Source organism: Mesorhizobium amorphae, from assembly GCF_014843845.1.
Taxonomy (GTDB): Bacteria; Pseudomonadota; Alphaproteobacteria; order Rhizobiales; family Rhizobiaceae; genus Mesorhizobium; species Mesorhizobium amorphae_A.
The window spans coordinates 111,804-169,474 of the sequence record NZ_JHQS01000130.1 but is presented as its reverse complement, the minus strand read 5'-3'; the positions used below and the strand labels follow the sequence as shown (position 1 = coordinate 169,474).

Genomic DNA, 57,671 nt, shown 5'->3' with positions numbered 1-57,671 from the left:
TCTGTCGCCGGCGACAGAAATCATCGGCGTCGAGCCTGAGGGATTCAACGGCATGGGCTCGTCGCTGGCGCATGGCGCCATCGAGACGATGCCGATCGGACCGAAGTCGATCTGCGACGGGCTGATGTCGCGGCGGCCGGGTGACGCGCCGTTCGCGGCGGTCAAGACCGCTGGCGTTCGCGGCATCACCGTCGACGACGCGTCGGTGCGCAACGCAATGCGGATCGCCTTCGAGCGGATGAAGCTCGTGCTCGAACCGTCGGGCGCTGCGTCGCTCGCGGCGCTGCTTGGGGGCAAGGTGGATGTGGCGGACAGAACCGTCCTTGTGGTGGCTACCGGCGGCAATGTCTCGCTCGCCGATTTCATGGCGCATATGAACCATGCTTGAAGCAGATTTCGTCATCATCGGCTCCGGCTCGGCCGGCTCGGCCATGGCCTACCGGCTGTCGGAAGACGGCAAGCATTCGGTGATCGTCATCGAGTTTGGCGGCACCGATCTCGGGCCGCTGATCCAGATGCCGTCGGCACTGTCGATCCCGCTCAACATGAGCCTCTACGACTGGGGTTTTGCCAGCGAGCCTGAACCGCATCTCGGCGGCCGCGTGCTGGCGACGCCGCGCGGCAAGGTCATCGGCGGCTCGTCCTCGATCAACGGCATGGTCTATGTGCGCGGCCATGCGCGCGACTTCGACCATTGGGCCGAAGAGGGCGCGACCGGCTGGGGCTTCGCCGACGTGCTTCCCTACTTCAAGCGGATGGAGGATTCGGATGGCGGCGAGGACGGCTGGCGAGGCAAAAGCGGCCCGCTGCATGTGCAGCGCGGGCCGCGACGCAATCCGCTCTACGGCGCCTTCGTCGAGGCGGGCCGTCAGGCCGGTTTCGAGCTTACCGACGACTACAACGGCGCCAAGCAGGAAGGCTTCGGGCCGATGGAGCAGACGATAAGCGGCGGCCGCCGCTGGTCGGCGGCAAGCGCCTATCTGAAGCCGGCGCTCAGGCGAAAAAATGTTAGCCTGCTCAAGGGTTTCGCCCGGCGGGTGATCATCGAGAATCAGCGCGCCATCGGCGTCGAGATCGAAGCTCACAAACAGATTCAGGTCGTTAAGGCGCGACGTGAAGTGATCGTCGCCGCTTCCTCGATCAATTCGCCCAAGATCCTGATGCTGTCCGGCATCGGCCCGGGCGCGCATCTTCAGGAAAACGGTATACAGGTCGTGGCCGACAGGTCTGGCGTTGGCCGCAACCTGCAGGATCATATGGAGCTCTACATCCAGCAGGAATCGACCAAGCCGATCACGCTGAACTCAGTTCTCAATCCGTTCTCGAAGGCGCTGATCGGCGCGCAGTGGCTGTTCTTCAAGACCGGCCTCGGCGCGACCAATCATTTCGAAGCGGCCGCCTTCGTGCGCTCGCAGGCCGGTGTCGACTATCCTGATATCCAGTATCATTTCATCCCGGCGGCGGTGCGCTATGACGGCAAGGCGGCGGCGAAGTCGCACGGCTTCCAGGCGCATGTCGGACCGATGCGCTCGAAGTCGCGCGGCTCGGTGACGCTGCGCTCGCCGGACCCGAAATCGAAGCCGGTGATCCGCTTCAACTACATGTCGCATCCAGACGACTGGACCGAGTTCCGCCACTGCATCCGGCTGACGCGCGAGATCTTCGGCCAGCAGGCTTTTGACGGCTTCCGCGGCAAGGAGATTTCGCCCGGCAGCCATGTCCAATCGGACGAAGATCTCGACGCTTTCATCCGGGATCACGCCGAGAGCGCCTACCATCCTTGCGGCACCTGCAAGATGGGCCGCGCCGACGATCAAATGAGCGTCGTCGATCCGGAATGCCGCGTCATCGGCGTAGAGGGATTGCGTGTCGCCGATTCCTCGATCTTCCCGCGCGTCACCAACGGCAACCTCAATGCGCCGTCGATCATGACCGGCGAGAAGGCCGCCGACCACATCCTCGGCCGCACGCCACTGGCGCCGTCCAACCAGGAACCCTGGATCAATCCGCGCTGGCAGGTGTCGGACAGATAGAGCATTGTCGGGCGGACTGAACGATCCGCATGTAAAATTGGAGAACAGCCATGCGCGCCCAGCCAACGGCATCGCACTATGTCAACGGCCGCTACCTGGACGACGAGCGCGGTGCTGCGTTGCCGGTCATCTATCCGGCCACCGGCGAGACGATCGCGACATTGCATTCGGCGACGCCCAACGTGCTGGAGCTGGCGATCGAGGCCGCGCGGGCGGCACAGCCCGCCTGGGCACGTTTGAAGCCTGTCGAGCGCGGACGCATCCTGCGCCGCGCCGCCGACATTCTGCGCGCACGCAATGCCGATCTCGCCCGCATCGAGACTTTAGATACCGGCAAGGCGATCCAGGAGACGCTGGTGGCGGACGCGCCGTCGGCGGCCGACTGCCTGGAATATTTCGGCGGCGCGGTCGCCGCCTTCAATGGCGAGGCCATCGATCTCGGCGGACCCTTCGCCTACACCAGGCGCGAGGCGCTCGGCGTCTGCGTCGGCATCGGCGCCTGGAACTACCCGATCCAGATCGCCGGCTGGAAGTCTGCGCCGGCGCTCGCCATGGGTAACGCCATGGTGTTCAAGCCGTCGGAGAACACACCGCTGTCGGCGCTGGCACTGGCCGAGATCTACACCGAGGCCGGCCTGCCCGACGGGCTGTTCAACGTCGTGCAGGGCTATGGCGATGTCGGCGCCGGCCTCGTCGGCCATGATGTCGTCGCCAAGGTCTCGGTGACCGGCTCCGTGCCGACCGGCCGCAAGGTGCTGTCGCTCGCCGGCTCGAAGATGAAGCACGCCACCATGGAGCTCGGCGGCAAGTCGCCCTTGATCGTCTTCGACGACGCCGATCTCGAAAATGCCATCGGCGGCGCCATGCTCGGCAATTTCTATTCGACCGGCCAGATCTGCTCCAACGGCACGCGCGTCTTCGTGCAGAAGGGCATCCACGACCGCTTTGTCGACCGGCTGGTCGAACGGACCAAGAAGATCCGCATCGGCGACCCGCTCGACCCGGAAACGCAGATGGGACCGCTGGTCAACAAGGCGCAGCATGAAAAGGTCATCTCGTACATCGAGGCCGGCAAGCAGGATGGAGCGACGCTTGCCTGCGGCGGCAACGTGCCGTCGCTGCAAGGTTTCCAGGGCGGCTTCTTCGTCGAGCCGACTGTGTTCACCGGCGTCACCGACACGATGCGCATCGCCCGCGATGAGATTTTCGGGCCTGTCATGAGCGTGCTCAAATTCGACAGCGAGGACGAGGTGATCGACCGCGCCAACGACACCGAGTTCGGGCTTGCCGCCGGCGTCTTCACGCGCGACCTGCAGCGCGCCCATCGCGTCATCGCCGAATTGCAGGCCGGCACCTGCTGGATCAACGCCTACAATCTGACACCCGTGGAAATCCCCTTCGGCGGCTTCAAGCAGTCAGGTATCGGGCGGGAGAATTCGCTGGCGGCGCTGGCGCATTACTCGCAGCTGAAGGCGATTTATGTCGAGACTGGGGATGTGGCGAGCCCATATTGAGGTTGGCGATTGGCGAAAGCCAACATGACAGCCGATCTCCCCCTTGCGAGGGATGTCGGCAGCTTCAACCTCTCAGCTACCCTTCTCCGCCGTCCCATCCAGATACTGCGTCAGCGCGCAAACCAGATGATAAAAAATGCTGGCCGGCACGTCTGATGCGAGCGAACGGCCGCGCTCGTCGATGCGGTCGATCCAGAGACCGAGCGGCGCCGGGTCGATGTGCCAGCGGAACAGGCGGCCGACGCGCGCCTCGATCTCGGGCTTCAGGTCCGGCCCGCCTGCGCCATCCAGCGCGATCGCCGCCTTGACCGCCTCGGCCTGCGGCCAGCTGCGCGACACAAGGTCAAGCGGCAGGCCCTGCCTAGAGACGGCGCCGTAGGAGAGGCCGGTGGCGCGGTTGAGGCCATTGGCGATCGCCGAGGCATAGAGTTTTCGGGCAAAGCCGCTCAGCTCGGTCTGGCCGCTGCGGTCGGCGAAATCGACCAGCAGCGAGGCCCATTCGAAATGATGGCCAGGTTCGGTCCAGGCGCCCTTCTCGCCGGCCACCGGCTTCCAGCCGGCGTCGAAATATTCACCCAGCGTCCAGCTTTCCGGGTCGAAGAAATGGCTGCGGAAAAGGTCGATGATGCGTGCAGCGCGGCGCAGATACGCACGCTCGCCGGTCGCCTGATGCCAGGCGAGGAAGGCCTCGAGCAGATGCATATGCGGGTTGGAGCGTCGCTCGCCCTCGCCGCTCGAGGTTTCCAGGAAGCCGGTCATGCGCTCATCCTCGAGATGGGCATCGAGGAAGGCGAAGGTCTCCTCGCCGAGCAGCAAGGCATCGGGATTGCCCGACATATGGGCGTGCGCCAGTGCCAGCAGAACGCAGGAATGATCGTAGGCGTCCTCGGCGGAATCCGCGACCGAACCGTCGACATTCAGAGTGCGCACCCAGCCGCCGCTGTCGGTGCGGCCCTTGCCGGCCATGAAGTCGATGCCGTGGCTGATCAGTCGGTCGGCCGGGCCGGTCCAGCCGCGCGCCTTGGCGACGGCGAAGGCATAGACCTGCCTGGCCTGCGTACGCATGCGCTTCGGCTTTAGCAGCGGCGCGGCGTCGAAGCCGAGCGCCTCGTGGAAGCCGCCATGGCGCTCGTCGACACCTGATGTCGACCACAGCGGCAAGGTCTCCTCGAACAGCCAGTGACGAACACGCCGCCGCCAGGCGCCGCTTTCAATGACCCGGTCATGCGCCGGCGTGAAGCGGGTCTCCAGCCGGCCCGACTTTTCCAACTGTTCGACGATCTTCTTGACGTGCTGGCTGTGGCTGACCGGGGCGACGAAGGTGGCGTCTGCGGTCGAGACGATGGCGACGTCCTTCATGCCGATGGCCGACAGGAGCCGACCGTCGCTGCGGATGTAGGAGTTCTCGCAGTCGATGGCGACCACATCGCCGACGATGACATTGCCCTGGCCGTCGGAAGGACCGACATCGAGCAGCGACTGCCAGGAGCCAAGGTCGTTCCAGCGAAAGCCGGCCGGCACCATGGCGATGCCCGTCGCCCGCTCCATAATGGCATAGTCGATCGAGGTCGAGGGAATGGCCGCGTAGAGTTCCAGCGGCATGTAGAGGCCGGAGAGGTCCGATGTCGCCGCCTTGTAGGCCGTTTCTGTCGCCTGCCAGATTCTTGGCTCAAACGCCGCGAACGCATCGCGCATGGCGCCGGCGCGAAACAGGAAGATGCCGGTGTTCCAGTAAAAGTTTCCGGCCTCGAGATAACTCTGCGCGGTCGCGAGATCGGGCTTTTCGACGAAGCGCGACACGTCGCAGATGCCGGCCTTGTCGCCCGATACCTCGACATAGCCGTAGCCGGTCTCGGGCTGGCCGGGCTTGATGCCGAACACCACCAGCCGGCCGTCACTGGCCGCGGCGGCACCCGCCTCGATGCTCTCCCAGAATTGCCGCGTGGTGGAAATCTCATGATCGGACGGCACCACCAGCACCATGCTGTCGCCGAATTCCGACAGCGTGCGCAACGTAGCCAGCGCGACAGCGGCGGCGGTATTGCGGCCGGTCGGTTCGAACAGCGGGCCGCCGCCGGCGAGATCGAGGCCGGCGAGATCGGCATGAACACGCTCGGCGTGGCGCTCGGCGGCGATCAGGAAGATCGGCGTCTCGCCATCTGGCCTTGCCGTCAGCCGGCGCAAGGTCTTGGCCAGCATCGAGCCATCGCCGGAAAGGTCGTGGAACTGCTTCGGATTGTCCTCGCGCGACAGCGGCCAGAGCCGCGACCCGACGCCGCCGCTCATGACAAAACTGACGATCCGCTCGCTCATTCAGGTCTCGCGCTCAAGGTTGTGGCCGACTGCTTACTACACATGCCTTTAAGCTGTGTTTAGCCGATTGGAAATGCGCTCGGCCGCCAGCTCGATGAAAGCCTTGACCAGCGGTGAAAGGTGGCGGCTGCTCGGATAAAGGACATGCAGCCCGCCGGCCGGCGTCGTGTAATCTTTGAGAACACGCTTCATGCGCCCTTCGCTGATAAGCGCCTCGGCCATGCCGTGCGGCAATTGGGCGATACCGAAGCCCGCAAGCGTGGCCGCAACGACTGCCTGCATCTCGTTGGCGGCGAAGCGCCCGTCTACGGCGACCGTCACCTGACCGTCCGGCCCCTCCAGCACCCAATGAGCGCCAGCAGCCGAGGCCCCCGCGATGACACAGTCGTGGCCGACGAGATCCGTGGGTGCTTCCGGCACTCCGCGACGCGCGAGATAGTCCGGGCTGGCGCAGAGCAGCCTGCGAGTCGAGCCGAGCTTGCGGGCGATCAGCGTCGAATCCTGCAGTACGCCAGTGCGGAAAGCGAGGTCGATCCCGTCCTCGACCAGATTGAGCCTGTCGTCGGTCAAGCGGAGCTCGACCTTGGCCTTTGGATACATCGCCAGAAAGTCGACCACGGCGCCGGTGAGGAAATATCCCCCGAAGCCGACGGGCGCCGAAATGCGGATCGTGCCGGACGGCTCGGCCCTTGCTTCCGCGAGGCGCAGATTTGCTTCCTCGAGCGTCCGCAACGCCTGGCTGCTCTGCTCATAGTAGAGGCGCCCGGCGTCCGTCAGATTGAGGCTGCGTGTCGTGCGCTGCAGAAGACGGACGCCGACCTCGCGCTCGAGCGCGGCTATGCGCCGGCTGACCGTCGTCTTGGGCATCGCGAGCAGGCGCGCGGCAGCGGTGAAACTGCCGGCTTCGACGACGCGAGCGAACACGACGATATCGTTGAGATCGAGCATTGTATCCGAGTGTGGGACAAAGTTTTTCAATTATAGGCAGTTATGCATCAATATGGCAGTCCCTAAATTTGCTCCACCACAACGAAGGAGCAGACTCAATGACCAGCAAACGAAGCATTTTGGTGACTGGCGCCACCGGCCAGCAAGGCGGCGCGGTTGCGCGCGCCCTGCTGTCGAAAGGACATCGCGTCAAGGCACTGACACGCAGGCCGGACAGCGAGGTTGCACGGCAGCTGGCGTTGGCGGGCGCCGACGTCGTGGGCGGCGATCTCGCCGACACAGCCTCCGTCGTGAGAGCCGCAAGCGGCGTCGACACCATGTTCCTGATGGGCAACAGCTATGAGGCCGGCATGGAGGAGGAGACGCGCCAGGGGATTCTTGCCGCCGATGCGGCGAAGACTGCCGGCGTCGGGCATCTGATCTATTCGTCGGTTGCCGACGCGGACAAACAAACCGGCATCCCGCATTTCGAAAGCAAGTATCTCGTTGAGAAGCATATCGTCGGGCTCGGCGTCCCCTACACGATCAGCGCGCCGGTCGCCTTCATGGAGAATGTCGTCGCGCCGTGGTCGATCGGCGCGCTCAGCCAGGGCGCGCATGCCTTTGCGATGCTCCCGAAGCGCGTCCTCCAGCTGGTCACTCTGATGGATATCGGCGCTTTCGTTGCCGCTCTGGTCGAGCGGCGCGAACAGGTGTTCGGCAAGCGCTTTGATTTTGCCGGGGACGAGTTGTCCGGCGAGGAACAGGCGAAGATCCTGACGCAAGCCATCGGCCGCCCAATCCACTACCAGGAAATCCCGATCGCCGTGGCCCGCGAGCAGAGCGAGGATGCGGCACTCATGTTCGAATGGTTCGACCGTATCGGTTACGACGTCGATATCGCCGCCCTGCACAAGGAATTCCCGGAGGTCCGCTGGCACAGTTTTGCCGACTGGGCGCGCGCATTCGACTGGAGCGCTCTCAAGCGGGCATCTTCCGCCGCCTGACCATTCTGGAACCTGAACCTAAAAGGTCTGGTTGTAGGCGCCAACCTCGGAGCTGCGGCGCAGCACGGCGTCGACGGCCTCGAACATCTGCCGGCGCCGCTCCGATGATACCGGGCTCTCCACCACGACGACCAGCTCCGGCTTGTTGGAGGAGGCTCGCACCAGACCCCAGGTGCCGTCCTCGGCAACGACGCGCACCCCGTTTACCGTGACGAGTGCGGCGATTTTCTGGCCGGCGAAGATAGCGCCGTCGCGCTGCATTGCCTGAAAGGCGGAAACCACCCGCTCGACCACGCCATACTTCACATCGTCCGCACAGTGCGGCGACATGGTGGGCGTGCCATAGGTAAGCGGCAGCGCGCGGTACAGATCGGCCATCGAGCTGTCCGGGCTGCGATCGAGCATCTGACAGATGGCGATAGCGGTGATCAGCCCATCGTCATAGCCGCGGCCGATCGGCGGGTTGAAGAAGAAATGGCCGGACTTTTCGAAGCCGGCGACCGCGCCGAGGTCGGCGACGCGGCGCTTGATGTAGGAATGGCCGGTCTTCCAGTAGTCGGTGACGGCACCGTTGGCGCTGAGCACGCTGTCGGTGTTGAACAGGCCGGTCGACTTGACGTCGACGACGAAGGTCGAGCCGGGATAGATCCGCGAAATATCTCGCGCAAGCATCACGCCGACCTTGTCGGCGAAGATCTCGTTGCCTTCATTGTCGACGACGCCGCAGCGGTCGCCATCGCCGTCGAAACCGAGGCCGACATCGGCCCCTGTCTCCAGAACCTTGTCCCTGATGGCATGCAGCATCTGCATGTCCTCCGGGTTCGGGTTGTAGCTCGGGAAGGTATGATCGAGCTCGACGTCGAGCGGGATGACCTCGCAGCCGATGCGCGCCAGCGCCTCCGGTGCGAAGGCGCCGGCGGTGCCGTTGCCGCAGGCGCAGACCACCTTCAGCTTGCGCGCGATGCGCTTGTCTCCGACCAGGTCGTCGAGATAGGTCTGGCGAAAACCGGAGACGAATTCGTAGGAACCGCCGCCGGCAAGGTCGAAATCGCCTGCCAGCACGATTGTCTTCAGCGCGCCCATCTCCTCCGGGCCGAAGGTCAGCGGCCGCGCCGCGCCCATCTTGACGCCGGACCAGCCATTCTCGTTGTGCGAGGCGGTGACCATGGCGACGGAAGGCGTATCCAGCGCAAACTGGGCGAAATAGGCCATCGGCGACAGCGCCAGCCCGATATCCTTCACCCTGGCGCCGGCCGCCATCAGGCCGGACACCAGCGCCAGCTTGATGCCAAGCGAATAGGAGCGGAAATCATGCCCGGTGACGATGTCGGGCCCGGCGCCGAGGCGGCGGATCAGCGTGCCCAGCCCCATGCCGAGCGCCTGGACGCCGATCAGATTGAGCTCCGGCTGCACCGTTGAGCCCGGATGGCCGAACCACCAGCGCGCGTCGTATTCGCGAAAGCCAGACGCCTTGATCAGCGCGTCGGTTTCGAACTCGAAGCTGTTGGGCCGGGCATCGCCAACGATTTTTAGGGGCAAGACAGCAGAACTCCAGGCGGCAGAAAATACGACCTATCGAGGCAGCGGCTTAGCACGCAAGCCTTTAGACCGTGTTTATCCCGGGGGAAAATCCGGGCTTTCCGGCCATGCCGGACGAAATGCGACAGAAGCGCTGCCATTGCCGCTTGCAGGAACGAAGTACGGCGGCTATAAGCCCGCGGTCTGGTCACGGAGTGTAGCGCAGCCTGGTAGCGCACCTCGTTCGGGACGAGGGGGTCGCAGGTTCAAATCCTGCCACTCCGACCAGAAAAAACAAGCACTTGGGTGTTTGTTCCTCCCGCCGCCCCGACATCAATCGAGCAGCTCCAAATGCGAGCCGGATCGTGGCCAGTCGCGATGATGCTCGACAGCAAGCCCTCACTTTGACCTAATGGCGCCCTGCCCTAGTTGCACGGGTATGATGGAGTCAGGAATGGCGAGACCGGACAAGACATGAAGCTGACGTCGACGGCCGCCTTGCCATTCACCCTGGCCGCTATGCTCCTTCTTGCAGCAGGCTGTTCGTCGACGGGCAGATCGCTCGACCCGGCGAAGTACGACAAGATGACGTGCACCGAGCTCAACAGCGCGCTCGGCGACACCGCCAGCGACATCTCGCAAACCTCTATCACCCGCGGCAAGGTTGCCAACACCAGCGTCCCAGGCTGGCTGCTTGGCGGCTCGACCGTCAAGACCGCGGTCGCCAACCGCGAGACGGCCAGAATCGAACGGCTCCAGCAGCAACAACTAGCCATCGTCGCGGCAAGGAAGCGCCGGTGCCCATCTTCGTAATGAGGCGCATGCCGTCGGACGACTGTCGCCTCAGGCGCTCAATCTAAACCGCGTCACATCGATCGCCGCGTTCATCAGCGTTTGCGTGTAGGCGGCTTGCGGATTGCTGAAGATCGCCTCTGTCGGCCCTTCCTCGACGATCTTGCCCTGCTTCATGACGATGATGTAGTCGGCCATGGCGCGCACGACGGCGAGGTCATGGCTGATGAACAGATAGGACAATCCGTGATCGGCCTGCAGCTTGCGCAGCAGTTCGACGATCTGCTTCTGCACGGAGCGGTCGAGGGCCGAGGTCGGCTCGTCCAGCACCACCAGCTTCGGCTTCAGGATCATGGCTCGCGCTATGGCGATGCGCTGGCGCTGGCCGCCGGAGAATTCATGCGGATAGCGGTTGCGCGAATTGGGATCGAGCCCGACTTCAAGCAAGGCCTCGACGGCGCGCTGGTCACGCTGCTTGCCCGAAAGGTTCGGCTCATGCACCAGGAGCCCTTCGGTGATGACCTGGCCGACGGTCATGCGCGGTGACAGCGAGCCGAACGGATCCTGGAAGACGAGTTGCATTTCGCGCCTGAGCGGCCGCATCGCCTGCCGGTCGGCACCGGAAATGTCGCGATCGCCGAAGCGGATCAGGCCGTCGCTGGGCAGCAGCCTGAGCAGAGCGCGGCCGAGCGTCGACTTGCCCGAACCGGATTCGCCGACGATGCCAATCGTCTGGTTGCGCTGCAGCCGGATCGAGATGCGGTCGACGGCGCGCAGCATCAGCGGCTCGCCGGAAAGAAAGCCGCCGCCGATCCTGAACACCACTTCGACATTCCTGCCTTCGAGCAGCACCGGCGCGTTGGCCGGCGGCGGCGCCTTGGAACCGGTCGGCTCGGCGGCAAGCAGCATCTTGGTGTAGGCATGCTGCGGGCTGGCGAAGAGCGCTTCGGCGTCGCCCTCCTCGACCACTTCGCCCTGGCGCATGACGTAGACGCGGTCGGCGAAGCGCCTGACGATGCCGAGATCGTGGGTGATGAAGACGATGGCCATGCCGAGCTTGCGCTGCAGTTCGGCGAGCAGCATCAGGATCTGCGCCTGGATGGTCACGTCAAGCGCCGTCGTCGGTTCGTCGGCGATCAGTATGTCGGGATCGTTGGCCAAAGCCATGGCGATCATGACGCGCTGACGCTGGCCGCCCGACATTTCGTGCGGATAGGATTTCATCCGCCGCTCGGGATCGGGAATATGCACCAGCCGCAGCAGCTTGAGGGCCTCCTCGCGTGCTTCGGTCGCATTCAGCCCGCGATGCCTGCGGATCGGCTCCATCAGCTGGTTGCCGATCGAATAGAGCGGATCGAGCGAGGTCATCGGCTCCTGGAAGATCATGCTGATCTTGCGGCCGCGGACCTTGTTTAGCTCGGACTTGCTCAGCGTCAGAAGGTTGCGGCCGCGGTAGTCGACACTGCCGGTGGCTTCGCCGTTGGAGGCCAGCAGGCTCATCGCCGCCATCATCGTCTGGCTTTTGCCGGAGCCGGATTCGCCGACCACGGCGACGGTTTCGCCCGCCTTGACGTTGATGTTGATGCCCTTGACGGCTTCGACCGCGCCGTCGAGCGTGCGGAAGCGGACACGAAGGTCCTTGACGCTGAGGATCGTTTCGGGAGTTCCCATATCAACGGTTCCCATCTCTATCGATCTCTCGGGTCGAGCGCGTCGCGCAGGCCGTCGCCGACGAAATTCAGTGCAAACAGAGTCGAGACGAGGAAGAAGGCGGGGAACAGGAGCAGCCAGTTGGCGGTGCCGATGTTCTTGGCGCCGACCGATATCAGCACGCCCCAGCTGGTCATCGGCTCCTGCACGCCAAGGCCGAGGAAGGACAGGAAGCTTTCAAGGATGATGACCTGCGGCACCAGCAGCGTCATGTAGATCACCACCGGTCCGAGCAAATTGGGGATGACATGGCGGATCAGGATGCCGCGCTGGCCGACGCCCATGGCCTCGGCCGCCTGGACATATTCCTGGCGGCGGATCGACAGCGCTTGGCCGCGCACGATGCGCGCCATGTCGAGCCATAGCACCGCACCCACCGCCAGGAACATCAGCACAAAGTTGCGGCCGAAGAACACGACCAGCATGATGACGAAAAAGATGAAGGGCAGCGAATAGAGCACGTCGACGATGCGCATCATCACCTCATCGATCTTGCCACCGGAAAAGCCGGCCGCCGCCCCGTAGAGGACGCCGATGACCACGGCGACAACACCGGCAAGCAGACCGATGGCCAGCGAAATGCGCCCCGCCATCAGCGTGCGGGACAACAGATCGCGGCCGGTATTGTCGGTGCCGAACAGGAAATATTGCTGCTTGACCGAGGTGCTCATCGTCACTTCGAGCCCGTCGGGAGACTTGCTCTCTATCTTGGTGTCGTCGAAGGCATCGGAGCGGTCGAGATAGCGGATGTTGCGCTCGTCGATCGGCTTGGTCGAGGTGACGGTTACGGTGACGCGATCGCCCTCCTGCTTCCACTCCTTGATGTCGACGCGCATGCGCTTGATCGCATCCTTGAGCGCAGTCTCGATCATGTCGGCCTTCGGATAGGCTGAAAAACTTGGCGGCGTGCGCACGTAGTCGGCGTAGATGGTGGTGTATTGATGCGGCACGAACCAGGGGCCGAACACGCTGATGACGCCAATGAAGGCGAGATAATAGAGGCTGAACATGGCGGCGCGGTTGGCCTTGAGCCGCGCCCAGGCATCGCCCCAGAGTGAGCGGCCAACGACGGCCGGAGGAGCGGCGGTGGCTGCGATGTCAGTCATAGCGCACCCTCGGGTCGACGACCGCGTACATGACGTCGACGATCAGGTTGAAGACGATGGTGAAGAGCGCAATCACCACCACGGTCCCCATCACCAGCGTGTAGTCGCGGTTGAGCGCGGCATCGACGAAATAGCGGCCGACACCGGGAATGGAGAAAATGGTCTCGACGATGACCGAACCGGTGAGCAGCGCCGCCGCCGCCGGACCGGTGAAGGAAACGATCGGCAGGATGGCGCCGCGCAGCGCGTGCTTGACCACCACCGACCAGTCCGAGAGGCCGAGCGCACGCGCCGTTCGGATATGATGCGAACGCAAGCTCTCGATCATCGAGCCGCGCATCAGGCGGGCAACGATGGCGATCTGCGGCAAAGCCAGCGTCAGCACCGGGCCGACCTTGTTGATGAAGGCGCCATCACCCCAGCCGCCGATCGGCAACAGCTTCCAGGTCAATCCGAACACCAGCTGAATCACAGGAGCGATGACGAAGGTAGGGATGGTGCTGCCGGCGGTCGCCAGCGCGATCACCGTATAGTCGCCAAGCTTGTTCTGGTTGAGCGCGGCAACGGTGCCGAGCACCGAACCCAGCAGAAGCGCCAGGATCAGCGCGGAGGTGCCGAGCTGGACTGAAATCGGCAAGCCCTTGGCGAAGAGTTCGGTGACGGTGAAGTCAGGCAAATTGTAGCTCGGCCCGAAGTTGCCGCGCAAAAGATTGCCGAGATAGTGGGCATATTGCAGCCAGAGCGGATCGTCGAGGCCGAACTGAGCTTCCAGATTGGCCCTGATCTCGGGGCTCAAGCCCCGCTCCTGATTGAATGGGCCGCCTGGTGCGACGCGTATTAGGAAGAACGCCATGGTCACGATGACGAATAGCGTCGGTATGGCGGTCAGAAGCCGCCGGAGAATATATCGCAGCATCGGCGCCCCGCTTCGGCCAGAGCGACATTACGTCAATGCGGACGCATTGCCATGCTCCGGCGCCAAATCTTCGCACCGGGCTTGCCGAAAATCGAGCACGACTTTCGGACCGATGCGATGACCGACCAGCCCGCCGCGCCCAGATGAGGCGCGGCGGTCCAGCCAAGGATGATTGTCAGTCCTTGGAGACGAAGCGGGACGGGTGCACGTCCATCACGTTGTCGACGAAGCCATGCAGCTTCGAAGAAACGATGTCGTGGTAGCTGTAGTAGAGAAGCGGAATCTGGCCAGCGTCGTCGACGAGGATCCGCTCGGCCTCGGCGAGTTCCTTCATGCGCTCCTCGGGCTTGCCGCCTGCGGCGGCGGCCTTGTCCATGGCCGCCTCGTATTGCGGGCTGTTGTAGTTCGAATAGTTGTTGCCGCTCGCCTTGCGCGAGATGCCGAGGAAGGTTTCCGGATCCTTGTAGTCGGCGATCCAGGCGGCACGTGCCACGTCATAGTCACCCTTCTGCTCGAGGAAGGAGTAGTGGGTCTTGGTGTCGGTGTTGAGCAGCGTCACTTCGACGCCGAGCGGCTTCAACTGTTCCTGGATGGCAACCGCCGTGTTCTTGTGGTTTTCCGAGGTGTTGTAGCGGATCTCCATCTTCAGCGGCTTCTCGGGCGTGTAGCCGAGTTTCTCCAGGACTTTCTTGGCCGCGTCCTCGCGGTCGATCTGCGACATGTCGGCATATTTGGCCATTGCCGGCGTGTAGCCCTCGATACCGGGAGGCACCATCGAATAGCCGGGGAGCATGGAGTTCTGCCAGACCTTTTCGGCAATGAAATCGCGATCGATCGCCATCGAGATGGCGTTGCGCAGCTCGACATTGTCCCACGGCGCCTTGTCGGTCTTTACCGCGTAATAGTAAGTGCCGAGATACGGTCCGACATGGATCTGATCTCCGAACTTGGTCTTGAGGTCGGCGAGCTGTTCGGTCGGCAGGTCGTCATAGCTGTCGAGTTCGCCGGCCTCGAAGCGCTTCATCGCTGATGAGCGGTCCTCGGTCGGGATATAATTGACGACGTCGATCTTGACACTCGCGGCGTCCCAGAATTTCGGATTCTTGACCAGCTTCATGTGGTCGTTGGGAACCCATTCCGCCAGCGTGTAGGCGCCGTTGGAAACCAGATTGCCCGGCTTGATCCATTCGGCGCCGAGCTTGTCGATGGAAGCCTTGTTGACCGGATAGGTCGCCTGGTGGGTCAGCATCTCCAGGAAGTAAGGGGTTGGCGCCTTCAGCGTCACCTCAAGTGTGGTCGCATCGACCGCCTTGACGCCCATCTCCTCGGGCTTCGCCTTCTTGGTGTTGACCTCCTCGGCGTTCTTCACCGGATAGAGCATCGAGGCGTATTCGGCGGCCGTGGCCGGATCCTCCAGCCGATGGAAGGCGTAGACGAAGTCTTCAGCCGTCACCGGGCTGCCATCCGACCACATGCCGTCCTTGCGCAGCTTGAACGTATAGACGGTGCCGTCATCCGATACCGTCCAGCTTTCGGCGGCGCCCGGAATGAGGTTGGCCTTCTCGTCCTGCATGACCAGCCCCTGGAACAGGTCGCGCAAGATATTGGCCTCGTAGACCGTCGAAGTCTTGTGCGGGTCGACCGTCTCCGATTCCGCAGCGGTGCCGCGGTTGTAGACGACTTCGGCGAAGGCTGGCGTGTAGAAGGTGCCCGCGGTCAAAGCCATGGTGGTGGCGAACACCGTCGCCTTCAGCATGTTTCTCAGCATGAAGTTCTCCCTGTGGCACTGCCGTCGGCGCGCCTTTACGTGTTGACGCCCCGGAACCGATATCTGGCCCCTTTTGAGCGCGCCACCGGTTCCCTCTCCGGCGGCTGGTGGCAGGAGACTAGACAGACGGAAATGTGATTTCAACCGACTCTTGCTTGACGCTGAGTGAGCAATCTTCAGCTAAAACAGCGATATCTAAAGTCTAGCGCCTTTCAACTTGGCACACTCAAGGGTTGCTCGGGCTGTTTTCAGTTTTTGCAGTCGGGATTTGGCATGCTGTGATTATGCTGCAGAACCCCAAAAACTGCCCTTCATGGTCTCGTTTCCGGACAGACGCCGCGGCAACGTCGGCGATCGAATTCGCCATGCTGGCGCCGATCTTCATCCTGCTTCTGCTCGGCATGGTTGCATACGGCATCTATTTCGGAGCAAGCCACTCGGTGCAGCAGATCGCCGCTGATGCGGCGCGAACGGCAATTGCGGGACTAAACCAGACCGAGCGAAAGGCACTTGTCACCGATTTCATCGCTCACGACGTCACCGGCTATCCTTTCGTCAACGCCAGCAAACTGACGGTCGATGCCAAGGACAGCGTCATCGACGGCAGTCAATTCGTTGTGTCGGTCAGCTACGACGCTCGGGATCTGCCGATCTGGAACCTCTTTCAGAGCCTGCCGATGCCGTCGGTGACAATCCAGCGTCAATCGACGATCCGCGTCGGGGGCATATGATGGGCTTTGCAGGCGCCGGAATACTGGGATCGATCGGGCGGCTGATCGCCGACAGGCGCGCCAATTTCGCGATCATGACGGCGGTGAGCGCGCCCGTTGCGCTGGCGCTGGCAGCCTTCGCGATCGACGAAGGCGCCCTGTTCAACGAGCGGCGCGCGGCGCAGTCGATCGTCGACCTGGCGGCGATCACGGCGGCCGCCAACATCAACAACGCCGAACTGGCGGTGCTGACGACGCTAAAGGATAACGGGTTCAACTCGGTCGCCGTCCAGAAACAGGGCACAATTGTCGATCCCACAGCCAGCAAGGCGGTCATCCAGGTGGTGCCGGGCCGCTATTCCGGGGTCAGCTCGATTGCCGCCGGAAGCCGGTTCGAGGCCGGCAAGCTGCCTTACAACGCCGTCCAGGTGTCGCTGAAGAAGCGCGGCACGCTCTATTTCTCAGCCTCGATGATGGAGGCGCCCGTCATCGGCACCACAGCCACGGCGAGCGCCCAGGCCGAGGCCGCATTTTCGATCGGATCGCGGCTGGCCAGCGTCAATGGCGGCATCCTCAACGCACTGCTCGGCGGGCTTCTGGGCAGCAACATCTCGCTCAGCGTGATGGACTACAATGCACTGATCTCGGCCGATATCGACGTGCTCTCCTTCACTGATCAACTCGCGACCGAGCTGAAGCTGACAGGCGTGAGCTATTCGGACGTTCTGGCCTCGAAGGCGACGGTCGGCCAGATCGCCACTGCCATGGCCAATGTCCCCGGGCTCGACCGCACAGCCAGGATCGCGCTGCAGACGATGGCCTCCGGCGCCACCAACAAAGTCAAGATCCCGCTCAGCCAATTCATCAATTTGGGTTCGGTCGGCAACCTTGGCCTCGGGCAGAAACCGGCCGGGCTCAGCGTCGCCGCGAGCGCGATGAGCATGGTGACGGCGGCGGCCGCATTGGCCAACGGCACCAACCAGGTCCAGGTCAATCTCGGCGCCACCTTGCCGGGATTGACGTCCACTACGCTCAGCATCGCCATTGGCGAGCCGCCGCAATCCTCGCCTTGGCTGACGGTGGGGGGGACCGGCACCGTCGTGCGCACCGCGCAGACGCGGATCAAGCTCCTGGCCAGCGTCGGCATCGGAAACGGAAACGGCAACGGCAACGGCAACGGTGGAAGCATGAATCTAGGCGGCGGCATCAAGCTGCTCGCCGTGAACCTGCCACTGCATGTCGAAGTGGCCTATGCCGAAGCCACGCTGACCGACATAAGCTGCCCGACCGGGCGTCCCGACAGCCTGAAGGTCACGATTGCCGGGCAGCCGGGCGTGGTCGCCGCGCATCTCGCCGATGCCGACGCCAGCGGCTTCGCCGACTTCACCAGGCCGCACTCGTTCAGCGACGCCGAGATCGCCGATGTCAGCGTCAAGCTGCCGCTGATCAATCTCAAACTGCTGCAGATCAAGGGATCGTCGGCCTTCTCAGTCACCAACATGACCCCAACGAACCTGATCTTCACCAGCACCGACATCACCAACAAGGCGATCAAGACGGTGTCGACGAAGAACCTGACGCAGTCGCTGACCACCTCGCTGGTCAACGATCTGTCGCTTTCGGTGAGCGCACTGGGGCTCGGCATCGACGTGAGCGCCTTGCTGGGCACAGTGAAGCCGGCCGTGGTGACGCTGCTCAACGGTGTGACCGCGCCGGTCGACGACCTGGTCTCCAACACCCTTGCAGCGCTCGGCGTGCATGTCGGCGAAGCCGATATCCGCGTCACCGGTGCCACCTGCGGGCGGTCCGTGCTCGTCCAGTAGGGCCGCGGTCAGATCATCCGTCCGAGGAAGCAAGCCAAAGGCGGCAGCACCAATGCGTGGTCTTCAAGGGCACCTGCGGCAACCGTTCCAACATCGATCGCCTCGACAGCGCCCAGATAAGGCGGAACCGGCCAGCTTGCCGGCTCGTCGGCGAAGTTGAAGACGCAGAGCAGCGTCTCGCCGCCGCCTTCACGGATAAAGGCAAGAACATCGCCTTCGGCATCGAGGAAGCGGATCGAGCCGGTGACCAGCGCCGGGTGCCGCTTGCGCAAGCCGAGCATCGCCCGGTAGGCGGCAAGCACCGACGCCTGCTCACCGTTCTGGATGTCAACGGCGCAGGCGCGATGACCGACCGGCACGGGAAGCCAGGGCTTGCCCGAGGTGAAGCCGGCATTGTCGGCGCCCGCTTCCCAGGCCATCGGCGTGCGGCAGCCGTCCCTGCCCTTGATGCCCGGCCAGAAGCGGATGCCGAACGGATCGCGCAAATCCTCGAAGGCGAGTTCCGCCTCCTCCAGCCCGAGTTCCTCGCCCTGGTAGATGCAGATCGATCCGCGCAGGCAGGAGAGCAGCGCGATCGAGAATTTCGCTACCATTTCGGGGTCGCCGCCCGGGCGCGTCCAGCGGCTGACATGGCGCACCACGTCATGGTTGGAAAAGGCCCAGCAGACCCAGCCGTCGGCGACCGCGGTCTCGAACGCCTCGACGCATCCGCGAATGTGCGCGGCCGAGAATTGCGGGCCGAGCAGGTCGAACGTGTAGCACATCTGCAGCTTGTCGCCGCCGGAGGTGTAGGCGGCGAGCGTCTGCAGCGAGCGGTCTTCGTCGCCAACCTCGCCGACCGCGGCGCGGCCGCCATGTTCGTCGAGCAGCGCCCGAAAGCGCCCGAGGAAAGTCAGATTTTCCGGCTGCGTCTTGTCGAACAGATGCATTTGAAAGGCATAGGTGGTGGTGGCCTCGTTGGTGCCGGCGACGCTTGCCGCCAGAGGCGGGTTGTCGCGCAGCCATTGGTCATGAAAATAGTAGTTGACCGTGTCCAGCCGGAAGCCGTCGACGCCGCGCTCCAGCCAGAACCGCACCGTTTCCAGCAGCGCGTCCTGAACCTCGGGATTGTGGAAATTCAGGTCCGGCTGCGAGGCCAGGAAATTGTGCATGTAGTACTGCCGCCGCGTGGCATCCCATTCCCAGGCCGGGCCGCCGAAGAGCGACAGCCAGTTGTTGGGCGCGCTGCCATCGGGCCTGGCGTCGGCCCAGACATACCAATCGGCCTTGGGATTGTCGCGGCTGGCGCGGCTTTCGACGAACCATTCATGCTTGTCGGAGGAATGCGACAGGACCTGATCGATGATGATCTTAAGCCCGAGCCGGTGCGCTTCGGCGATCAGCGCGTCGAAATCCTCGATCGTGCCGAACATCGGATCGACGTCCTGATAGTCGGATACGTCGTAGCCCATGTCGGCCATCGGCGACCTGAAGAAGGGCGACAGCCAGACGGCGTCGACGCCGAGCGAGGCGACATGCTGCAAACGGTTGGTGATGCCACCCAGGTCGCCGCTGCCGTCGCCCGTCGTATCCTGGAAGGAGCGCGGATAGATCTGGTAGATGACGCAGCCGCGCCACCATTCGGCATTTTGGTCAGCCATTTACGAACCCTTCCTGGCGCTGGCCTTTCCGGCTCGGCGCTCAATCATGAAAATCACCGCCCGCCCCGGCACAGGCCGTGCGATGTCGACGCCGCCGGCGGCGGCTTCGATCACGGGAACCCAATGAAATCCATCGCGCCCGGGCAGCGTGAATATCGATTGGCGGCGGTCGCCATTGACGATGACGGCAAAGCGGCCATCGCTAGCGCCGGCGCCGCCAAGCAGCATGACCAGGCGATGCCGCCGCGGATCGTGCCAGTCCGCCTCGCTAAGCGGTGCTCCCGTCTCGGTCAGCCAGGCGACGTCGGGAACGTCCGAACCCGCCGGCGGCTCTCCGGTCAGAAAATCTGTGCCGGAAAGCACTGGCGCGGCGCGGCGCATTGCGGCTAGTATGATTGCGTGGGCTTCGAGCGCCAGGTCGCGCCCGGCCCAGTCGAGCCAGGTGATCGCATTGTCCTGCGCATAGGCGTTGTTGTTGCCCTTTTGCGTGCGGCCGAATTCGTCGCCCGCCGTCAGCATGATCGTGCCGCGCGAGGCAAACAGCGTGGCGAGCAGCGCGCAACGATCGTTGAACCGGGCTTCGGCAATCCCAGTATCCGAGGTCTCGCCTTCGACACCGTTGTTCCACGACAGGTTCTCGTTGTGGCCGTCGCGGTTCTGCTCGCCATTGGCCGCGTTGTGCTTGCGCTCGTAAGCGACGAGGTCGGCCAGCGTCATGCCGTCATGCGCGGCGATGAAGTTGACCGTGCGGTTCACCGACTGATCTGCCTTGGCGAACACATCGGACGAGCCGGCGAGCCTTGTCGCCAGCGCGCCGACCATGCCGGCGTCGCCGCGCCAGAAGCGCCTGACATCGTCGCGGTATCTGTCGTTCCACTCGAGGAAGGGCGCTGGAAAATTGCCGAGCTGATAGCCGTCCGGGCCGATGTCCCAGGGCTCCGATATGAGCACCCTGTCGGCGAGAACGGGGTCGTCGGCGATGGCCTTGAGCAGTGGCGCGGCCGGGTCGAACACGCTGTCGATGCGGCCGAGAATGGGCGCGAGGTCGAAGCGGAAACCATCGACCCCGGCATGGCGGACGAAATGACGGAGCGTGTCCAGCACCATCTCCGCGACGATCGGGTGATCGCAGGCGACTGTGTTGCCGGTGCCGGTGTCGTTCACCAGCCTGCCGTCCGGTTCGTGCTGGTAGTAGGCGCTGTTGTCGAGGCCGCGCAGCGACAGCGTCGGGCCGAGCCGGTCGCTTTCGCCGGTGTGGTTGAAGACGAGGTCGAGGATGGTGCCGATGCCGGCCTTGCGCAGTGCCGAGACCGTGTCGCGCAATTCGGTCAGCCCGCCTGGCGCCAGGCGCGGGTCGAGCGCCATGAAGGTGACGGGATTGTAGCCCCAGGCGTTGCTCAAGCCCAACGGCGGCAAATGCCGCTCGTCGATCGAGGCGGTGACCGGCATCAGTTCGACGGCGCCGACGCCGAGTTTCTTCAGGTGCTCGATGATGGCCGGATGGGCAAGGGCCGCAATCGTCCCGCGCTGTCTCTCGGGGATATCCGGATGCAGCATGGTGAAGGCGCGCACCGGCACTTCGTAGACCAGGCCACCAGGTCGGAACAGGGGCGGCAAGACAGGCAGCGGCTTCGGCAAGGTCTTGGCCACGGCCTTCGGCATCAGCGGCGCGGTGTCGGCGCCCTCGTTGCGCCGCGCGGCAAGCCGCCAGTGATGGGCATAAGGCCTGTCGATCTCGACGGCATAGGGGTCGACGAGTAACTTCTCCGGATCGAACCAAAAGCCGCGATCGGGCGCATAATCGCCATCGGCGCGAAAGCCATAGCGCGTGCCGGCGCCGAGGCCGGCGACGAACAGGGCATGGACGCCCTCGCCTTCCGGCTGGAGCTCAAGCCGGTCGGTTTCACGGTTTCCAGTCTTGTCGAAGATCGAGACCCAAAGGCGCCTCGCCGACGACGACCAGGCAGCGAAGCGAATGCCTTCGCGGCTGACGGTTGCGCCAAGTTCACTCACGCGCGCGGCTCCCGACCTTGTGGGGAAGGTCGCGACGCAGGCCGAACTCAGGCGACCGGCTATCGGTCAGCCTCAAGTAATCACGCTCGGCTTGTTGCGGCCGGTGTGGCTCTTGATCCCGGCAATATCATCGGCGGCCGCTATCAGCTCGGCAAGCGCCTCCTGCGTGTCGAGATCGTGCCTCGCCTTGTCCGGCTCGTAGCGCTCGATATAGACGCGCAGCGTCGCGCCCGAGGTGCCGGTGCCGGACAGGCGGAAGACCACGCGCGAGCCGCCTTCGAACAGCACCCTGATGCCCTGGTTCTTGCTAACCGAGCCGTCGACCGGGTCGTGGTAGGCGAAGTCGTCGGCACTGGCGATTGTCATGCCGCGCACGCTGGTGCCCGGCAGCGAGCCAAGCTTGGCACGCAGTTCGTCGACCAGGGCGTTGGCGCGATCGGTCTCGACCTCTTCATAGTCATGGCGCGAATAATAGTTGCGGCCGTAGGTCTCCCAGTGCTCGGTGACGATCTGCTTGGCGCTTTCGCCGCGCACCGCCAGGATGTTCAGCCACAACAGCACCGCCCACAGGCCGTCCTTCTCGCGGACATGGTTGGAGCCGGTGCCGGCACTTTCCTCGCCGCAGATCGTCGCCATATCGGCATCGAGCAGATTGCCGAAGAACTTCCAGCCGGTCGGCGTCTCGTAGATGCCGATGCCGAGTTTTTCGGCGACGCGGTCGGCCGCACCGCTGGTCGGCATCGAGCGGGCGATGCCTTTGAGGCCTTCCTTGTAGCCGGGCGCAAGATGGGCGTTGGCGGCAAGCATCGCCACCGAATCCGACGGCGTGACGAAGATGCCCTTGCCGATGATCAGGTTGCGGTCGCCGTCACCATCGGAGGCGGCGCCGAAATCCGGCGCGTCCGGTCCCATCATCTCGTCGTAGAGATGCTTGGCATGGACCAGGTTCGGATCGGGGTGATGGCCGCCGAAATCCGGCAATGGCTTGAAGTTGCGACAGGTGCCATTGGGAGCGCCAAGCCGCCGTTCGAGGATCTCCTTGGCATAGGGCCCGGTGACCGCATGCATGGCGTCGAAACGCATGCGAAAACCGTATTTGAAATTGGCGCGGATGGCGTCGAAATCGAACAGGCTTTCCATCAGTTCGGCATAGTCGGTGACCGGATCGATGATCTCGACTGTCATGCCGTCCGCCTTGACCGATCCGATCTTGTCGATGTCGATCGGCCCGATGTCGGCGATCTTGAAGGTTGCAATCGTCTTGGTCTTCTCGAAGATCAGGTCGGTCAGCTTTTCCGGCGCCGGGCCGCCATTGCCGGCATTGTACTTGATGCCGAAATCCTCATGCGGGCCGCCGGGATTGTGGCTGGCCGACAGGATGATGCCGCCGAAGGTCTTGTATTTGCGGATGACGTGCGAAGCGGCCGGCGTCGACAATATGCCGCCCTGCCCGACCATCACCTTGCCGAAACCGTTGGCTGCGGCCATGGCGATGGCCTTCTGGATGACCTCGCGGTTGTAGAAGCGGCCGTCGCCTCCGATCACCAGCGTCTTGCCCTCAAATCCCTCCAGAGCATCGAAGATCGACTGGATGAAGTTCTCGGCATAGTGCTCCTGCTTGAATACCGGCACCTTCTTGCGCAGGCCGGAGGTGCCGGGCTTCTGGTCGAGATAAGGTTTGGTGGCGACGGTTCTGATCATGCCTCAGGCAGCCCTTTTCGATAGCAGCAAGCGATAGAGTTCGACGTATTTTTCGGCGCTCTTGTCCCACGAGACATCGGCCTTCATGCCCTGGCGCTGGATCGATTGCCAGGTTGCGGCGCTGGCATGCGCATCGACCAGCCGGCGGATGGCGTGCAGCAGCGCGCCGGCATTGTTCGGCGCGAATTGGAAGCCGGTCGCCACGCCGGCCGAAATCGCCGCTTCATTGGCGTCGATGATGGTATCGGCAAGGCCGCCAGTGCGGGCGACGATGGGCACGCAGCCATAGCGCAGGCCGTAGAGCTGGGTCAGCCCGCAAGGCTCGAAGCGCGACGGAATGATGATCGCGTCGCAACCGCCCTGCATGGTGTGGGAGAGCCCCTCGTCATAGCCGACGACGACGCCAATACGGCCGCGATGGCGGGCGGCGGCGGCGAGCAGCGCACCTTCGAGACCGGCGTCGCCAGAGCCCAGGATCGCCAGCCGCGCGCCGGCCGCGACGACGCCGTCGACGACCGCGGCGAGTATGTCCATGCCCTTCTGCCAGGTCAGCCGGCTGACGACGCAGACGATCGGGCTGTCGTCGCGCTCGAGGCCGAAGCGGTCCTCGACCGCCGTCCGGTTGGCGCGCCGCGCCTCAAGCGTCGCGCCCGAATAATTTGCCACCAGATGCTTGTCGGTTTCCGGGTTCCAGATGTCGACATCGATGCCGTTGACGATGCCGTAGAGATCGGTCGAGCGCATGTTGATCAGGCCGTCGAGGCCCATGCCGAATTCGGCCGAGCGGATCTCCTGCGCATAGGTCGGGCTCACCGTGGTGATCGCCCAGGCGGCCTGCAGGCCGGCCTTGAGGAAACCGACACCGCCGTAATACTCGACGCCGTCGAGCGCCATCGCCACCGCCGGCAGGCCAAGCTCGCCGAAGATGCCGGCGCCGAACTGACCCTGAAAAGCGAGATTGTGCACGGTGATCAGCGACGGTATGCCGACCGCCTTGCCGTAACGCATATAGGCCAGCGTCATCGCCGACTGCCAGTCATGGGCGTGCACGATGTCGGGCTGGTAGCCGGAGATGGCGCCGCCGGCTATGTCGCCGCCGGCCTGGCTCAAGGCGGCGAAGCGCCGCCAATTGTCCGGCCAGTCGGCGCCCGTCGCATTGCCATAGGGGCCGCCGGGACGATCGAACAGATGCGGCGCGTCGAGCACGAACAGGTCGAGCCCGGCGACCTGGACGGCATGGATCGAGGCCTTGCCGCCCTGCAGCAGCGGGTATTGATAGACGGCCTTCTTTTTCTTGAAAGCGCCCATGACAACGGGATAGCCGGGAATGAGCGTGCGCATGGCCACGCCCTTGCCCGCCAGTGCAATGGGCAGCGCGCCGGTTACGTCGGCAAGCCCGCCGGTCTTGATCAGCGGGAAGATCTCGGGCGTGACCGACAGAACCTGCATGCGCCTACAATCCAATCCTGCCTATAGCTTCAGCTTGTCGATCATGTCCTGCGTGACCAGGCAGATGCCTTTCTCCGAGACGCGGAAACGCTTGGCGTCGAGCACGGGATCTTCGCCGACCACCAGCCCTTCCGGTATCCTTACGCCGTGATCGATGACCACGCGCTTCAACTTTGCGTTCCGGCCGACATGAACGTCGGGCAGCATGACGACTTCCTCCAGCGTCGAATAGGAATTGATGCGGGCGCCGGTGAAGATCAGGCTGCGCTTCAGCGAAGCGCCGGACACGATGCAATCGCCGGACACCAGCGAGGAGACAGCCGAGCCGCGCCGGCCATCCTCGTCATGCACGAACTTTGCCGGCGGCTTCAATTCGGCATAGGTCCAGATCGGCCAGTCGCGATCGTAGAGGTCAAGCTCCGGCGTCACGTCGGTGAGGTCGATATTGGCTTCCCAATAGGCGTCGACTGTTCCGACATCGCGCCAGTAGGCCTCGTTCTCGGCGGTCGAACGCACGCAGGATTTGGCGAAGCGGTGGGCGATCGCCTTACCGTTCTGGACGATATAGGGAATGATGTCCTTGCCGAAGTCGCGGCTCGAGCCGGGCTCGGCAGCATCGCGGCGCAGTTGCTCCATCAGGAACTTGGTCTTGAAGACGTAGATGCCCATCGAGGCCAGGGCGAACTCCGGCTTGTCGGGAATGCCGGGCGGGTCGGCCGGCTTTTCGACGAAGGCGATGATGTTGTCCTTGGCGTCGACATGCATGACGCCGAAGCCGGTCGCTTCCATACGCGGCACTTCGAGGCAGCCTACAGTGACGTCGGCATTGGCGTCGACATGCTGGCGCAGCATCAGCTCGTAGTCCATCTTGTAGATGTGGTCGCCGGCGAGGATGACCATGTATTCGGGCCCGTAGGCCTCGATGATGTCGATGTTCTGGTAGACGGCATCGGCCGTGCCCTCATACCACTGCGTTTCCGAAACGCGCTGGCTGGCGGGCAGGATGTCGAAGCTTTCGTTTCGCTCGGGGCGCAGGAAGTTCCAGCCACGCTGCAGGTGGCGGATCAGCGAATGCGCCTTGTACTGGGTGGCGACACCGAGGCGGCGAATGCCTGAGTTGAGAGCATTGGAGAGCGCGAAATCGATGATGCGCGTCTTGCCGCCGAAATAGACCGCTGGCTTGGCGCGCCGGTCGGTCAATTCCTTGAGGCGGCTGCCGCGCCCGCCCGCCAGCACATAGGCCATAGCGTCGCGCGCCAGCGGCTGGGTCCGTTTCGTGTCTGCCATATTACCCTCCCAAGTCACTCAGTCTGAAACATCACTCAGTCCGGAACAAATTCGAGCATGGTCGTCGACAGCGGCGGCAAAAGCATCGTCACCGATATGCCTCCTCCTTCCGCCCGTGCCTCGACCTCGCCGCCATTGCCCTGGCCCGAACCGCCATAGTCCGAAGCATCCGTGTTGATGATCTCGCGCCATTTGCCGGCCTGCGGCAACGGCACGCGGTAATTGTCGCGCGGCACCGGCGTGAAGTTGGAAATGACGGCGATCGGGTTGCCGCCCGGCGCGCTGCGCAGCCAGGCAAACACCGAGTTGGCGCTGTCGTCGACGATCAGCCACGAGAACCCCTCCGGCTCGCAGTCGCGCGCATGCAGCGCCGGGCGCGAACGGTAGAGGTAGTTGAGGTCGCGCACGGTCTGCCAGACGCCGCGATGCAGCCTGAAATCGAGCAGGTTCCAGTCGAGCGCGCGCGCCTCGCTCCACTCGCGGAGCTGCGCGAATTCCTGGCCCATGAACAGCAGCTTCTTGCCGGGATAGCCCCACATGAACGCGTAATAGGCGCGCAGCGTCGCGAATTTCTGCCAGTCGTCGCCGGCCATCTTGCCGAGCAGCGTGCCCTTGCCGTGCACGACCTCGTCATGGGAGAGCGGCAGGACGAAATTCTCGGAGAAGGCGTAGACCAGGCCGAAGGTGATGTCGTTGTGGTGATGCTTGCGGAAGATCGGCTCCTTGGAGAAATACTCCAGCGTGTCGTGCATGAAGCCCATGTTCCACTTGAAGCCGAAGCCCAGGCCGCCCTCATGCACCGGCTGCGACACCTTCGGCCATGAGGTCGATTCCTCGGCGATGGTCATCACGCCGGGATGATGGCCGTAGATCTCCTTGTTCATCTTCTGCAGGAAGCTGACCGCTTCGAGATTTTCGCGTCCGCCCTTCTCGTTGGGGATCCATTCGCCGGCCTTGCGCGAATAATCGAGGTAGAGCATCGAGGCGACCGCATCGACGCGAAGACCGTCGACATGGTATTTCTCGGCCCAGAACAGCGCGTTGTTGACGAGGAAAGACACCACCTCGCGGCGGCCGAAATTGTAGATCGCCGTGTTCCAGTCGGGATGAAAACCCTTGCGCGGGTCGGCATGCTCGTAGAGCGCGGTGCCGTCGAAATTGGCCAGCCCATGCGCGTCGACCGGGAAATGCGCCGGCACCCAGTCGAGGATGACGCCGATGCCGGCACGATGCGCGCCGTCGACGAAGCGGGCAAAGCCATCCGGATCGCCGAAGCGGGCCGACGGCGCGTAGAGGCCGGTCGTCTGGTAGCCCCAGGACGGATCATAGGGATGTTCGGAGATCGGCATGAATTCGATATGGGTGAAACCGGTTTCGGCGACATAAGGGATCAGCCGGTCGGCGAGTTCGTCCCATGACAGGAAGGTGCCGTCGTCGCGCAGCTGCCACGAGCCGGCATGGACTTCGTAGATCGAAATCGCTTCACGGCGGGGATCGGCGTTGCGCCAGAAATTCCGGTGTGCCTCGTCGCCCCATTCATGCGCCGGCGGCACCGCTGTCACCGAAGCGGTGGCCGGGCGCAACTCGGACTTGAAGGCGAACGGATCGGCCTTGAGCGGCAAGCGCACGCCATCGGGCGCGATGATCTCGTATTTGTAGGGCCGGCCGGCACCGATGTCGGGAATGAACAGCTCCCAGATGCCGGTGTCGCGGCGGTCGCGCATCGTATGCCTGCGACCGTCCCATTCGTTGAAGTCGCCGACCACCGAGACGCGCCGCGCATTGGGCGCCCAGACGGCGAAATGCACGCCCGACGCGCCCTCATGGTCGATGAGATGAGCGCCGAGCTTGTCGAACAGCCTGAGGTGCGATCCCTGGGCGATGTAGTAATCGTCCATCGGGCCGAGCACGGGACCGAAGGAATAGGGATCAGTCAGCCACCAGTCGCCGCCGGCATTCCTGGCGTGATAGCGCAGCGGCTGGCGTTTCTTGAGCGACAGCTTGCCCTCGAAGAAACCGCCATTGTCGCGCCGGGACAATTCGCCGGCATTCTTGCCGGTCAGCGTATAGGCGGTGACGAACTCGGCATGCGGCACGAAGCAGCGGGCGACAAAGCCCTTGCCGGCTTCATGCACGCCCAGCACCGCGAATGGATCGCCATGCGTGCCGGCGACAATCGCCGCGACATCGCCGGCAGGCGCCAGTCCGTCCGGCCCGCTTGTCGCAGCGGTCGCGCGCGGCTTCCTCATCAGGCAGTTACCCTCCCCGGGCGGCACCTTTGTTGTTGTGCATGTCGCCGTCCCAAAACCGCTGCACACTTTTGGGCGACATGCACGCGGACCACATTGTTCGTGGTCTCATGCAAGCATATCAGGCGGGCACGTTCCAGATGTCTTTCGCATATTGGCGGATCGTGCGATCGGACGAGAACCAGCCGACGCGAGCGACGTTGCGGATCGCCCGCGCGTACCAGTCGGGACTGTTGCGCCAGACAGTGTCGACGTCGCGCTGGGTGGCGGCATAGGTGTCGAAGTCGGCCGCCACCATGAACCAGTCGCTGCCATAAAGGCCATTGATCAACTCGCGATAACGCTCGGGATCGTCAGGCGAAAAGACGCCCGACGAGATGGCGGCGAGCGCTTGTGACAGTTCCGGCGATGCCTCGATCACGGCGCGCGGATCGTAGCCGTTGTTGCGCCGCTCGGCGACCTCGGCGGTGGTCAGGCCGAAAATGAAGATGTTGTCGTCGCCGACGCAGTCCTTGATTTCGACATTGGCGCCGTCAAGCGTACCGATGGTCAGCGCGCCGTTCAGCGCGAACTTCATGTTGCCGGTGCCGGATGCTTCCATGCCGGCGGTCGAGATCTGCTCGGAAAGGTCGGCAGCCGGCATCAGGATCTCGGCCAGGCTGACATTGTAGTTCGGCACGAACACCACTTTCAGCAGGCCGCGCACCGCCGGGTCGCGGTTGATGACCCTGGCGACGTCGTTGGCAAGTTTGATGATCAGCTTGGCGTTGTGGTAGCTGGGTGCCGCCTTGCCGCCGAAAAATTTCACGCGCGGCATCCAGTCGCGCTCGGGGTGCGAGCGGATCTGGTCGTAGAGCGCGACCGCTTCCAGGATGTTGAGCAGCTGGCGCTTGTATTCGTGGATGCGCTTGACCTGGATGTCGAACAGGGCCGAGGGATCGAGCTTGATGCCGAGCCGGTCGGCGACCAGATTGGCGAGCTTGGCCTTGTTCGCCCGCTTGACGGCGGCGAACTTGTCACGGAAGGCGGCATCGTCGGCAAAGGCGTCAAGCCCCTTGATCGCATCGATGTCATCGAGGAAACGGTCGCCGATCGCCTCGCGGGTAAGCGCGGTCAGGCCGGGATTGCACTGGATCAGCCAGCGCCTTGGCGTGATACCGTTGGTCTTGTTGTTGATGCGACCAGGGTAGAGCTTGTGGAGATCGGCGAACACCGTCTCCTTCATCAATTCGGTGTGCAGCGCGGAAACGCCATTGATCGAGTGCGAGCCGACAAAGGCCAGATTGCCCATGCGCACCCGGCGGTCGCCGTTTTCCTGAATCAGCGAGATGCGGCTGATCTGTTCGCCCGAGAACTTGTTGGTGGCGCGCGCCTCCAGAAGCACCTCGGCGTTGATGGCGTAGACAATCTGCATGTGGCGCGGCAGCAGCCGCTCGAACAGCGGCACCGGCCAACTTTCAAGCGCTTCGGGCAACAGCGTGTGGTTGGTGTAGCCGAAAGTGCGCTTGGTGATGTCCCAGGCCTGGTCGAAATCCATGCCGTGGACGTCCATCAACAGACGCATCAGTTCCGGCACAGCGATGGCCGGATGGGTGTCGTTCAAATGGATCGCCGCCTTGTCAGGCAGCGACTGCAGATCGCCATACTGGCTGAGATGCCGCTGCAGAATGTCCTGCAGCGAGGCGGTGGAGAAGAAATACTCCTGCCGCAACCGCAGCTCCTGCCCGGCCTTGTGGGAATCGGCGGGATAGAGGACGCGCGACAGGGCATCGGCCTTGTTGCTTTCGGCAAGCGCACCGATGTGGTCGCCGGCATTGAACTTGTCGAGCAGGATCGGATCGATCGGCATGCCAGACCACAGGCGCAGCGTGTTGACGCGGTTGGCCCGCCAGCCGACCACCGGCGTGTCGTAGGCGACGGCGAGCACATGCTCGGTCGGTTTCCAGACGTGGCGTTCGAGCCGGCCGTCCTTCGAGGTGATCGACTCGACCGAGCCACCGAAGCCGACCTCGAAGGAGCGCTCGCGCCGCTCGAACTCCCAAGGATTGCCATGGTCGAGCCAGGTTTCGGGCAGCTCGACCTGCCAGCCATCATGGATCTCCTGGCGGAACATACCGTTGGCGTAGCGTATGCCGTAGCCATGCGCGGGAATGTCGACGGTGGCCATGCTTTCCATGAAGCAGGCGGCGAGCCGGCCGAGACCGCCATTACCAAGCGCTGCATCCGGTTCGAGCCCGGCGATGAGGTCGAGGTCGACGCCGAGAGACTTGAGCGCCTCGCGCATATTGTCCATCAGGCCGAGATTGGAAAAGGCATCGCGCATCAGGCGGCCAATGAGGAATTCCAGCGACAGATAGTAGACGCGCTTTTCCTGCTGGGCGTAGGCCTCCTGCGTCGCCTGCATCCAGTGATCGACGATGCGGTCGCGCACCACCTTGATCGAGGCGGTCAGCCAGTCGTATTGCGTGGCGACGTTGGTGCCTTTGCCGACCCTGTATTTAAGCGCCAGCAGGACTTCGTCAGCGAGCGTCTTGGGGTCTGGGATTTCGAGGACGGGGGCTTGGGATGTCATCGTGCGCGTCATGCTGCCTCTCGTGATCGTACCGCGATCATACCGGCTTTCACCGCTAGTCCCAGCCCATCCTAGTGCATTGCAGCATATGTTCAATCGATTTAGATCGGGAAACCACCTAGCTCCCCTGCGGCAATTTACCCGTCGATGCAGATCAGGCCGCCAGTGCGTCCTCGGGCGGCTTCTTTGCGCCGGTCATCAGGGCCACGGCATCCGACATGGAAATCTGCTTCGGGTCGACGACGCAGAGTCGTCGGCCGAGCCGGTGGATGTGGATGCGGTCCGCGACCTCGAAGACATGCGGCATGTTGTGCGAGATGAGCACGATCGGCAGGCCACGCTTCTTGACGTCGAGGATCAATTCCAGCACGCGGCGGCTTTCCTTGACACCAAGGGCGGCCGTCGGCTCGTCCATGATCACGACGCGACTGCCGAAGGCAGCAGCGCGCGCCACCGCCACGCCCTGGCGCTGGCCGCCGGACAGCGTTTCCACCGCCTGGCTGATGTTCTGGATGGTCATCAGGCCGAGTTCGGTCAACTTGTCGCGGGCGCGCTTTTCCATCGCCGGACGGTCGAGCATGCGGAACCAGCTGCCGAGCGGGCCCGGCCTGCGGATCTCGCGGCCGAGGAACATGTTGTCGGCGATCGACAGCGCCGGCGACAGCGCGAGGTTCTGGTAGACGGTCTCGATGCCGGCTTCGCGGGCCTCCATCGGCGACTTGAAGGCAACGGGTTTGCCTTCAAGCCGGATTTCACCTTCGTCGGGCACGGCCGCGCCGGAAATCGCCTTGATCAGCGATGACTTGCCGGCGCCGTTGTCGCCGATGACGGCCAGGATTTCGCCCGGATAGAGGTCGAAATCGGCATTGTCGAGGGCGGTGACGCGGCCATAGCGCTTGACCAGACCGCGCGCGGTGAGGATGGGTTCCTGGGTCATGACTATGCCGAAACCTTTCTGATCCATTGATCGATCGCCACGGCGCCGATGATCAGCACACCGGTGAGCAGCACTTTCCATTGCGGATCGGCGCCCAGCATGTTGAGGCCCATCGAGACGACGCCGACGATCATGGCGCCAAACAGCGTGCCGAGGATCGAGCCGCGTCCGCCGAACAGAGAAATACCGCCAATCACCGTCGCGGTGATGGCCTGCAGATTGTAGTCGGTCACGGCGGCCGACGGCGAGATCGAGCCATTGCGGCCGATCGAGACCCAGGCCGCGACAGCGGCGATCAGCCCGGCAAGGGCGTAGACCGTCATCAGCACCTTCTTGGTCTGGATGCCCGACAGTTTCGCTGCCTCCTGATCGTCGCCGACGGCGTAGACATGACGCCCCCATGCGGTGTGGTTGAGCACGTACCAGAGGACCATCACCAACACGACCATGGCAATGACGCCGAGCGTCAGCACGGCCGTGCCGACCTTGAAACTCAGGGCAAACAGATGCAGCAGCGGCGCCTGGACGTCGACGTCGGTGTCGCGGATCGTCTCATTGGCCGAATAGATGAAGTTGGTGGCCATGACGATGTTCCAGGTGCCAAGCGTCACGATGAAGGGCGGTAGCTTCATGTAGGCGACCAGCACCCCGTTGAGCAGGCCGCAGGCGCCACCAGCGGCAAGGCCGATGGTTACCGCAAGAATGGCCGGCATACCGTAGGTGACCGCGCAATTGCCCATAATCACGGCCGAGATCACCATGATGACGCCGACCGACAGGTCGATGCCGGCGGTCAGGATGACCAGCGTCTGTGCCGCGCCGAGAATGCCGACAATGGCGATCTGCTGCAGGATCAGCGTCAGCGTATAGGATGAAAAGAAACGCCCGCCGATGGTGATACCGAAAATGATGATCGACAGGACCAGCACGATCAGCGGCACCGCGGCCGGCGTGGAATGCAGGAAATGCTGGGCGCGTTTGACGGCCGATTTGTGCTCGTCAAAAGCGGCAACGCTTGTGTCGCTGCCCGAGAGGACCTTCTCGAATTCCTGAGCTTGAGCCATGTTTTCTCCCCTGGGCTTCAGCCACATGCCGACGCCGTCCACGCCTTTCCGGTCTGCTGCCGGGATTATTCGCGTTTGCAGTGACACATCGTCCACCCGATGCGGCCGGGGATCAAGCCCCCGGCCGTCAGGTTGTTGCTGGCTGTCAGGCAGCCATCAGCCCCAGCACTTGGCGAGGCCTTCCTTGGTGTCGATGGACTTCACGCCATTGGCCGGCTTGTCGGTGACGAGGTTGACGCCGGTGTCGAAGAAGTTCTTGCCTTCGGTCGGCTTCGGCTTGGTGCCGTCCTTGGCGAAAGCGGCGATCGCCTCGATGCCGAGCGCCGCCATCTGCAGCGGATATTGCTGCGAGGTGGCGCCGATCACGCCTTCGGTCACCGACTTCACGCCGGGGCAGCCGCCGTCGACCGAGACGATCAGCACCTGGCTTTCGAGACCGACGGCCTTGAGCGCCTGGTAGGCGCCGACAGCGGCTGGCTCGTTGATGGTGTGGATGACGTTGATGGTGTTGTCCTTCTGCAGAAGGTTCTCCATCGCCTTGCGGCCACCCTCTTCGTTGCCATTCGTCACGTCATGGCCGACGATGCGCGCATCGTCCTCGTCGCCGATCTTGTTGGGGTCCTTCACGTCGATGCCGTAACCCATCATGAAGCCCTGGTCGCGCAGCACGTCCACCGTCGGCTGCGACGGCGACAGGTCGAGGAAGCCGATTTTGGCGTCCTTGGCCTTGTCGCCGAGCGTCGCGGCGGCCCAGGCGCCGATCAGCTTGCCGGCTTCCAGATTGTCCGTGGCAAAGGTCGCGTCGGCGGCGTCGATCGGATCAAGCGGGGTGTCGAGCGCGATCACCAGCAGGCCCGCGTCACGCGCCTTCTTCACCGTCGGCACGATGCCCTTGGTGTCGGAAGCGGTGATCAGGATACCCTTGGCGCCGTCGGCGATGCAGCTTTCGATCGCCGCCACCTGGCTCTCGCTGTCGCCGTCGATCTTGCCGGCGTAGGTCTTGAGATCGACGCCAAGCTCCTTGGCCTTGGCGGTGGCGCCTTCCTTCATCTTGACGAAGAAGGGGTTGGTGTCGGTCTTGGTGATCAGGCAGGCGCCGACACCGGCGGCCGATGCCGTCGATGCAAATGCCATCAGGCCGAGGCCGGCCGCGGCAAACACGGTGGATTTCAACAGTTTTGACTTGGTCACGATCTTCCTCCCATGGGAACCATTCAGGATGCCGGCCAACCGGCATCTCAAGCGCATCCAACGATTTTCTCCCAGCGTGGACGCCGCCCCAACAGACACCAGTCCGCATGACGTGTCAATAATTAAATCACTCTTATTTATTATTGACACACTTGCCTCGTTCGCCCATTCTGGCCCAAAAGCAGTGTGGGGAAACGACGGGAGGAACAAGGGTGGAGACCGGCATTGCGAGGCACGGTTCGCCCGAGGCAGCCGAGAGCCGTCTGCACCGTGGCACCAACCAGAGCGGGATGCGCGACCACAATGAGCGGCTGGTGCTGTCGCTCGTGCGCCAGCATGGCAGCCTGGCCAAATCCGACATAGCGCGCATGACCGGCCTTTCGGCGCAGACCGTCTCGGTCATCATGCGCGAACTGGAAGAAGACAGCCTGCTCGTGCGCCAGGCGCCGTTGCGCGGCAAGATCGGCCAACCCTCCATCCCCATGGCGCTCAATCCCGAAGGCGCCTTCTTCATCGGCCTCAAGATCGGCCGTCGCAGCGCCGAATTGGTGCTGATCGACTTCCTCGGCACCGTGCGCTCGATGCTGCACCACTCCTACCGCTATCCGGCGCCGCGCGAGACGGTGGAATTCGTCACCGCCGGCATGAAGACGATGCGCGGCGAACTGACGCCGGCGCAGGACAAGCGCATTGCCGGGCTTGGCATCGCCATGCCGTTCGAACTGTGGAACTGGGCCGACACGGCGGGGGCGCCGCGCGAGGTCATGGACGAATGGCGCCATCGCGACATCCGCTCAGACATCCAGGCGCAGTGCGATTTTCCGGTCTATCTGCAGAACGACGCCACTTCGGCCTGCGGCGCGGAACTTGTCTTCGGCCAGGCGGCGGCGCGCGACTTCGTCTATTTCTATATCGGCGCCTTTGCCGGCGGCGGCATCGTGCTCAACGGCCGGCTTTTCGGCGGTCCGACCGGCAATGCCGGCGCGCTGGGTTCAATGCCGGTGCCCGGACCCGACGGCAAGCCGACGCAGCTGATCGACGTCGCCTCGATCGCCATGCTGGAAAAGGCGCTCAATGCGCGCGGCGTCGAGGCTTCGCATCTGTGGACTTCGCCGCAGGACTGGGGCGACATCGGCGACGAGCTCGACACGTGGATCGCCACCGCCTCCCAGGCGCTCGCTTATGCCATCGTCGCGGCGTCCTCGGTGATCGATTTCGAAGCGGCGGTGATCGACGGCTGGATGCCGCTCACCGTACGCCGCCGCCTCGTCGATGCCGTCATCGAGGCGATCGGCACGATCGACGGCGAAGGCCTCAAGCTTCCCGCCGTGCGCGAAGGCACGGTCGGCATCCATGCGCGGGCGCTGGGCGGCGCCAGCCTGCCGCTTTCCGAGCGCTTCCTGATCGGCTCGACCACGATTTCCAGGAGCGCCTGAGCCATGCTGATCGGCATTCCGGCTCTGCTCGGTCCGGAGCTTCTGGCGATTTTGCGCTCCATGGGCCATGGCGACGAGATCGCGCTTGTCGACGGGAATTATCCGGCCGAGGAACAGGCGAAGCGGCTTATCCGCGCCGACGGTCATTCGCTGGTCCCGGTGCTCGACGCCATATTGAGCGTCCTGCCGGTGGACGACGCCGTGCCGGAAGCGCTGTTTCGCGCCTCGGTTAAGGGCGATCCCACGCTTGCCGATCCGGTTCATCACGAGATGGAGGCGGTCTGCGCCAGGCGCGCGCCGGGCCACAAGGTGGTTGCGCTGGCCGGTCCCGACTTCTATGCACGGGTCAAGGCCGCGCACGCGATCGTGGCGACCAGCGAACCCAGGCTCTACGCCAACATTATCATCCGCAAGGGCGTGATCTATCCGCCGGAGACCAAGAAACAATGATCCTCTGCTGCGGCGAAGCCCTGATCGACATGCTGCCGCGCACCACCACGGACGGAGAACCCGCCTTTGCGCCCTATGTCGGCGGCGCGGTGTTCAACTCGGCCATCGCGCTCGGCCGGCTGGGCGCGCCCGCGGGCTTCTTTTCCGGCCTGTCGTCGGACCTGTTCGGCGGCCAGTTCCGGGACGCGCTTGGGGCAAGCAAGGTCAGCTCGACCTACGCGCACACCTCGCCCCGTCCGACGACGCTTGCCTTCGTGCGGCTGAACAACGGCCAGGCGACCTACACCTTCTATGACGAGAACACTGCCGGACGCATGCTGACCATCGAGGATCTGCCGGAACTCGGCGCCGAGATCGAGGCCATGCTTTTCGGGGCCATCAGCCTGATCTCCGAGCCGGCCGGATCGGCCTATGAGGAGTTCATGCGGCGCGAGCACGAGCGCCGCGTCATGATGCTCGACCCCAACATCCGGCCGAATTTCATCCCCGACAAGGCCAAGCACCTCAGGCGCATTCGCTCGATGATGGCCATGGCCGACATCGTGAAATTGTCGGACGAGGACCTGAACTGGTTCGGCGAAGCCGGCTCGCATGAGGACGTCATCCGCAATTGGCTCGATCGCGGGCCGAAGCTGATCGTCGTCACCCATGGCAGCGAAGGTGCTGTCGGCTACAGCCGCGAGCACAAGGTCACGGTGATGCCTCAGAAGGTCACGGTGGTCGACACGGTCGGCGCCGGCGACACCTTCAACGCCGGCATCCTCGCCTCGCTGCACGAACAGGGCCTGCTCACCAAGGCGGCGATCGGCGACCTGCCTGAGGACGCGATCCGCCAGGCGCTGGCGCTCGGCGCCAAGGCCGCCGCGGTGACCGTATCGCGGGCCGGCGCCAATCCGCCCTGGCGGCATGAAATCGCCTGATCGGAGCGCAGAACGGCCGGAAATGCGCTTTGCCAACTGATCACTTTATGTGTCGCGAGGCGAAAAGACGCGATGAAAGGGACGTGTTGCGCCCAGCGAAGGCCGGAATTCCGGCATCCTGCGGCAATGCACCTGAAATCGCGGTAACAGACTGCGACACCTAGGCAATTCGCGGTTTGGCCGGTTCGGCTTTCTCGACCGCGCCAAGTCTGGTACCAGCGGGCCGATCAAGTTTGTTGTGCGTGTCGTTGTCTCGAAATCGGCACACCCTCGGGTCCGGCCCGTGGGCAAGCTTTTGGGCGACACGCACCAATCCGTTTTGAGGCAGACATGCAGTTCATCGATCTTGGCGCGCAGCGCGAACGAATCCGCGACCGGCTGAAAGCCGCGATCGACCATGTCATCGAAGATGGCCGCTACATCCTGGGGCCTCAGGTCACGGAATTCGAGAACAAGCTCGCCGCCTATGTCGGCACCAAACATGTCGTGGCCTGCGCCAACGGTACCGACGCGCTGCTGCTGCCGTTGTTTGCGGCCGGCATCGGACCGGGCGATGCCGTGTTCGTGCCGAGCTTCACCTTTGCCGCGACGGCGGAAGTCGTGGCGCTGGCCAAGGCCGATCCGGTGTTCGTCGACGTCGATCCTGAGACCTACAACATCGACATCGCCAGCCTCGAGGCGGCGATCGCCATGATCAAGGATGAAGGCCGGTTGCAGCCGAAGGCGATCATCCCGGTCGACCTGTTCGGGCTCGCCGCCGACTATGAGGCGATCATGGCGATCGCCAACCGCGAAGGGCTGCTGGTGATCGAGGATGCCGCCCAGTCGATGGGTGGCTCGCTCGACGGCAAGATGTGCGGCGCCTTCGGCCATGTCGGCTCGACCAGCTTCTATCCGGCGAAGCCCCTCGGCTGCTACGGCGATGGCGGCGCGATGTTCACCAATGACGATGCGATGGCCGACAAGCTCCGCTCCTTCGCCTTCCACGGCAAGGGCGAAACGCAATACGACAATGTCCGCGTCGGCATCAATTCGCGACTCGACACGCTGCAGGCAGCGATCCTGATCGAGAAGCTGGCGATCCTGGAAGACGAGATGGTCGCCCGGCAGGTGGTCGCCAAGCGCTATGCCGAAGGCCTCGGCGACATCGTCAAGGCGTCCCGCAATCTGGACGGCAGCCGGTCAGCCTGGGCGCAATATGCCATCGAGACGCCGAAGCGCGACGGGCTGAAGGCGCATCTGGGCGAAAAGGGCATCCCCTCGGTCATCTACTACGTAAAGCCGCTGCACAGCCAGATCGCCTATCGCGACTATCCACGCACACCGACCGGCCTTGCCGTTTCGGAGGAACTGCCGAAGCGCATCCTGTGCCTGCCGATGCATCCCTATCTCAGCGAAGCCGACCAGGACCGGATCATCGAGACGATCCGCAACTACATCGGCTCGAACTCGGCGCACGTTGCCGCGGCGTAAAATGCGAGCGCCGTCAGCCAGGTGAATCGTCAGGCCGGACTTGCTGCCTTCCCGCTGGCGATGAAATGTGGGTTGGCGAAATCCGCGTCGTCAGCCTGCTTGCGCTTGCCGTAAGCCAGCGGCTTGCCGTCCAGCGTGCGCGTCACGCCGCCTGCAGCGCGCAGCACCGCGTCGCCGGCCGCCGTGTCCCATTCCATGGTGCGGCCGAAGCGCGGATAGATATCGGCTTCGGCCGCCGCGACGAGGCAGAATTTCAGTGACGAGCCGACCGAGACGATCTCGGCGGCGCCGAGATCACGGATGAAGGCGTCGGTTTCCGGCGTGTTGTGGGAGCGGCTGGCAACGACGGCCGGTGGCTCAGCGGCCGGCCGTGCCGAGATCGGCCGACGGCCGACGATGCGAAAATCGCCATCGACTTCGATTGATTCCGCCCTGCCCAGCCGTCCCGAGAAGAAGCGCCCGGTGCAGGGCGCGAAGACGACGCCGACTTCCGGCACGCCATGGCGAACCAGCGCGATGTTGACGGTGAAATCGGTCCTGCGGTTGACGAATTCCTTGGTGCCGTCGAGCGGATCGATCAGGAAGAAGGCATCACCGAGATCGCTCGGCATGATGCCGGCCGAGGCTTCCTCCTCGGCCACGCATGGAATTTCGGGAAATGCGGCGCGCAGGCCGGCGAGGATGATCTTCTCGCTCTCGCGATCGGCTTCGGTCACCGGTGAACTGTCGGACTTGCGATCGACCGCGCAGCCCTCGTGAAAGACGCGCATGACCTCGCGACCGGCCTCCAGCGCAAGGCGCTCGAATACGCCGAGCATCGCCTCGTCGTCAGATACCGCCGCCGTTGTCGTATTGGTCTTCGGCAATGTCGCGCTCGTTCAGCCAGAGTTCCAGGGCCTCTACCATCTCCTCGGCAGATTTGCCGAGTGTCTCGAGATGGATTTCGGGTTTTTCCGGCGCTTCATACGGTGAGTCGACGCCGGTGAAATTCTTGATCTCGCCATTCAGCGCCCGCGCATAGAGGCCCTTCGGATCGCGCCTGGCGCATTCCTCGAACGGCGTGTCGACGAACACTTCGATGAATTCGCCGTCGGCCATCAACTCCCTGGCCATGCGCCGCTCGGCGCTGAACGGGGAAATGAAGGATACGATGACGATCAGCCCGGCGTCGGCCATCAGGCGCGCCACTTCGGCGACGCGGCGGATGTTTTCGACGCGGTCGGCATCGGTGAAGCCGAGATCGCGGTTGAGGCCGTGGCGAACATTGTCGCCGTCCAGGATGTAGGTGTGGCGGCCCGAGGCGAAGAGCTTCTTCTCGAACAGATTGGCGATAGTCGACTTGCCGGAGCCGGAAAGCCCGGTGAACCAGAACACGGCGGGGCGCTGGTTCTTCAGGTCAGAGCGGCCATGCTTGCCGACATCGAGCGACTGCCAGTGGATATTTTCGGCACGGCGCAGCGAATGCAAAATCATGCCGGCGCCGACCGTGGCGTTGGTGATGCGGTCGATCAGGATGAAGGCGCCGGTGGTGCGGTTCTCGCCAAAGGTGTCGAAGGCGATCGGCGACCGGGTCGAGATGTTGCAGATACCGACTTCGTTCATCTCCAGCGACTTCGCCGCCTCATGGGCGAAGTCGTTGACGTTGACGCGGTACTTCAGGTCGGTGACGGTGGCGCTGGTCTGGTCGGTCTCGGTGCGCAGGATGTAGGAGCGGCCGGGCAGCAGAGCGTGTTCGTCGAACCAGACGATGTTGGCGGCGAACTGATCGGCGACCTGCGGTCTGGCTGCCGGCGACACCAGCATGTTGCCACGCGAGACCTCGACCTCGTCGTCGAGAACCAAGGTGATGGCCTGGCCGGCAACCGCCTGGCTGCGATCGCCGCCATGCGCGACGATGCGCCTGACACGCGAGGATTTTCCGGATTTGGCGACGACGACCTCGTCACCCTGTGCAACCGTGCCGGACGCGATGGTGCCGGCAAAGCCGCGGAAGTCGAGATTGGGGCGGTTGACATACTGCACCGGGAAACGGAACGGCAGCTCGGCGGCAGCTTCATCGATCGACACGTTTTCGAGATGCTCGATCAGCGTCGGGCCGGAATACCATTTCGTCTTGTCGGAGCGGCCGGTGACGTTGTCGCCGTAGCGGGCGGACATCGGGATCGGCATGACCGTCTGGAAGCCGAGTTCCTGCGAGAACTGCCTGTAGTCTTCGACGATCCGATCGAAGACGCCATGGTCGAAGCCGACGAGGTCGATCTTGTTGACAGCGAGCACGATGTGGCGGATGCCGAGCAGCGAGGCGATGATCGAATGACGCCTGGTCTGGCGCAGCACGCCCTGGCGGGCGTCGATCAGCACGATGGCGAGATCGGCAGTCGAGGCGCCGGTCGCCATGTTACGCGTGTACTGTTCGTGGCCGGGCGTGTCGGCAACGATGAACTTGCGCTTCGGCGTGGCGAAGAAGCGATAGGCGACGTCGATGGTGATGCCCTGCTCGCGCTCGGCCTCGAGGCCGTCGACCAGAAGCGCAAAGTCGATGTCGTCGCCAGTGGTGCCGTGCTTGCGCGAATCGCGCTCGAGCGCGGCGAGCTGGTCCTCGAAAATCTGCTTGGTGTCCGACAGCAGGCGGCCGATCAGGGTCGACTTGCCGTCGTCGACGGAGCCGCAGGTGAGGAAGCGCAGCAGTGACTTCTTCTCCTGCGCCGCCATGTATTCGCGGATGCTGTCGGTCGGGGCGAGGCTCTTGGCCAGGATGTGGCGCATGCTCAGAAATACCCTTCGCGCTTCTTCTTTTCCATCGAGCCGGCTTCATCGCGGTCGATGAGGCGGCCCTGGCGCTCGGAGGTGCGCGCCGTCAGCATCTCGCCAACAATGGCCTCAAGTGTGTCGGCGTCGGATTCGATGGCGCCGGTCAGCGGATAGCAGCCAAGGGTGCGGAAGCGCACAAGCCGGTTCTCCACGGTTTCGCCCGGTCGCAATTGCATGCGCTCGTCGTCCTTCAAAATAAGCATGCCGTCGCGCTCGACGACCGGACGCTCCTTGGCGAAGTAGAGCGGCACGATCGGGATGTTTTCCTGCAGAATGTACTGCCAGATGTCGAGCTCGGTCCAGTTCGACAACGGAAACACGCGGATCGATTCCCCAGCTGCGATGCGGGTGTTGAATATCTTCCACATTTCCGGCCGCTGGTTCTTCGGATCCCAGGCGTGCTGGGCGTTGCGGAAGGAAAAGATGCGCTCCTTGGCGCGCGACTTCTCCTCGTCGCGGCGCGCGCCGCCGAAGGCGGCGTCAAAACCGTATTTGTCGAGCGCCTGGCGCAGCGCCACGGTCTTCATCACATGGGTGTGGGTGTTGGAGCCATGATCGAAGGGATTGATGTTGTCGCGCACCCCATCTTCGTTGACATGGACCAGAAGGTCGAAACCGAGCTTCTGCGCCATCTGATCGCGAAAGGTGATCATTTCGCGGAACTTCCAGGTCGTGTCGACATGCAGAAACGGGAAAGGCGGCTTGGCGGGATAGAACGCCTTCATTGCCAGATGCATCAGCACCGAGGAATCCTTGCCCACCGAATAGAGCATGACCGGCTTGCTGAACGCAGCCGCGACCTCGCGGAAGATGTGGATGGATTCGGCCTCAAGCCGCTGCAGGTGCGTTAGTGCGATATTCATGGACTGTGAGCGTTCTCTCGTGCCATCCAGACCTTGCATCGACGCATCAGGCACAGTTTTTCAACAGCCCGGTTCAAGCTTCACGTCTGGACATTATGATTTCGTGCCGGCGTTCTAGCAGATCGCCATTGCCGGGAACAATGCCGTAGAGGTCCGCCACCGGGCGGATAGAGAATGAATTTTCCACGCAAAGCTTAAAAACCGGAAATTCCTGCCTGACGGGCCGATGTGCCTAAAAGGCCGCGAAAAACTATTGCCGCCGCAAGGACGCCGCCTAGCGAAAGGCTGATGTCACGGGGGCGTAAAGGCCATGCTGGCGATTTTTGATCAGGAGCCGGGCCTCGCCGCACTATCGAAGATCGGACCCAGCCGCTATACCGGACGCAGAAGATGGGCCAGCGGCCGCCTTGCGGCGCGTGGATTTCGAAGGTGATCTTGTTTGCTGCCACCAGAAAGCAGCGTCCCCCCACCCCCGCAATTGTGAACCAGAGCATTGAACCGGCTTTCATCCATAAGACGTCACTTCACGCCTTCGCAGATCAACATCTACTTCTCCATCGTCTGCTTCTTTTCTCCGCCGGTTCTGGGATCGGTGGTCAGCTTCGTGTTCAGTGGCGGCGCCCTTTGGTCCGTCCTGCTGCTCGCCGTGAAGCGGCGGCGCTTCAACATCGACCGGCCGATGCTGGCGATGACGGTGGCGATCTATGCCTATTGCGCCGCGATGATCCTCGCTTCGATCGTCAACAACACGCTCAGGGCTGACGCGGTCTATTTCCTGCCGCTGATAACCTTGCTGTTTTTCCCCCTCTCCTACTCGACCTGGAGCATTACCGAAAAAGCCACCCTTGTGCGCATTGTCGTGCTGGCCAGCATGGCGGCCTGTTTTGGCGCCCTGGCTTTGGCCATCGTGCAATATTACTGGCTTGGCATGAGGGCTGAAGGCGGGGCGGGAAATGCGATCGTATTCGCGACCGTCGCCTGTCTCAGCGTCATGATGTGCCTGGCCGGCGCCCTGTCGGGCATCGAGAGGGTGTGGAAGCCGTTGATCTTAGCGGCGCTGGCCGGCGCCGTTGCGATTGTCTGTTCGGGTTCGCGCATCATCTGGCTGGCCATGCTGATCGCCGGCATTGCCGTGCTTCTGATCAACCGGCGCAAGCTCACCGGCAAGAATTCCATGCGCCTGCTGCTGATCGCCGCCGGGATCGGGCTGGTGATCGCGGCGGTCGGCTTCCCCATCATATTGGAGCGCGCCGATTTCCTGTTCAGCGACTGGGATGCGCTGAACAGCAAGGGCGACCACTCGACGGCACTCGGGCTGCGCGTGGCGCTTTGGCAGATCGGCCTTGGCGCATTCCGCGAGATGCCGATTTTCGGACATGGCATCGCCGCCAGCCGTGACCTCATGCATCAGGGTTTCCAGGACCAGTTCGGCATGGACCGCGGCTTCAGCCATTTCCACAACGGCTTCCTGACGGTCATGGTAGAGGCTGGAATTCTGGGGGCCATCGCGCTGGCTGGGATATTCGTGGTTGCCGCCAGAAATGCGGCCAGGGTGCTGCGCATCAGCGCCGATCCGCTGGAGCGCTTCGGCGCAACGATGCTCGTCGTCACAGTGATCACCTATCTGATCGGCGGGCTGACCGGCATCCTGGTCGGCCATGACATTCTCGATTCGACCTTGATGGTGTTCCTGGTCGGCGGGACATATCTTGCCTCGGGGCGTCAGCAGCCATTGCCGGTAGCATCGGCAGTTGACTGACAATTTTCGGACAAGGCCATGAGAGTGCTGGTCACAGGCGCGACGGGGTTCATCGGGCGCCAGGTCGCGCAGCAGCTCCGTGAAGCCGGGTTCGAGGTGCGGATCGCCTCCCGTCATCCCGAACGCTTCGAGCCGGCGAGCGATGCTGTCCCGCTGCCGGACCCCAACGCACCGGCCGCTGCGTTCCTGGCCATCATGCAGGACGTCACACATGTCGTTCACTGCGCCGCCCTGAATAATGACCGCGACGCAAGCGAGGCCGACTATTTGAGAGCCAACGCGGAACTGACCGGACAGTTGGCACGGGCCGCTGCCGAGCGGGCCGGCGGACGCTTCATTTATCTGTCGTCGATCCGGGCGGTGGCCGGTCCCGGCTTCAGCGGCACCATCGACGAGAAAACACCCCCTGCCCCGCAATGCGCCTATGGGCGTTCGAAGCGCGAAGGCGAGATCAGGACGCTGGACGCCTATAGGTCGGCAGGCCGGTCCGACGCTGCCGTGCTGCGCCTGCCGCCCGTCCATGGCGAGGGCATTAAGGGAAACCTGTCGACGCTGATGCGGTTGGCCGACACCGTCATGCCGCTGCCGGCGGCCGCGCTGAGGGGGATCCGCTCGCTGATATCTTGCGAGGCGGCCGCGCACGCCGTGCTGCACCTGTTGACCCGGTCGACGCTGCTCCACCCCGTCTATGTCGCCGGCGATCGCCGCCCCAGCCTGATTTCGGAGATCATCACCGCCTTTCGGCAAGGCTTCGGACGGCCGGCGCGGCTGTTTGCCATGCCCGCGGCGCCGATGCGGGCGGCAGCGTCCTTGCTGGGCAGGGGCAGCACCTGGGAGACCATAACCGCGACGCAGATCTGCGATCCGTCGCTGCTTGCTTCGCAAGGCTGGACGCCGGAAACCGACACGCTCGAACAGTTGGCCGAGATGGCCAGGCGCAGCAAGTTCGGAGCCTGATCAAAACCGCATTCCGTGTTTGGGGTGATCAGCCCCGATAGATCGTGCGCAGCAAGATCCCGAGATCGCCGCCGATCGAGGCCGTCTTCAGATATTCGGCATCGGTTTCGGCGCAGAGCTTGGGATCTGACATGTCGATCCCCCTGACCTGGGCGAGGCCGGTTATGCCAGGGAGCGCCTGCAGCACGCCCAACTCTCTTCGGTGCCCGATCAGTTCCGTCTGCGTGGGCAGGCATGGGCGCGGCCCGACGAGGCTCATCTCGCCTTTCAGGACGTTCCAGAGCTGCGGCAACTCGTCGATCTTGGTCCCGCGCAAAACCTTCCCGACGGCGGTGACGGAATTGGCCGGCGCCTCGTGCGTCGGCAAGGACGGCGTTCCCTGATGCATCGTTCTCAACTTGTGACAGCGAAAAGGCAAACCGCCCTGCCCAACCCGGACCTGGGAAAACAGCGCCGGCCCTGGCGAAGACATCTTGACGGCCAGCATGGCGATCAGCAGGACGGGCGACGTCAGCACCAGCATCAGCGCTGCGATCACCAGATCGAAGGCTCGCTTCGCTGACGCGGACCTGCGGTTCGCATTCATGCTCTAGATCCGGCGCCAGAGGAAAGCGAGATAAAGCCCAAGCGTTCCCAAAAAAGTCTGCCGGTAGACGCCGCTCCTGCGCAGCAGGCGCAAGCGGCGAACGACATTGCCCCTGCGTGCCCTTATGAACAGGCCGAGGCAGGCCGCCGCATCCTTGGTGAGGATATCGCGGTTGACGGCGAGGCCGCCGAGATTGGTGTCGGTCCAGCCGGCAAACTCGCCCCTGGACAGGCGCGCGAGCCTGGAAAGCCTCGCCTTCCAGGAGACATTGGCGCCAACCAGATTTGCCGCGTGCTGGCGGTAGCGCACCAGGGGCCGCGGATCGTAGCGGACAATGCCGCCGGCGGCGGTGACGATCAGGTAGGCCCACCAGTCGTGGCTGACGAACTCCGTCCTTGCCGATGCCTTGGCCAGGAGGTCACGCGCGGTGCGGTTGATCATCATCGTGTTGCCGCCGGCGATGCTCTGTACGAGGGCATTGCGAAACGATGGCGGCTGCCCGAACAGCGGCGAATGGCCTTCGGCGGTTCCGGTTTCGGAAATGGTCGCGGTTCTGGAGCAGAACAGAAGCGGGGTCGCCGCATCCAATGTCTCGATCCAGCGCAGCGCGCTTTCCAGTCGGTCGGGCTCCCAGACGTCGTCCTGGTCGCAAAAGGCGTAGCAGTCGGCATCGATGCGCGGATCGACGATCATCGAACGGAAATTGGCGGCAAAGCCCCGGCGCGGTCCTTCCATCAGGGTCAGCCGCCCCTTGTGCCAGCGGGCCTGCCACGCGCGGATCAGATCGGTCGTGCCGTCCGTGGAACCGTCGTCGGAGACCCACAGGTCTATGTGGGGATGCGACTGCGCGAGCAGCGACTCCAGCTGCTCGGCGATGAAGGCCGCGCCGTCCTTCGTGCCCAACAGAACGGCCACGCGCTGGTCTTGTCTGATCACGGGTTTAGAATCACCTGAACTGCCCGAAATGGCTATCGGATTGGTTTCAATAGCCAATCACGGCCATCTGCGACAGAGTCTAGCCGACTTGTCCGACTGTTTTCGGTCTGGTTTCCTGGGGTGCGCCGCCGATTGGTTTTTCCGCCTGATACAGCGCCGCCAGCACCTCTAGTGCCGCCGCCTTGTCCTGGTCACGCATTGCCGCCTGCAGCATCGTCAGCGCGGCCTGGATCCTGGGCCATTCCACGACATCGGTCCGCAGGCCGAAAATCTTGGCAATATCGAGCTTGACGACCTCCTCGTTCTCGCCCTGAAGCGTCTCGTGCAGCTTCTCGCCGGGCCTGATGCCGGTGAAACGGATTGGAATGTCGGTGTAGGGGCTCTTGCCGGCCATGCGGATCATGGTTTCGGCGACCTCGAGGATCGGCACGGGCTTGCCCATGTCGAGCATATAGATGGCATAGTCGTCCTTGCCCTCGCGCCGCTCCGAATCCGCGGCCGACATGATGACAAGGTCGACGGCCTCGGCCACGGTCATGAAATAGCGCGTCATGCGCCGGTCGGTGATGGTGACTGGGCCACCCGCCTCGATCTGCGCCTGGAAGATGGTGGCCACGGAGCCGTTGGAGCCAAACACGTTGCCAAAACGCACGGCGATGAATTTGGTGCCGGAGCGACGCCCGCCGAGCCCGGTGGCATGCGTCCCATGCAAGGAACTGACGATCTGCTCGGCCGCCCTTTTGGTGATGCCGAGCACCGAGGTGGGGTCGACCGCCTTGTCGCTCGAAATCAGCAGGAACTGCGGCACCCCGCATTTGGCGGCGACTTCGGCGCAGGCGAGCGTTCCGAAAATGTTGGTCTGAATGGCCGATTCCCAGTTCTCCTCGAGCAGCGGCACGTGCTTCAGCGCCGCGGCATGGAAGATGATGGCCGGCTTGAATTCGCTGACGACGCGCGTCATCTGGCGCCGGTCGGTGACATCGATGATGCGGCACTTCAGCCGATCATGGTCCTTTTCCTCGATGGACTGGTCGAGCTGGAAAATGCCGAATTCCGAGATATCGGCGACCAGAACGGCCTCGGCGCCGAGTTCCAGCGAGCGCTTGACCAGGATGCGGCCGATGGAGCCGGCCCCCCCCGTCACCAGGACGCGCTTGCCGCTGACGAAAGCGCCGATACGCTCGATGTCGGGCGGAACGGTCGAGCGGCGCAGGATCGTTTCCATCTCGACCGCGTCGAGGACCAGCTTGCCGCCCTGCCCGAGCTCCGAGAAGCCGGAGAACTGAACGACGGCAATGCCGCTGTGGCGGGCGACGCGAACCAGCTCCGAATACTCCTCGATCTCGCGTTCGGCGCCGTTGCCGAAAATCAGCAGGTCGAGATTCTCGGTGCCCTTGGTGTATTCCTCCAGCACTTCGACAAGGCGCGGGCGGAGCGCCACCACCGGAACGCCCTGGATCCGCGTGCCCCGCCGCGCCTCGCTCTCGATGGCCATGATGCCGGCGATGGCATACTCGGCCGGCTGCGCCGTGCGCGTGAAACGGATGATCACGTCGGCCTCGCTCAGCCTGCCGATGAACAGTGCCTGCTTGACCAGCTTGTTGTTGGTGCTGCGGCCGAGGATACGCCAGCTCGCGCCGTCGCGAAGGAACCGGTAGTAGAGCCGGGGCGCCGATATGATGGTGAAGGAGACCAGGAAGAAGACGATGAACTGGCGCTCGTTGAGGCCGATCACCGGCTGGAAGGCGCGAAACGCCAGCGAGGCGCTATAGAGCAGCACAGTCAAGGTCGCGCAGCCCTTCAGGATGTTGAAGAAGTCGGGCGTCGAGGCGAACCGCCACACGGTGTTGTAGAGGCCGCAATATCTGAACAGCAAATGGCTGAGAACGACAATGCTCGCCCAGAATGCCAGGCCCGTAGGTGAGAACGTATCGAACGAAAGATTCGACCGCGACAGCACCAGGCTGAGCACCATCGCGATCAGGACCATGACGATGTCCTGAAGCATGATGATGGCGCGCCGTATCTTCGGCCGAAGTCCGGACACGGCTTCTACGTATGAGGTCATTGGCCAGTACTGAACTCCAGGCGCGAAGATAGTAGCGCTAAAGTGGCGCCAGATCGACTGTCATCCGCCACCGGCCACCTATCAGAGTGCCAAATCTTCAACCCGCCGCCCTCTATCGCATAGCGCGGAGTTGGGGGCATCGCCAGAGAATTTTCGCAAAGAGGTGGGGTTAAGAGACTGGGGTGCAGGGCTGCCACAGTGCCCAGGCTCCGCTGCAGCCGTCATAGAAGGCAGCGGCAAAGGCATTTGCGCTCAGGGCGCTTTTGATACTTCCATCGAAGCGGGTTGAACCGCATCGGCTATGGAGATGATAGTCGAAAGCTTGTCGGTCTTTCCCCAGAAGGCCAGCGGCTCATAGTCTGGATAGGGATAGTGGCCAAGGTTGAGGTCTATCTTCCAGCCATATTCCCGAATCCAGGTCTCAACCAACGTGCGAACCGAAATCGGCTTCCCCGAGCAGATGTTGATCGGGCCAATGTCTTGCCCCAGCGTCGCAAGTATAGCAAGAAACCTTGAAACGGTCGTCACCGGCAGATAGTCGCGTAACTGCTCACCGCCGGACATGTCGAAGACTTTCTTTCTTTCTGTAACCGCATTACGCAATTGCGAAAGAAGCGAGTTGGAGGACTGACCGTCACCATACAGATAAAATAACCTCGCCCAAACGAGATTAAAGCTATGTTGGGCCGATAGAAATTGCAATTGCTTGTATAAGGTGTTCTTGGCAAATCCGTAGCAATTGCTCGGCAAGCATATGGTCTCCTCACCGAGAGCACCAGATTGCATACCATATTCGAAGCAAGTTCCTGTCACAGTTAGCGCGGGCAATCCGGTCTTTACGAGTCGAGCGAGGAATGAGTACTGGGCCGGCAACTCTTTCTCAAAATGGTGCAGCGAGTGATAGTTCGGCAATCCATCCCATGCGAGATGGATAAGCACGTCCGGCGAACCTAAGCTCGGCCAGTCAGGCTCGTCGCCAGCGCCTATGGCAATCTGCCGGACTTCCGTCCCCATCTGCACGAATTCATCCGGCAGGCGCGAAGCGTCGCGCACGCACGCTGTCGTTTCATGGCCGCGCCGACACAGTTCGGCCAGGACATGACGTCCAATAAAGCCTGTCGCGCCTGTTACCGCGACGCGCATCAAAATACCTTGAGTTCGGGTATGGACGTCACGAAGCTTGCACCCCATTCGCGGACGTATGCAAGTTGGCTGGTTATCTCTTCAGACAGATTCCATGGAAGGATAACTATGTAGTCTGGCTTTTCGTCGCGGATCTTTTCCTCGCCGGCGATTGGAATCCTGCTTCCTGGCATGAACTTCCCCTGCTTGGCAGGATTGAGGTCCACGACAACGCTTATCAGATCTGGCCGAATACCGGCGTAGTTGAGGAATGTGTTACCCTTTGCAGCGGCACCGTAGGCGACGACCTTCTTTCCGTCGTCCCGCGCTGCTATGAGAAATGAAAGCAGCGCGTTCTTTGCATGATTGGTTCTCGCCTGGAAACCGGCATAACCTTCGCGAGAAGTGAGGCCCGCAGCCCTCTCACGCTCCAGCATCGCCTCAACAGAGGTGCGTTTTTCGCGCTTCCCCGTGTCTTTCCTCTGCGCGAATACACGCAAGCTGCCACCATGAGTCGACAACTCTTCAACATCGAAGACAGACAAGCCATTCGCGTCGAATATTTGATCTACTGCGGTTAAAGATAGATAGGAGAAATGCTCATGATAAATCGTATCGAACTGGACGAGATCACGCAGATTGAGCAGAGAAGGAAATTCGAAAGTCGAAACGCCGTTCGGTTTCAAGATCCTCGCAAACCCCTTCACGAAATCATTGATATCCGGCACGTGAGCGAGCACATTGTTCGCGGCGGTAAGGTCAGCACCCAGGCCCTCGTTCGCTAGCTTTTGACCGAGTGCCTCGCCGAAAAACGACTGGACTATGTCGATCCCCTTTTCGCGCGCTGCTCTAGCAGTGCTTTCAGTAGGTTCGATGCCAAGACATGGAATGGCGGCTGCCTTGAAATATTGCAACAGATAGCCGTCATTGGCGGCAACTTCAACCACGTGGCTAGCGGGGCTGAGGCCGAACCGTGCAGTCATTGCCTCACAATAATGTTTGGAATGCCTAAGCCAGGAGGCCGAAAAGCTAGAGAAATACGCATATTCCTGATCAAATAGTTCGTCAAACCTGGCAAAATCCTCTGTTTGCACCAGCCAGCATTGAGTGCAAACGAGAACGCGGAGCGGAAACCATTTCTCCGGACCCCGCATTGCCTCTGCAGTTAGATATGCGTTCGAAGGGGGGGCGCTGCCTAGGTCGACGAAGCTCTGCGTGACCGGTGCACGGCAGTGTCTACAAATCATGTCTTCAAACTCTCGAATGCGCTTGTGATGAAAGGATGGCCTTCGTCGCGAGTTGAGCGCTCAGTGATCGTCAATGGCCACTCGATACCGAATGCGGGATCGAGCATGTTGACGGCGTCCTCCGCCTCGGCCGAGTAGGGAGCTGTGTGAAAATAGAGCATCTCGCAATCGCTGCATAGCGTCTGAAAGCCATGGGCGAAGCCCTCGGGAATGTAGAGACTGTTGTGGTTTTCGGCGCTTAGAACAGCGCCATACCATTTGCCAAATGTGGCAGACCCCTTCCGAAGATCGACTGCAACGTCGAAGACCTCGCCGCGCAAACACGACACGATCTTCGTTTCTTGATGGGGCTCACGCTGAAAATGCATGCCGCGTGCCGCTCCGGTGTTTCGTGTCAACGTGTGATTGACCTGGGCAATCTTGCGCCCATCGAGGAAAGAGGCAAACTCGGTGGTGCAGAACAACCGCTCCAAGTAGCCGCGGTGATCGCCGATGACCTTCCGCGCAATCAACAGAAGCCCGGTCAGGGGCGTTTGCTCGACGGAAAAACGCGCGCTCATGGGACGGGGCTATCCAGATAGCTGCCGATCTGTTCCCGACACAGCTCAGCCATGTCTTGGCCGCGCGTCCAGGCGTCATGCCATCGAACCGTCTCTTCGAGCGCGCGACGAAGTCTCCAGCGGGGCTGCCATTTCAATCTGACTCGGGCCTTTGAACTCGACAGGGTCAGCATACCTGCCTCGTGCGGGCGCTCGCCGTCGAAAATCTCCCAGCGCGTCTGCGGACGTAAGGCGTGCAGTGTCTCGACGATCCAGCGTACCGGCTTGGCGTCATCCTCGTCCGGTCCAAAATTCCAGCCTTCGGCGAAGCCGACATTGTCGCGCCACAATGCTTCGGCCACCAACAGATAGCCAGACAATGGCTCGAGCACGTGTTGCCAAGGACGGGTCGCTTCGGGCGAACGGATGACGAGTGTTTCATTGCGGTCGATGGCGCGTAGAAAATCTGGTACCAACCTGTCTGCCGACCAGTCTCCGCCGCCTATCACATTGCCGGCACGGGCAGTCGCGACGCCAACGCCGGCGGCGGCCAGGAACGAACGGCGATAAGCCGCGGTCACAAGTTCGGAGCAGCCTTTGCTGCTCGAATAGGGGTCGTGACCTCCCATCGCCTCGTCCTCGCGATAGGCCCAAACCCATTCGCGATTCTCGTAACATTTATCGGTGGTGACGTTGACGACCACCTTGACGGATGGCGTATGTCGGACGGCCTCCAGGAGATGTGCCGTGCCCATTACGTTCGTTGCATAGGTTGCAAGCGGGTCGGAATATGAGCGGCGCACCAGCGGTTGGGCCGCCAGATGCAGCACGATTTCGGGCGCTGCCGACAAAACTGCGTCGCGTAGCTTGCCGGCGTCGCGAATGTCGCAGCGCAAGTCTGAATCTAGGAACGTGCTCACTCCGGCGATGTCATAGAGCGATGGGCTGGTGTCCGGGTCCAACGAGAGGCCGGTGATCCTGGCCCCCATCATCGAAAGCCAAATACAAATCCAGCCGCCCTTGAAGCCGGTGTGGCCCGTAACAAGAACTCTTTTGCCGGCCCAGAAGTCCGGGTTGGGATTGACGGTTGTCATTGCCACACTCGCCATGGCGCCTTGCCGCCCTCCCACAACGCCTCGAGCTGGTGGCGATCACGCAACGTGTCCATGGGCTGCCAGAAGCCATTGTGGCGCCAGGCAGCAAGTTGACCGTCCGACGCGAGGGTCTCGAGTGGCTCCCTCTCCCAAACCGTTGCGTCGCCGGAGATGCGGTCGATCACTTGCGGCTCCAATACGAAGAACCCTGCGTTGATCACTCCCCCATCGGCCTTTGGTTTTTCCTGAAATGATTTGACGTCATCACCGTCCAGGTTAAGCGCGCCGAAGCGGCCGGGCGGTGTCGCGGCCGTAAGCGTTGCGAGTTTGCCGTGATGACGATGAAACTCAATGGTTGCCGCAATGTCTATGTCACCAACGCCGTCGCCATAGGTGAAGCAGAAAGTCTCATCGCCTATGTATTCACGCACGCGACGAAGGCGTCCTCCCGTCATGGTGCTATCTCCAGTGTCAATAAGCGTAACCTTCCAATCCTCGGCTCGACTCTGATGAGTTACCATCTGGTTTTTTGCAATGTCAAAAGTTACGTCACACATATGCAGGAAGTAATTTGCAAAATATTCCTTGATCATATATCCTTTATAACCGCAACAAACTATAAATTCATTTATACCGTGTGCCGAATAACTCTTCATAATATGCCAAAGAATCGGTCGGCCGCCAATTTCTACCAATGGCTTGGGTCGAATAGACGTCTCTTCCGCCAATCGTGTACCGAGTCCGCCGGCGAGTATCACCGCTTTCATTCATAAGCTCCATAGATCCGGGAAGGCGTCGACTGCGAGCGCCTAGTTTGCTGGCCCTATTTCCCAAGCTGCTGTTGGCGACATCCTCGATGGATAGTATGCCTTGCCATCGGGGAACGGATGCTTGACCACCGGATGATAGGGTAGCTCCCCGACGGAGCCTCGCACAACCGCCTTCATGAATGGCGAAACGACGGTCCGATATCCGTTCCTGGCAGCTTCGACCGCGAGGATGCCGGAAAGTTCTGCAAACGATAGGTCAGCCGGCAGCTCTCTCAAGAGATCCTCCAGGCGCTTGGCGGGAGCCAACCAAAACATCGGCGTGAAAGTGTCAACACTGCGCTGCAAAAAGACCTCTCCATGATAGCCCGAATGGTATGAAGGGCGGCCATGGTAGGGGCATATCTCGCCATTGCGGTAAGTGCGATAGCCTCCGGTCCAGAGCATGGTCGCGCTATCAGAGTGCAGGGTGCCGCCGACGAAGGCGACGTCATCCTGAACCTCACACAGCCCAATTGCCTCGGAAACCCAGTCAGCGGCGTCGATCGCGAGCGCCGAATCCACAACCGCGATGTATTCATAGTCGCTCGACTTTGCGCGAATGACGTCCATCAGCTCGGATACGGTGCTCACAGAGCCCTCGACCTTGCCGTCAGCTCCGCTTTGGCGGGTTGCGATCACGAGCGTTCCTGGCAGTTCGCCAGCCTTGCGCCGGAGCCGCCACATGCCGGCGTGGCCAAACAGCGCGTTTTCGACGATTTCAACCCGGTCAGCGAGCCCCGTTAGCTCGAGATGCTGCGTCAGAACGTGGCTTTGCGAAGTGAGTGTAAAAGGCTTTACCGACGCGTCAGCTGAGGCCGTCGATTGGGAGTGTATGCGCCAGGAATAGATAATTTCGTTCATATGAATCGGAGTGGCCCCATCACGGATAAACCTCAAGAAGGTATCCCAATCGTGACAACCATCCGCCTTGTCGTCCGTGTACGCTTCCAGTCTCAGCGCCACGTCTCGACGGATCGCACACATGTGCGCCACGTAGCAGCAACCGTAGAACATGATGGGATCCCAATCTCTCTTCATGAAGGGACTGGAGCGCGAGGAATACACACCGCATTTGTCTTCGTCTGAATAAACCAATTCCGGACGACCGTGGTCGATCAGAAAGGTGGAGATCAGTGCCATGGCATCGGAGGTAATGAGGTCATCGGAATCCATCGGCAGGATGTAGTCGCCTGTCGCGTTTTCGAGACCAACCCGCATACCGCCTAAAATACCCTTGTTCTTTTCCACCCGGACAAGGGTAGCGCGATTGCTTGTCGAGGCAACTTCCTGAAGCGTCGCAACCGTGTCAGGATCGGTTGATCCGTTGTCGACCAGAATCCACTCCAACTTTTGATGGCTCTGGTTGTTGACGCATTGAGCAAGCTCAAGGAGGAACCGGCGTTCGGTATTATAGGCCGAGGTAACCACCGATAGGGTGAGTTCTTCAGTTCGACTCGGGCCTAGTGTGTCCGGCATGCGCGCGGCCACCCTCCGGTCGAGCCAGGCTTGATAGTCCTCCGACGGAAGATCGCGCCAGTTCCAGCCCGGCTTCGGATTGAACCATGGCTTGGAGCGATCGAAATTGACGTTGTAGTACGGATCGTCGATTTCGCCCCAGCGAGCAATGAAGCGATCCAATTCCGTCGAGAACGTCCCTTCCTTGGACAGAGACTCGAAATGATAGAGTACAGCCGACGGTTCCTGCACAACGCTGTGTCCCAGGTCGCGCAGGCGCAAACAGAAATCTAGGTCATTGTAGTTGAGCGGGAAGCTTTCATCGAAGCCGTTCAGTTCCCAAAACAACCGGGATCCGACCATTAAGCAAGCTCCAGTCACAGCGACGACTTCGCGAGTCAGATAGGCCTCCAAATTGGGACCATACTCACGAGCGGGGCGGCCGATCATGGCATGCGTAGGGCCGGAATCCTGAAACACCACGCCTGCATGCTGAATCGTGTTGTTCTCGAACAGAAGCTTCGCACCAACGCATCCGACGCCATCGAGGGCACAGATGCGTACCATGCTCTCGATCCAGTCCGGTGTCTTGACTTCGATGTCATCATTCAACAGCACAAGGTATTCTCCTTGGGCCATTCGCGCTGCTTTGTTGATCTTTTCGGCGAGATTGAAAACCGGGCTTTCATATCGAACAAGCTTGTGCCGCGGAAAACGTTGCAGGGCCTCCTGCGCTGCAGCTGGAAGCGGCTCGTTGCACGAGACCACGATTTCGAAGTTCGGGTATGTGCACCGTGCGAGACTGTCCAAGCAATTCTGCAGGATATTTGTACTCCGGCCACGAATGACGCCATCTCTGCCAGCCGTTGGAATCACAATGGAGACCAAGGGAGCAGGGTTGGGTATGTCGGGAACAGGCCTCCAATTGCCCGGGTAGTTGGTGGCGTGAATGCTCCCTTCAATACCCCTGCGCTTAAAGCAATCTTCAAGCGCTTCCTTTTGTCTTTCCAGTATTCCTGCCTTGGCATCGAGATCACCGGCAGTGCTGGTGGCTCCAACGCGCCAATGATACAATACCTTTGGTATATGGACGACTTTTGAGGTTTTTTCCGCAACACGCAGCGCAAGATCGTAATCTTGCGTCCCGTCAAACTCCGGCCGAAAACCTCCTACGGTGTTCACAAAATCCTTGCGATAAACTGAGAGGTGCCCTGTGCACATCCTTGTTAACAGATGCACTGGCGACCAATCAGGCTTGAAGTACGGCGCATAGAACTCGCCGTCCGAGTTGGTCTTGTCCTCGTCGCTGTAGATCAGATCGACTTCCGGGTAGGCACCGATGACGCGCGCATTCTCGAGCAAGGCATCAGGGTGTAGAGTGTCGTCATGGTCCAGCAGGACGACATATTTGCCGCGAGCGCGCCGCAAAGCCTCGTTCGTTGCTTCCGAAATTCCATGATTTCTGTCGCATTCCACGACGGCAAACCGAGGGTCCGCGGCGGCATATTCCTTCAATGTTCGTACGACATTGGAATCGGTGGACCCGTCATCAACGAGAATGTGTTCCCAAATCCCAAACGACTGGTCCGCCACCGAATCGAGCATCGCCCGCAGTGCGCCGTCGTCCGTGTTGAAGACCGGCGTCAGAATCGAGAAGAGGAGTTCTTCAGGATCGTGACGGCTGTCGGCGAAATCGCTTACTTGCCGAAAATCAGGGACAATGTGCTTGCCGAGAACGGATGAGGCGTTGCCATTCATCTGGCGCCAGATGCTGCGGCGAACAACATCTCTGTGCCAGGCGTCGCCGGGTGAATTGGCGTTGGCGGCACGGCTCAATCTCGACCATAGGCCCGGTATGCCCTCGTGCCGCAGCACAATCCAGCCTATCTTCAACAGGGGTCGCACGCCACCGGCGCGCCGGTGCATGGTCCTGGCAAGGCGGACCGTCTTGCGAGACGCTATCAACACCTGAATCGCTCGCGCTTGCCTGGAGATCAAACGGCGAGCAGAACCAAGCGAGCGAGCCATCTTTCTAGCGATCACTCGGACTGCTCTTAGCGGCCTGGTTATTCGCCAACTGGTTGAGGTCCGCAGCGCAGCGACCTCTCCCCGGTATGAATGAAGCTCGCTTTTCAGCGCCTTGATAGTGTCCTCGGCGCTTGCGAGCGCCTCCTGCAGTTTCGCTCTTGCTTCCAGCGATCCCGACAATTCGTCTTCCGCTGACGAGAGCCGCTCGCGGATGCCCTGCACTTCCTCACTGAACCTCTGCATCTTCTCGCCAAGATGAACGACTTCCGCCTCGAGATTCGCGATTGAATCCTCGGGATGAACCGTTCTCGCCGTGAGGGAAGCCCCGGCAGAGAAATGTGCCCGCTCATACATCTGACCATCATATGGCAATCGACCAGGCACAACCTGTTCAATCTCGCCGCGAATGCGCTCCCTCCCCAGTCGATTGTCTTCTGGCAGTCCCTTGCGCAAAATGACGCAGGAGTTTGTGAACTCTATCGAATCGATCGTCGCGAGCCACGTGAGGTCAGTCGGGCCAATATCGTGGTGATTGAGGATGGGAATGACGAGTTCCCATGATTGTTGATCCACATCCCAATGTTCATGATTGACGACATCGGCGAGGCGCTTGAAGAAGGACATCGCCGAGCCAGGCGTGAAGAGCCCCCCTTGGAGCTCCGGGAAGTAGCTGGCGTGCATGTCCTCCACGACGTAGATTCCGTCTCGCGCCAGCTTCGGAAACAGCAGCAGGAACGATTTGATCATGTCGCCTGACCGGTGCGAACCGTCGTCGATCACGATGTCGAGCGTTGCCCTAAGTGTGGCGCTCCATTCGGGATTCGTGGCGTCGGCAACTATCGCACTGATGCGTTCGTCGTCGAATGTCAGTCGGCCGA

The 57,671-nt window shown here is 62.4% G+C and carries 42 protein-coding genes and 1 tRNA gene (2 of these 43 cut by a window edge); 14 read left to right on the top strand and 29 right to left on the bottom strand.

The window, feature by feature from the left end:
- The 3 genes in view from DH08_RS34915 to betB are tightly spaced (at most 50 nt apart) and all read left to right on the top strand, a layout consistent with a single transcriptional unit that may run on beyond the window.
- Nucleotides 1-388, top strand: partial view of a threonine/serine dehydratase family protein gene (locus DH08_RS34915; protein WP_192183730.1) — the end only. 614 nt of this gene lie to the left of the window's left edge; 388 of the gene's 1,002 nt are visible here — the last part of the coding sequence; the start codon falls outside the window, past its left edge; the stop codon is at nt 386-388.
- A complete protein-coding gene (betA, locus tag DH08_RS34910; protein ID WP_192183729.1) occupies nt 381-2,033 on the top strand; it encodes a choline dehydrogenase in 1,653 nt (550 codons plus the stop codon). The genes DH08_RS34915 and betA overlap by 8 nt, the downstream gene beginning before the upstream one ends.
- Before the next feature lie 50 nt (nt 2,034-2,083).
- Nucleotides 2,084-3,547: a betaine-aldehyde dehydrogenase gene (betB, locus tag DH08_RS34905; RefSeq protein ID WP_192183728.1), complete on the top strand. Its 1,464-nt coding sequence runs from the start codon at nt 2,084-2,086 to the stop codon at nt 3,545-3,547.
- Nucleotides 3,548-3,619: 72 nt separating this feature from the next.
- Here the strand turns inward: betB and DH08_RS34900 are convergent, their stop codons facing one another.
- Both DH08_RS34900 and DH08_RS34895 read right to left on the bottom strand, forming a co-directional pair.
- Complete coding sequence (locus DH08_RS34900; protein ID WP_192183727.1) at nt 3,620-5,860, bottom strand: AGE family epimerase/isomerase; 2,241 nt, start codon at nt 5,858-5,860, stop codon at nt 3,620-3,622.
- Nucleotides 5,861-5,908: 48 nt separating this feature from the next.
- On the bottom strand, nt 5,909-6,808 hold the full coding sequence (locus DH08_RS34895) for a LysR family transcriptional regulator (protein ID WP_192183726.1): 900 nt from the start codon (nt 6,806-6,808) through the stop codon (nt 5,909-5,911).
- A 98-nt stretch (nt 6,809-6,906) separates the two neighbouring features.
- Here DH08_RS34895 and DH08_RS34890 point away from each other — a divergent pair, with 98 nt between their 5' ends.
- Nucleotides 6,907-7,794, top strand: a complete 888-nt coding sequence (locus DH08_RS34890; RefSeq protein ID WP_192183725.1) for an NmrA/HSCARG family protein — start codon at nt 6,907-6,909, stop codon at nt 7,792-7,794.
- An 18-nt stretch (nt 7,795-7,812) separates the two neighbouring features.
- Here DH08_RS34890 and DH08_RS34885 read toward each other — a convergent pair whose 3' ends face one another.
- Nucleotides 7,813-9,333 (bottom strand): phosphomannomutase/phosphoglucomutase, encoded by a 1,521-nt coding sequence (locus DH08_RS34885; protein WP_192183724.1) that lies wholly within the window; start codon nt 9,331-9,333, stop codon nt 7,813-7,815.
- 190 nt (nt 9,334-9,523) lie between these two features.
- Here DH08_RS34885 and DH08_RS34880 point away from each other — a divergent pair.
- Nucleotides 9,524-9,600, top strand: a tRNA-Pro gene (locus DH08_RS34880).
- Nucleotides 9,601-9,786: 186 nt separating this feature from the next.
- A complete protein-coding gene (locus DH08_RS34875) occupies nt 9,787-10,125 on the top strand; it encodes a hypothetical protein (protein WP_192183723.1) in 339 nt (112 codons plus the stop codon).
- A 30-nt stretch (nt 10,126-10,155) separates the two neighbouring features.
- Here DH08_RS34875 and DH08_RS34870 read toward each other — a convergent pair whose 3' ends face one another.
- The 4 genes from DH08_RS34870 to DH08_RS34855 form a co-directional block, all read right to left on the bottom strand.
- Nucleotides 10,156-11,775, bottom strand: coding sequence for an ABC transporter ATP-binding protein (locus DH08_RS34870; protein WP_192183722.1), 1,620 nt, complete (start codon nt 11,773-11,775; stop codon nt 10,156-10,158).
- A gap of 17 nt (nt 11,776-11,792) precedes the next feature.
- Nucleotides 11,793-12,920: an ABC transporter permease gene (locus DH08_RS34865; protein WP_192183721.1), complete on the bottom strand. Its 1,128-nt coding sequence runs from the start codon at nt 12,918-12,920 to the stop codon at nt 11,793-11,795.
- Nucleotides 12,913-13,836, bottom strand: coding sequence for an ABC transporter permease subunit (locus DH08_RS34860; protein ID WP_192183720.1), 924 nt, complete (start codon nt 13,834-13,836; stop codon nt 12,913-12,915). Before DH08_RS34860 ends, DH08_RS34865 begins: the two co-directional genes overlap by 8 nt.
- A gap of 175 nt (nt 13,837-14,011) precedes the next feature.
- Nucleotides 14,012-15,604: a peptide ABC transporter substrate-binding protein gene (locus DH08_RS34855; protein ID WP_192183719.1), complete on the bottom strand. Its 1,593-nt coding sequence runs from the start codon at nt 15,602-15,604 to the stop codon at nt 14,012-14,014.
- Between the two features lie 284 nt (nt 15,605-15,888).
- Here DH08_RS34855 and DH08_RS34850 point away from each other — a divergent pair, with 284 nt between their 5' ends.
- Both DH08_RS34850 and DH08_RS34845 read left to right on the top strand, forming a co-directional pair.
- Nucleotides 15,889-16,335, top strand: coding sequence for a TadE/TadG family type IV pilus assembly protein (locus DH08_RS34850; RefSeq protein ID WP_192183749.1), 447 nt, complete (start codon nt 15,889-15,891; stop codon nt 16,333-16,335).
- Nucleotides 16,335-18,137, top strand: coding sequence for a TadG family pilus assembly protein (locus DH08_RS34845; protein ID WP_345892491.1), 1,803 nt, complete (start codon nt 16,335-16,337; stop codon nt 18,135-18,137). The genes DH08_RS34850 and DH08_RS34845 overlap by 1 nt, the downstream gene beginning before the upstream one ends.
- 8 nt (nt 18,138-18,145) lie before the next feature.
- On the opposite strand, the gene bglA is transcribed toward DH08_RS34845, so the two are convergent.
- The 10 genes from bglA to DH08_RS34795 form a co-directional block, all read right to left on the bottom strand.
- Nucleotides 18,146-19,777 (bottom strand): beta-galactosidase BglA, encoded by a 1,632-nt coding sequence (bglA, locus tag DH08_RS34840; protein ID WP_192183717.1) that lies wholly within the window; start codon nt 19,775-19,777, stop codon nt 18,146-18,148.
- Nucleotides 19,778-21,790, bottom strand: a complete 2,013-nt coding sequence (glgX, locus tag DH08_RS34835) for a glycogen debranching protein GlgX (protein ID WP_192183716.1) — start codon at nt 21,788-21,790, stop codon at nt 19,778-19,780. It abuts the gene before it with no gap.
- Nucleotides 21,791-21,862: 72 nt separating this feature from the next.
- Complete coding sequence (locus DH08_RS34830; protein WP_192183715.1) at nt 21,863-23,491, bottom strand: alpha-D-glucose phosphate-specific phosphoglucomutase; 1,629 nt, start codon at nt 23,489-23,491, stop codon at nt 21,863-21,865.
- 3 nt (nt 23,492-23,494) lie between these two features.
- A complete protein-coding gene (glgA, locus tag DH08_RS34825; RefSeq protein WP_006206261.1) occupies nt 23,495-24,940 on the bottom strand; it encodes a glycogen synthase GlgA in 1,446 nt (481 codons plus the stop codon).
- A gap of 21 nt (nt 24,941-24,961) precedes the next feature.
- The gene (gene glgC / locus DH08_RS34820) at nt 24,962-26,227 is read right to left on the bottom strand and encodes a glucose-1-phosphate adenylyltransferase (protein ID WP_192183714.1); all 1,266 of its coding nucleotides are present in this window, start codon (nt 26,225-26,227) and stop codon (nt 24,962-24,964) included.
- 35 nt (nt 26,228-26,262) lie between these two features.
- Complete coding sequence (gene glgB / locus DH08_RS34815) at nt 26,263-28,476, bottom strand: 1,4-alpha-glucan branching protein GlgB (RefSeq protein ID WP_192183713.1); 2,214 nt, start codon at nt 28,474-28,476, stop codon at nt 26,263-26,265.
- 121 nt (nt 28,477-28,597) lie between these two features.
- The gene (locus DH08_RS34810; RefSeq protein WP_192183712.1) at nt 28,598-31,060 is read right to left on the bottom strand and encodes a glycogen/starch/alpha-glucan phosphorylase; all 2,463 of its coding nucleotides are present in this window, start codon (nt 31,058-31,060) and stop codon (nt 28,598-28,600) included.
- 142 nt (nt 31,061-31,202) lie between these two features.
- Entirely contained in the window at nt 31,203-31,985 is a 783-nt protein-coding gene (locus DH08_RS34805) for an ATP-binding cassette domain-containing protein (RefSeq protein WP_192183711.1), read from the bottom strand.
- Nucleotides 31,986-31,987: 2 nt separating this feature from the next.
- Nucleotides 31,988-33,049, bottom strand: coding sequence for an ABC transporter permease (locus tag DH08_RS34800; protein WP_192183710.1), 1,062 nt, complete (start codon nt 33,047-33,049; stop codon nt 31,988-31,990).
- Nucleotides 33,050-33,205: 156 nt separating this feature from the next.
- On the bottom strand, nt 33,206-34,183 hold the full coding sequence (locus DH08_RS34795) for a sugar ABC transporter substrate-binding protein (protein ID WP_428339848.1): 978 nt from the start codon (nt 34,181-34,183) through the stop codon (nt 33,206-33,208).
- Between the two features lie 269 nt (nt 34,184-34,452).
- On the opposite strand from DH08_RS34795, the gene DH08_RS34790 reads away from it, so the two are divergent.
- The 4 genes from DH08_RS34790 (at nt 34,453) to DH08_RS34775 (ending at nt 38,519) form a co-directional block, all read left to right on the top strand.
- On the top strand, nt 34,453-35,676 hold the full coding sequence (locus DH08_RS34790; protein WP_192183709.1) for an ROK family protein: 1,224 nt from the start codon (nt 34,453-34,455) through the stop codon (nt 35,674-35,676).
- A 3-nt stretch (nt 35,677-35,679) separates the two neighbouring features.
- Entirely contained in the window at nt 35,680-36,126 is a 447-nt protein-coding gene (locus DH08_RS34785; RefSeq protein WP_006206269.1) for an RbsD/FucU family protein, read from the top strand.
- Complete coding sequence (locus DH08_RS34780) at nt 36,123-37,046, top strand: carbohydrate kinase family protein (protein WP_006206270.1); 924 nt, start codon at nt 36,123-36,125, stop codon at nt 37,044-37,046. Before DH08_RS34785 ends, DH08_RS34780 begins: the two co-directional genes overlap by 4 nt.
- Before the next feature lie 330 nt (nt 37,047-37,376).
- The gene (locus DH08_RS34775) at nt 37,377-38,519 is read left to right on the top strand and encodes a DegT/DnrJ/EryC1/StrS family aminotransferase (RefSeq protein WP_192183708.1); all 1,143 of its coding nucleotides are present in this window, start codon (nt 37,377-37,379) and stop codon (nt 38,517-38,519) included.
- A gap of 29 nt (nt 38,520-38,548) precedes the next feature.
- Here the strand turns inward: DH08_RS34775 and cysQ are convergent, their stop codons facing one another.
- Genes cysQ through cysD form a run of 3 tightly spaced genes read right to left on the bottom strand, consistent with a single transcriptional unit; the run spans nt 38,549 to nt 42,193 of the window.
- Nucleotides 38,549-39,337, bottom strand: coding sequence for a 3'(2'),5'-bisphosphate nucleotidase CysQ (cysQ, locus tag DH08_RS34770; protein ID WP_192183747.1), 789 nt, complete (start codon nt 39,335-39,337; stop codon nt 38,549-38,551).
- Between the two features lie 10 nt (nt 39,338-39,347).
- A complete protein-coding gene (cysN, locus tag DH08_RS34765; RefSeq protein ID WP_192183707.1) occupies nt 39,348-41,285 on the bottom strand; it encodes a sulfate adenylyltransferase subunit CysN in 1,938 nt (645 codons plus the stop codon).
- A 2-nt stretch (nt 41,286-41,287) separates the two neighbouring features.
- A complete protein-coding gene (gene cysD, locus DH08_RS34760; RefSeq protein ID WP_006206275.1) occupies nt 41,288-42,193 on the bottom strand; it encodes a sulfate adenylyltransferase subunit CysD in 906 nt (301 codons plus the stop codon).
- A gap of 493 nt (nt 42,194-42,686) precedes the next feature.
- Between cysD and DH08_RS34755 the strand changes: the two genes are divergently transcribed.
- Together DH08_RS34755 and DH08_RS34750 are read left to right on the top strand one after the other, a co-directional pair.
- A complete protein-coding gene (locus DH08_RS34755) occupies nt 42,687-43,952 on the top strand; it encodes an O-antigen ligase family protein (protein ID WP_192183706.1) in 1,266 nt (421 codons plus the stop codon).
- Between the two features lie 18 nt (nt 43,953-43,970).
- The gene (locus DH08_RS34750) at nt 43,971-44,909 is read left to right on the top strand and encodes an NAD-dependent epimerase/dehydratase family protein (RefSeq protein WP_192183705.1); all 939 of its coding nucleotides are present in this window, start codon (nt 43,971-43,973) and stop codon (nt 44,907-44,909) included.
- Nucleotides 44,910-44,937: 28 nt separating this feature from the next.
- On the opposite strand, the gene DH08_RS34745 is transcribed toward DH08_RS34750, so the two are convergent.
- The 9 genes from DH08_RS34745 to DH08_RS34705 all read right to left on the bottom strand — a co-directional run.
- Nucleotides 44,938-45,495, bottom strand: coding sequence for a sugar transferase (locus tag DH08_RS34745; RefSeq protein ID WP_192183704.1), 558 nt, complete (start codon nt 45,493-45,495; stop codon nt 44,938-44,940).
- A 3-nt stretch (nt 45,496-45,498) separates the two neighbouring features.
- Nucleotides 45,499-46,410: a glycosyltransferase family 2 protein gene (locus DH08_RS34740; protein WP_345892490.1), complete on the bottom strand. Its 912-nt coding sequence runs from the start codon at nt 46,408-46,410 to the stop codon at nt 45,499-45,501.
- A 100-nt stretch (nt 46,411-46,510) separates the two neighbouring features.
- Nucleotides 46,511-48,499, bottom strand: a complete 1,989-nt coding sequence (locus DH08_RS34735) for a nucleoside-diphosphate sugar epimerase/dehydratase (protein ID WP_192183702.1) — start codon at nt 48,497-48,499, stop codon at nt 46,511-46,513.
- Nucleotides 48,500-48,751: 252 nt separating this feature from the next.
- Nucleotides 48,752-49,642: an NAD-dependent epimerase/dehydratase family protein gene (locus tag DH08_RS34730; protein WP_192183701.1), complete on the bottom strand. Its 891-nt coding sequence runs from the start codon at nt 49,640-49,642 to the stop codon at nt 48,752-48,754.
- Nucleotides 49,642-50,868, bottom strand: a complete 1,227-nt coding sequence (locus DH08_RS34725) for a class I SAM-dependent methyltransferase (RefSeq protein ID WP_192183700.1) — start codon at nt 50,866-50,868, stop codon at nt 49,642-49,644. The genes DH08_RS34730 and DH08_RS34725 overlap by 1 nt, the downstream gene beginning before the upstream one ends.
- Nucleotides 50,865-51,428, bottom strand: a complete 564-nt coding sequence (gene rfbC / locus DH08_RS34720) for a dTDP-4-dehydrorhamnose 3,5-epimerase (protein ID WP_192183699.1) — start codon at nt 51,426-51,428, stop codon at nt 50,865-50,867. The genes DH08_RS34725 and rfbC overlap by 4 nt, the downstream gene beginning before the upstream one ends.
- Nucleotides 51,425-52,501, bottom strand: a complete 1,077-nt coding sequence (rfbG, locus tag DH08_RS34715) for a CDP-glucose 4,6-dehydratase (protein ID WP_192183698.1) — start codon at nt 52,499-52,501, stop codon at nt 51,425-51,427. The genes rfbC and rfbG overlap by 4 nt, the downstream gene beginning before the upstream one ends.
- Complete coding sequence (gene rfbF / locus DH08_RS34710) at nt 52,498-53,268, bottom strand: glucose-1-phosphate cytidylyltransferase (RefSeq protein WP_192183697.1); 771 nt, start codon at nt 53,266-53,268, stop codon at nt 52,498-52,500. Before rfbF ends, rfbG begins: the two co-directional genes overlap by 4 nt.
- 42 nt (nt 53,269-53,310) lie before the next feature.
- Nucleotides 53,311-57,671 carry the 3' portion of a glycosyltransferase gene (locus DH08_RS34705; protein ID WP_192183696.1) on the bottom strand. Its footprint extends 223 nt past the window's final position, so only the last 4,361 of its 4,584 coding nucleotides appear in the window; its start codon lies beyond the right edge, outside the window; its stop codon occupies nt 53,311-53,313.

Coding starts and splice junctions, on each gene's coding strand:
- bglA (WP_192183717.1), bottom strand. CDS start 19,777: ATGGCTGACCAAAATGCCGAATGGTGGCGCGGCTGCGTCATCTACCAG.
- DH08_RS34750 (WP_192183705.1), top strand. CDS start 43,971: ATGAGAGTGCTGGTCACAGGCGCGACGGGGTTCATCGGGCGCCAGGTC.
- glgA (WP_006206261.1), bottom strand. CDS start 24,940: ATGCAGGTTCTGTCGGTCACGCCCGAGATCTTCCCGCTGATCAAGACC.
- DH08_RS34725 (WP_192183700.1), bottom strand. CDS start 50,868: ATGATTTGTAGACACTGCCGTGCACCGGTCACGCAGAGCTTCGTCGAC.
- glgB (WP_192183713.1), bottom strand. CDS start 28,476: ATGAGGAAGCCGCGCGCGACCGCTGCGACAAGCGGGCCGGACGGACTG.
- cysN (WP_192183707.1), bottom strand. CDS start 41,285: ATGCGCCACATCCTGGCCAAGAGCCTCGCCCCGACCGACAGCATCCGC.
- glgC (WP_192183714.1), bottom strand. CDS start 26,227: ATGGCAGACACGAAACGGACCCAGCCGCTGGCGCGCGACGCTATGGCC.
- DH08_RS34795 (WP_428339848.1), bottom strand. CDS start 34,183: ATGGCATTTGCATCGACGGCATCGGCCGCCGGTGTCGGCGCCTGCCTG.
- betB (WP_192183728.1), top strand. CDS start 2,084: ATGCGCGCCCAGCCAACGGCATCGCACTATGTCAACGGCCGCTACCTG.
- DH08_RS34735 (WP_192183702.1), bottom strand. CDS start 48,499: ATGACCTCATACGTAGAAGCCGTGTCCGGACTTCGGCCGAAGATACGG.
- DH08_RS34810 (WP_192183712.1), bottom strand. CDS start 31,060: ATGACGCGCACGATGACATCCCAAGCCCCCGTCCTCGAAATCCCAGAC.
- DH08_RS34870 (WP_192183722.1), bottom strand. CDS start 11,775: ATGGGAACTCCCGAAACGATCCTCAGCGTCAAGGACCTTCGTGTCCGC.
- rfbG (WP_192183698.1), bottom strand. CDS start 52,501: ATGACAACCGTCAATCCCAACCCGGACTTCTGGGCCGGCAAAAGAGTT.
- DH08_RS34775 (WP_192183708.1), top strand. CDS start 37,377: ATGCAGTTCATCGATCTTGGCGCGCAGCGCGAACGAATCCGCGACCGG.
- rfbC (WP_192183699.1), bottom strand. CDS start 51,428: ATGAGCGCGCGTTTTTCCGTCGAGCAAACGCCCCTGACCGGGCTTCTG.
- DH08_RS34830 (WP_192183715.1), bottom strand. CDS start 23,491: ATGATCAGAACCGTCGCCACCAAACCTTATCTCGACCAGAAGCCCGGC.
- DH08_RS34865 (WP_192183721.1), bottom strand. CDS start 12,920: ATGACTGACATCGCAGCCACCGCCGCTCCTCCGGCCGTCGTTGGCCGC.
- DH08_RS34745 (WP_192183704.1), bottom strand. CDS start 45,495: ATGAATGCGAACCGCAGGTCCGCGTCAGCGAAGCGAGCCTTCGATCTG.
- DH08_RS34895 (WP_192183726.1), bottom strand. CDS start 6,808: ATGCTCGATCTCAACGATATCGTCGTGTTCGCTCGCGTCGTCGAAGCC.
- DH08_RS34900 (WP_192183727.1), bottom strand. CDS start 5,860: ATGAGCGAGCGGATCGTCAGTTTTGTCATGAGCGGCGGCGTCGGGTCG.
- cysQ (WP_192183747.1), bottom strand. CDS start 39,337: ATGCTCGGCGTATTCGAGCGCCTTGCGCTGGAGGCCGGTCGCGAGGTC.
- DH08_RS34855 (WP_192183719.1), bottom strand. CDS start 15,604: ATGCTGAGAAACATGCTGAAGGCGACGGTGTTCGCCACCACCATGGCT.
- DH08_RS34850 (WP_192183749.1), top strand. CDS start 15,889: ATGCTGCAGAACCCCAAAAACTGCCCTTCATGGTCTCGTTTCCGGACA.
- DH08_RS34780 (WP_006206270.1), top strand. CDS start 36,123: ATGATCCTCTGCTGCGGCGAAGCCCTGATCGACATGCTGCCGCGCACC.
- DH08_RS34785 (WP_006206269.1), top strand. CDS start 35,680: ATGCTGATCGGCATTCCGGCTCTGCTCGGTCCGGAGCTTCTGGCGATT.
- DH08_RS34800 (WP_192183710.1), bottom strand. CDS start 33,049: ATGGCTCAAGCTCAGGAATTCGAGAAGGTCCTCTCGGGCAGCGACACA.
- rfbF (WP_192183697.1), bottom strand. CDS start 53,268: ATGAAAGCGGTGATACTCGCCGGCGGACTCGGTACACGATTGGCGGAA.
- betA (WP_192183729.1), top strand. CDS start 381: ATGCTTGAAGCAGATTTCGTCATCATCGGCTCCGGCTCGGCCGGCTCG.
- DH08_RS34860 (WP_192183720.1), bottom strand. CDS start 13,836: ATGCTGCGATATATTCTCCGGCGGCTTCTGACCGCCATACCGACGCTA.
- DH08_RS34875 (WP_192183723.1), top strand. CDS start 9,787: ATGAAGCTGACGTCGACGGCCGCCTTGCCATTCACCCTGGCCGCTATG.
- DH08_RS34845 (WP_345892491.1), top strand. CDS start 16,335: ATGGGCTTTGCAGGCGCCGGAATACTGGGATCGATCGGGCGGCTGATC.
- DH08_RS34730 (WP_192183701.1), bottom strand. CDS start 49,642: ATGCGCGTCGCGGTAACAGGCGCGACAGGCTTTATTGGACGTCATGTC.
- DH08_RS34890 (WP_192183725.1), top strand. CDS start 6,907: ATGACCAGCAAACGAAGCATTTTGGTGACTGGCGCCACCGGCCAGCAA.
- cysD (WP_006206275.1), bottom strand. CDS start 42,193: ATGAATATCGCACTAACGCACCTGCAGCGGCTTGAGGCCGAATCCATC.
- DH08_RS34805 (WP_192183711.1), bottom strand. CDS start 31,985: ATGACCCAGGAACCCATCCTCACCGCGCGCGGTCTGGTCAAGCGCTAT.